We start from the raw sequence: 55,591 nt of genomic DNA on the forward strand, positions 1-55,591 counted from the left end.
TAGAACCTCCGTTCTGTGTCGCGCATAAAATAGCGGTCCAAGCACGGAGGTCTCTCAACTACGATGTAGAACACGTCCAGTCCTCCACCGTAGGTGGAGGTTTACTTACTTCATAAAAAAGGCGGGCCCGAAGACCCGCCTTGCTGACTGCATCGTCGCGCGTGCTTACTTGGAAGCTTCCTCGGTGATTTCCATCGTGAAGGCGCCTTCCGGCTTCTTGGTGATGATCTTCTGATCCAGCAGCGCCTTTTCGGTGCGCTCGTAGAGCGCCTTGTCAAGCTTGCCGTCCGGCTCGCCGATCAGCTTGGCGACTTCGCCCATCATGCGCTTCTGGTGGTTTTCGTCCTGGCCGCCATTTTCCATGACGATGCCAGCGGCTTCATCCGGATTGTCGATCGCGTACTTCCAGCCCTTCATCGAAGCCTTGACGAACTTGACCATGTTAGCCTTGAACGCTGGGTCCTTCAGCTTGTCTTCCATGGCATAGAGGCCGTCTTCCATCAGGTCGTTGCCCATCGCCGAATAGTTGAAGACGGTCAGATCTTCCGGCTTGTAGCCGGCGTCGATCAGCTGCCAGTATTCGTTGTAGGTCATGACTGAGATACAGTCGGCCTGCTTCTGGATCAGCGGCTGGACGTCGAAGCTCTGCTTGAGGACGGTTACGCCATCGGCGCCGCCATCGGTCTTCAGCCCGAGCTTGTTCATCCAGGCGAAGAAGGGATACTCGTTGCCGTAGAACCAGACGCCGAGTGTCTTGCCCTTGAAATCGGCCTCGCTCTTGACCGGACCGTCCTTCGGGCAGACCAGCTCCATGCCGGCCTTCTTGTAGGGCTGGGCTATGTTGACGAGGCCAACGCCCTTTTCGCGGGCTGCGAGCGCACCGCCCGCCCAGTCGACGATCACGTCGGCGCCGCCGCCGGCGATGACCTGTTCAGGCGCGATATCCGGGCCGCCCGGCTTGATTTCGACATCAAGGCCTTCTTCTTCATAGAAGCCCTTGTCCTTGGCGACGAAATAGCCAGCGAACTGAGACTGGGCGACCCATTTCAATTGCAGGGTCACCTTGTCGGCCGCAAGCGCGCTTCCGGCCATCAGCGACATAGCGAGAGCAACAGTCATTTTCATTGCATTTTTCATGCTTTAGTTCCCCTTTGTTGCGGCCCCGCCCGACTAGCGGTAGGACGGATGCCAGAATGTCGTAACGCGTTCGAGAAGTGCGAGCGCGCCATAGAACAACGACCCGACAACGGCTGCAAGGGCTATTTCGGCCCACACCATGTCGAGATTCATCCGACCCACTTCGGTCGAGATTCGAAAGCCCATACCGACGATCGGCGTTCCGAAGAACTCCGAAACGAGTGCACCAATCAGGGCAAGAGTTGAGTTGATCTTAAGGGCGTTGAAGACAAACGGCATGGCTGCCGGAAGCCTGAGTTTGAACAGTGTCTGCCAGTGGCTTGAGCCGTAGGTGCGCATCAGGTCGCGCTCCATATGGCCGGCGCTTTTCAGTCCTTCGATGGTGTTCACCAGCATTGGGAAGAAGGTCATGATGATGACGACGGCAGCCTTGGACTGCCAGTCGAAGCCGAACCAGATGACCATGACCGGCGCGACCCCGATGATCGGCAGTGCCGAGACGAGATTGCCGATGGGAAGCAGGCCGTTCGACAGGAACCGAAAGCGGTCGGCCAGGATCGCGACGACGAATCCCGCGCCGGAGCCGACAACAAAGCCAAAGATCATCGCCTTGAGCACCGTCTGGCGGAAATCTGCGGCCAAGATCGGCAGAGAGGTCATGATCTTGGCGCCGATCGCCGAGGGTGGTGGAAGCAGCACGAAGGGAATGCCCGCGCCGCGGGTAATCGCTTCCCAGAGGATGAGTATCCACAGTCCGAACAGCGTCGGGACCAGCACCCTGCCGACGAGAACGTTGCCCGAGCGTCTGGAACCGTCTCCCGAAAGCACGGTGACCAAACGCCAGGCCATCAGCCAGCAAGCGGCGAGCGCTGCAAAGAAGCCCTTGCTTGCCGTGCCCTCGGCGCCGGAGATCGTTCCGATCAGCAGGAACACTGCAACATGTGTGAGCGCCGCAAAGAGGAAGATCGACGATGGTTTGGATCCGCCCGTACAGGATGCAAGGGCGGCGGCTGCGATCAGCATGACGATGACGACTGTCACCGATGTCGTCGCGGCTGCCGTGAAGGGAAGGTTGAAGACGCTGAGCACCAGCGCGATGAAGGCCAGGACTGCCTGCCAGTTTGGTTTGAAACGCATCATTCCGGCCTCCCGCCCATTCTGGCAGCGACCATGCGGCCGGCGATGTCAACCACCGTCACGAGCATGATGGCGACGACAGAGCCTGCGACCAGTGCCGCCCAGACATCGATTGTCTGGCTGTAATACGAACCCGCGAGCAGCTTGGAGCCGATGCCGGCGACTGCGCCCGTCGGTAATTCGCCGACGATGGCGCCTACGAGGCTTGCGGCAACCGCCACCTTGATCGAGGTGAAGAAGAATGGCACCGATGCCGGCAGCCGGAGCTTCCAGAAAGTCTGCGCCTTGGTGGCGTGGTAGGTGTGCACGAGGTCCAGATGCATCGGATCGGGCGAGCGCAAGCCCTTGACCATGCCGACCGCGACCGGGAAGAACGAGAGATAGGTTGAGATCAGCGCTTTCGGCAGGATGCCGGTTACATTGACCGCTGCCAGAACGACCACGATCATCGGTGCGATCGCCAGGATAGGGATGGTCTGGGAGGCGATGATCCATGGCAGGAACGAACGCTCCAGCGCTGGAATATGGACGATGCCAACGGCGATCAACACGCCGAGCACGGTGCCCATTGCAAATCCCAGCAATGTCGACGAAAGCGTCACCCACGAATGATAGACGAGGCTACGGTTGGACCACGGCTTGACCGTGAATACGTATTTGTAGAGGTTTTCCGCCACCTGATGCGGGGCCGGCATCGTCGGTTTCGGCTGCGACCAGGTCTTGGCGACCAACTCGGTGAACGTCGATGTCACCCCGTCGCGCTTGTCTTGATCGCGCTGGAAGGGCGCATTCATGAAGATTGCGGCCAGATACCATGCAATGAGAATGAGCACCGAGATTGTCAGTACCGGTACGACCTTGTCTGATGTCTTGGAGGTGCCTGCCATCTCAGGCGCTCCCTGTCGAAGGCCACATCATCAGCACCATGGCCGCAACGCCGAGCACGAGCCCGCCGACCTGCAGGCTGGACAGCCGCTCGCCATAGAAGCTGAAGGCGATGAGGTTGACGAGAATGAGCTGGGTGATAGCCGAAATGGAAATAGCCAGCCCAAGTCCCCCTTCGCGCATCAGTTTCAGCATGATCAGGTTTCCTGTGACATAGAGGCACATGGAAAACACCACCCACAGCACGTTGTTGGTGCTGACATAGGCGCGTGAGGAGGTCGCGGCTGCCATGAAGATCGCCGACGAGGTGAGCAGCCAGACGATAAAACCCAGTTTCATAATGCACTCCAAGCCGCTTTGTGCGGCGCTTTTTCAATGTTCTTCATAGCTGTGTCCCGCCCGCAGGCCTTCGCGAACGCGGTGGGCGATCTTGAGGAACTCGGCACTTTCACGGATTTCCAGCGGCCGCTCGCGGGGAAGCGTGGATTCGATGACATCGGTCACGCGGCCCGGACGCGGGCTCATCACGACGATCTTGGTGGAGAGATAGACGGCTTCCGGAATGGAGTGCGTGACGAAACAGATCGTCTTGTTGGTCCGTTCCCAGAGTTTCAGCAGCTGTTCGTTGAGGTGGTCGCGGACGATTTCGTCGAGCGCGCCGAATGGTTCGTCCATCAGCAGCAGATCGGCATCGAAGGCAAGCGCGCGGGCAATCGAGGCGCGCTGCTGCATGCCGCCGGAAAGTTGCCACGGGTATTTCTTGCCGAAGCCCGACAAGTTGACGAGATCGAGGGTCCGCTCGATGCGCGCCTTTTGCTCGCTGGCGGGATAGCCCATGATTTCTAGCGGCAGAGCGATGTTCTTCTCGATGGTGCGCCAGGGATAGAGGGCGGCCGCCTGGAACACGTAGCCGTAGGCGCCCTTGCGGCGCGCCTGGTCCGGCGTCATGCCGTTGACGAGGATCGTGCCCGATGTCGGCTTTTCCAGATCGGCGATCGTGCGCAGGAATGTCGTCTTGCCGCAACCGGAGGGGCCGATGAAGGAGACGAAATCACCCCTGCGGATATCCAGATTGACGTCGGTGAGCGCGGTTACCGGCCCGTCGCTGGTGTGGAAAGTCAGGCCTAGATTGCACGCCGAAACGACGGATTCATTGGTGTTTGACATATTTACCCAGTTTCACTCTGATATGTTCCCCACGGGCGGTTGATCCGTCCTGTGATGATTGTCCCGGTTCGAGGATTGTCGCTATGTCATCATCCCCTTTTCCCGATTGCAAGCTGATCCGGCCCGCTGTCCCCTACGATGGCAAGCAGGGGTTCACCTATCTCGAAGGTATTTCTCGGCAATCTGTCGGCGCCAATGCGCTCTGCATGATGCTGTTGACCATACCGCCCGGCGGGCGGGCGAAACCGCATCTGCATGAGGCGCATGAAACGGCGATCTTCATCCTGTCGGGCGAAGCCGAAGCCTATTACGGTGCGCGGCTCGAGCACAGCGTCGTCACCCGGGCGGGCGACATGTTCTACATCCCGGCCGGCATCCCGCATTTCGCGGTCAACCGGTCGGCGACAGAGCCCTGCAGCGCCGTGATAGCGCGCACGGACCCCAACGAGCAGGAGAGCGTGGTGCTGCTGCCGGAACTGGAGGGGCTGGTGGAGTGAGACTCCGCGATCAAAATTACCCCCCTCAGCCCTGCCGGGCATCTCCCCCCCAGGGGGGGAGATTGTTGGTGCCATACGCGACGTCTTGCTACGGGCTTTCTCAATCCTTCGGACAGGATTTCGAGCTGATGCAATGTCGGGGCCAAAAATAGCCGATCTCCCCCCTTGAGGGGGAGATGTCGCGAAGCGACAGAGGGGGGTGTTTCGGACCACGCCAAACTTCAAGCGATCACACCCCGCTGGCCGGTATGCCAGAGCGCTGGACCTTGCGCGGTGCGGTGACTTCCTTCCATTTGGTCAGCGCCGAGGATACCGCCGGGAAGGGCTCGCGGGCGATGAACTGGCCGTGGCCCTCGCGGGTCTTGATGGTGGTTTCCTCTATGGCGACATGGCCACGTGTCAGCGTGTAGCGCGGCAGGCCGGTGACGGCCTTGCCCTCGAAGACGTTGTAGTCGATCGCCGACTGCTGGCTGGCAGCCGAGATCGTCTTGGAACGCTTCGGATCCCACACCACGATGTCGGCATCGGCGCCGACCAGGATCGCGCCCTTGCGGGGATAGATGTTGAGGATCTTGGCAATGTTGGTCGAGGTGACCGCGACGAACTCGTTCATGGTGATGCGGCCGGTCGCGACGCCATAGGTCCACAACATCGGCATGCGGTCTTCAAGCCCGCCGGTGCCGTTGGGGATCTTGGTGAAATCGCCGACGCCGGTGCGCTTCTGCGCCGTGGTAAATGCGCAATGGTCGGTTGCCACCACCTGCAGCGAGCCGGATTGCAGGCCGGCCCAGAGGCTGTCCTGATGCAGCTTGTTGCGGAACGGCGGGCTCATGACGCGGCGGGCGGCGTGATCCCAATCCGGGTTGGCATATTCGCTGTCGTCGAGCGTCAGGTGCTGGATGAGCGGTTCGCCATAGACACGCATGCCGTTTTGGCGGGCGCGGCGGATCGCTTCATGGGCCTGTTCGCAGGAGGTGTGCACGACATAGAGCGGTGCGCCGACGGCGTTGGCAATGATGATCGCCCGGTTGGTCGCTTCGCCTTCGAGTTCGGCGGGGCGGGAATAGGCATGCGCCTCGGGGCCGTTGTTGCCTTCGGCAAGCAGCTTTGCCTGCATCTGGGCGACGACGTCACCGTTTTCGGCGTGCACCAGCGGAAGTGCGCCAAGGGCTGCGCAGCGCTGGAAGGACGAGAACATCTCGTCGTCGTCGACCATCAGCGCGCCCTTGTAGGCCATGAAGTGCTTGAAGGTGTTGATACCCTTCTCCTTGACGACGATCTCCATCTCGTCGAACACCTGTTCGCCCCACCAGGTGATGGCCATATGGAACGAATAGTCGGCGTTGGCGCGGGTGGACTTGTTGTCCCACATCTGCAGCGCCTCGAGCAGCGACTGGCCGGGTGAGGGCAGGCAGAAATCCACCACCATGGTCGTGCCGCCGGCCAGACCGGCGCGCGTGCCGCTTTCGAAATCGTCGGAGGAATAGGTGCCCATGAACGGCATTTCGAGATGCACGTGCGGATCGATGCCGCCGGGCATGACATAACAGCCCGTCGCATCCAGCGTCTCGTCGCCGGAAAGGTTGGGACCGATCTCGACGATCCTGCCGCCGTCGATCTTCACATCGGCCTTGTAGGTCAGGTCGGCGGTAACGATGGTGCCGCCCTTGATGACTGTGGTCATTTCCAAACTCCCCGTTATTCTTTGCATATCCGCTGTGGGCGAGCCACCAGACGGACTAAGCGTCTAAAGTTTATTCCTCATCTGTGAGGAAATGGCGGGCAGCCTCCAGAGCCATGTCATGATCCTGCTGGAAGCTAGGGTGGCGCTTCTCCAATGCGCATTCAAGATTCCAAAGTGCGCGTCGTTCAGCGCTGCTTGCCTTCTTCTCGTCGTAAAGAAAATTCGGCAACCATTGGAGGAGAGCAGACAGGACAACGATTTCTGCTGCAGTTAGATCCGGTATCGCCTCGATTTTTCGGATCACTCCACGATCCCCGCCGTCTCCACCACTGCCCTAAGCAGCACGTCGGCGCCGGCGCTTGCCCATTCCTTGGAAATCTCCTCCGCCTCGTTGTGGCTGAGGCCGCCGACGCAGGGGCACATGATCATGGTGGTGGGAGCCACTTTGGCGGCCCAGCAGGCATCGTGGCCGGCGCCGGAAATCAGGTTCATGTGGGAGTAACCGAGGTCTTCGGCGGCCTTGCGGACAGCCGAGACGAGTGTCGGATCGAAGGTCACAGGATCGAAATGGCCGACGGCCTCGACAGAGTAGCCGACACCGAGTGCCTCACAGATCGCGGTCGCTTCCTTCTCGATGCGGGCGCGCATGCCGTCGAGCTTGGTCTGGTCCGGCGAACGGATGTCGACCGTGAACACCACTTTGCCCGGCAGCACGTTGCGCGAATTCGGCGAGAAAAACACCTGGCCGACGCCGCCCACGGCGCCCGGCTGGTTTTCCATCGCCACGCCCTGCACCATTTCCACGATCCGCGCCATCGCGAGACCGGCATTGACGCGCAGGTTCATCGGCGTCGAACCGGTATGTGCCTCGCGGCCAGTCAGCGTGAATTCCAGCCACCAGAGGCCCTGACAATGGGTGACGACGCCGATCTGCTTGTCCTCGGCTTCGAGGATCGGCCCTTGTTCGATATGGTACTCGAAATAGGCGTGCATCTTGCGGGCACCAACCTCCTCGTCGCCCTGCCAGCCGATGCGCTTGAGTTCCTCGCCGAACTGCTTGCCCTCGGGATCCTTGCGGTCATAGGCAAAATCGAGCGAGTGAACGCCGGCAAACACGCCGGAGGCCAGCATGGCGGGCGCAAAACGCGCGCCTTCCTCGTTGGTCCAGTTGGTGACGACGATCGGGTGCCTGGTCTTGATACCGAGGTCGTTCATGGTGCGCACGACCTCCAGGCCGGCGAGAACGCCCAGTACGCCATCGTATTTGCCGCCGGTCGGCTGCGTGTCGAGATGCGAGCCGATATGGACGGGTAGGGCATCGGGATCGGTGCCGGGTCGTGTTGCGAACATGTTGCCGATCTTGTCGACGCCCATCGTCAACCCGGCATTATCGCACCATGACTTGAAGAGCTTGCGGCCTTCGCCGTCCTCGTCGGTCAGCGTCTGGCGATTGTTGCCTCCGGCAATGCCGGGGCCGATCTTTGCCATATCCATCAGCGAATCCCAAAGGCGGTCGCCGTTGATGCGCATATTTTCGCCGGGTGCAGTCATGATCATTCTCCCATGCAAGACACTTGCAATGCTGGCGCATGGCAATCCCATGCGCATATTGTTCCCCACGATCACCGGGTTGTTGTTTTTCTTGTTTCCCGAAATGGACAGTTGCGTTCTTAGGGCGTTTTGTCCAATAGTTTGACCGTTTGGTAAACATTGCAATTTCTGACGCCGCACTCAAGTCGAAAAAGAAAAGATACTTACATTTTTCGGACAGGGGTGAAGACGGGAGCATCCGATTTCATGGCGATACCCAGGGCAGCACGGACACAGCGGCGAACCCGCATCCAGGAAGAGAAGGAAGAGAAGATTCTCGAGGCTGCCCTCGATGTGTTTTCCATGCATGGTTTCCGGGGGGCGACCATAGACCAGATCGCCGAAGTTGCCGGCATGTCCAAGCCGAACCTGCTCTATTATTTCCGGACAAAGGAGGCAATGCACCGGGCGCTGATCGAGCGCGTGCTGGATACCTGGCTCGATCCGCTGAGGGAATTCGACGCTGAGGGCAACCCGGAAACGGAGATACGCTCCTACATCCGGCGCAAGCTGGAAATGGCACGCGACTTTCCCCGCGAAAGCCGGCTGTTTGCCAATGAAGTGCTGCGCGGCGCCCCGTTGATTGAAGGCGATCTCAAGGGGCCGCTAAAGCAACTCGTCGACGAGAAGGCCGAAGTCATCCGCGCCTGGGCCAAGGCCGGCAAGATTGCCAAATGCGATCCGTACCACCTGATCTTTTCGATCTGGTCGACCACCCAGCATTATGCCGACTTCGATGTGCAGGTCCGCGCGGTGCTGGGGCAGGAGAATGCAGGTGACGGGCGTTTCGAGGATGCCGCTCGCTATCTCGAACAGTTGTTTATCGGCGGACTTGCCATCTCCAAATGAATGGAGGCGGATCGACGATCCGCCTCAGCGAATTGGCATGTCGAAAACCCTCGTGCGTCATGGTCGGGCTTGACCCGACCATCCATAATCCCTTGATGGGTATGGATCCTCGGCTCAAGGCCGAGGATGACGCCGAATGTGTTGCAAGGTTTGTTAACAAGCTGAGACGGTTAGATGATCCGCCCCAGCAGTTGGAAACCCGGAGGCTGCGCTCAGAACTCTTCCCAGTTGTCGTGCGCAATTGCTGCCGATGAAGCGCCGGATGCAACAGCCAGGCGTGGTCTTGCCGTCGGACGCGCGGACGCGACTGGTGTGCTGCGCACGGCGGCGGTTGGTTGGCTGGCGGACCGCATCTGGCGCGACGTTTCCTTGAGCATGGCGATCTGGTTGCCCAGGCGGAAATTGCCGATCAGGCTGTGCAGCTGGGTGCTTTCCTCGGCCAGCGAGATGCCTGCGGCGTTCATTTCCTCGACCATCGCCGCGTTCTGCTGTGTGGCCTGGTCCATGTGGTTGACCGCGGTGTTGACCTCGGCAAGCCCGACGGATTGCTCCTGGGCTGCGGTGGCAATGGCATCCATGTGCTCATTGATGGTCTGAACCAGGGCCTCGATGGCGGTGAGGCCTTCGCCTGTACCGTTGACCAGCTTGACACCTTCTCCCACTGCCGCTGCCGAATTCGAGATCAGCGATTTGATTTCCTTGGCGGCATTGGCGGAGCGTTGCGCCAGTTCGCGCACTTCCTGAGCGACGACCGCAAAGCCCTTGCCCGCATCGCCGGCACGCGCTGCCTCGACGCCCGCGTTGAGGGCGAGAAGGTTGGTCTGGAACGCGATTTCGTCGATCACGCCGATGATCTGGCCAATCTGGCGGGACGATTGTTCGATTTTTTCCATTGCCGAGACTGCATCACGGACGATGGTGCCGGATTGATCGGCCGTCGAACGTGCCGTTTGCGCGACCTGACGGGCTTCGCCGGTGCGCTTGGTGGTGGCAACGACATTGGAGGTGATCTGCTCGAGTGCAGCAGCCGTTTCTTCAAGCGCCGCGGCCTGCTGCTCGGTGCGCTTGGCAAGGTCGGAGGAGGCGTTGGAGATTTCCGCGCTGCCGGAATTGACCGACGATGCCGAACGGCCAACGGCGGTCAGGGCGTCGCGCAACTGCTGGACGGAGGCGTTGAAATCCATCCTGAGCGGCTCGAACTGCTCGGCGAAGCGCTCGGTGATCTCGCAGACCATATCGCCAGCGGCAAGCTGACGGAGGCCCGAGGCGAGGGCGCCAGTCGCCTGTGTCAGGCGCTCCTCGGCTTCTGCTTCGGCGCGGCGTTGCATCTCCACGCGGTCACGTTCGGCCTGTTTGCGGCTTCGCTCAGCCTGATGTTCGAGGTTGCGGTTCTGGATTGCCGCGTCGCGGAACACGCCGACCGAGCGCGCCATGCCACCGATCTCGTCCTTGCGGCCGGTGTATGGAATGGGCTGGTCGGTTTCACCGCCAGCCAGAGAGGTCATCCGGTCACCGATCGAACGAATGAACTGCGACAGCGTATGGGCAACATAGGTGCTGAGCGCGATGGACGCGACGACAACAGCGGCAAGGATGGACAGCAGTGTCACGAGGTGCGCAAATGCTGCGGTCAGCGATGCATCCATGGTGGCTGCGATCCGGTCGCCGGTTTCGTTGAGCAGGCCTGCCACCAGCGTGCGCCGTGCAATATTGGCCGCAACCCACTTTTCAAGTTCGCCAGCCGGGGCCGCATACGTGTCGTTCTTGGCGAAATCGGCACGGAAGCGCTGGATCATCTTGCCTTCTGGTGTTTCCCAGAAGGCGTCGTACCGGGCAAGGATGTCTTGCGACGCGGATTCGCGGAACGGGTGCTCGAATGCATTCGCCATCAGGCTGCCGCTCAGGAACATCGTATAGCCGGATTGGTTCAACTGTCCGGACTGGATGTATTCCACGCCCACCCGGTTGAACACCTGAAAACCGTCGTTGACCTGCATGAATGCGTAGTAGCCGGCAGTGGAGCGCGAGAGCGTGCGGTCCTCGGTCATGACGCCGACGCGCCGCGTAACCTCGGAGCTCGCGCTGGAAATCGGCAGCAGGATCTCCAGGGCCAGGAGCGGCTTTGCCACGCCGGCATCGACAGCACTACGGTACTCCGGCAGTCGGGTGAACTTGGCTTGCAGATTTTCAATCGCCGCATCAAGACCAGTGTCGAGTATGCCGCTCGCCCTGGTCGCTTCATAGGCAGCAAGAATGTCGGCATGGCGTGCGTTCACTTCCTTGCGCCTGGCGATCAGTTCTTCGCCCTTGGCTGCACCTTCGACCGGCATGAGGAGGATAAGTTCGCCGGCGCTGTGGACGATTTCCTGAAGTGCTGCGGCACCCTGTAATGTCGAGTATTCCTTGTAGGCGCTCCAGCTCAGCATGCCGCCGAGAGCGACAATGGCGAGCATCGGAACGATCGCAAGTATGGCGACCATCTTCCGAAAGGACAGATTGGATAGTATTTTCATGAATGCAACTTACCTGTGCGGCGTATTCTGAGCTTAGGATCATTTTTGCTGATTGCGGCTCGAATTCAGTTTCATCGCCGCTCGAGTATCATACTCGAAGCATCGAAGACGGGCGCCTTCGCTGCGCCGGTGGTATCGGGAGATCCACCTGCGACTTCCTTGTCTTCAATTCCGCTAAATAAGTTATGATCGTATTAAATCCCGCCATGCCGCGTGTGGCGAGATATCGGGGGGCATGTGTTCTTATGTTGTTAATCAGGCAATGCTGCCATGATGGCGAGCCCGAGTGCGGTGACGCAGGCGCCGGCAAGCACCGTCAAACTGACCCACCCGTGGCCTAGCACGCCTTCCAGTAGGATGATGAAGCATGGCGTCAGATAGCCATAGGCCAGCACTTTGGACGCTGGCAGCCGCAACGAGGCAAACTGTAGCAGCAGCAGGGTTATGATCGTCGTGACAATGGCCAGATAGGCAATCGCTGCCCAGGCAGAGACCGGCAGGGTGGAAATGCCGGCATGCACGAGCGAGGGCAGCCCGGGCAGAAGAAGCCAGATGCAGGTCGCGGCCACCGTCCAGAAGCTGAATGCAAAAGGATTTTCGCCGCGATTGAGCTTTCGCAGCAGCGGCGCATAGGCGGCGTGACATACGACCCCGATGAAGAAGATCAGTTCGCCCCTGCCGACGTCGAAGGCGAGGATCGCGTCGACATTGCCCCGAAAGATAACCCACACAGCACCGACAGCTGCAATGACGAGGCTGAGAAGCACGGTGGCGCGCGTCGTCTGCCGCATGGCAAGATAGGCAAAGCCGGCACTGAGCAACGGCATCAGGGTAAACACAGCCCCGGTTGATACCGGATCAGTGAACTCGAGCGCCTTGAACATGGTGAACATGTAGATGGCCATCAGGCCTCCCAGAAGCACGAAGCGCCACGGCGCCTGGGGCAGCTGCAAGGGCACTTTGAGGACCAGCGAGCCGAACAGGCCCATTGCGATGACGCTTGCGATGTAGCGTAGCGCATTGATGGTTTCGGCGGATGCCGCCGCCGTTGCCAGCTTGCCGAAAGAAAACGAGCCGGCGATCAGGAAGGCAAACAGGAGCATCGCCAGATGTGCTCTCAACTTCTCGTGGCCGGTTGCATACTGATGGTGGCTTGGTTTGGAACTGCTTGCTTGCTGCTTCAAGGACGGCCTGCTTTTCAACTCATCGGGTGTGCTGTCGTGTGCCAGCCGATACATAAACGAATAGCGGCTTCTAGCACGGCATAAGGTGTTGTGCAGCCTGCAAGGCTCGGCAATCTACATTGTTCCTTTTCAGAATCATTACTTTAGAATATAATTACAATCAGTTTCCGGGTCGCCGGGAACATCTTTGACTTGGAGGACAGCATGGACATTTCTGCACTCATCGCTGAACTCATCGGCGGTATCGTAGGGGGAACCGCAGGTGGAAAAATCATCAAGGATTCGGATCTCGGCAGCATAGGTAACCTGATCACCGGCGCAATCGGCGGTTTGGGTGGGGGTACTATCCTTAGCTCAATCCTGGGGCAGGCTGCGGCAACCACCGCGACTGCAGGATCGATGGACATCGGCGCCCTTGTCAGCCAACTCGTCGGTGGCGGCGTTGGCGGACTGGTTCTTCAGGTGATCGTCGGCCTGATCAAGAACAAGATGATGGCTAGGTAAGGCTCTTGCCGAATGAATTCGCCGTGCCGCCGAATATAGCGGCACGGCTTAATGGGTGACGGACTTCGATAGAAGATTGATGATCAACACGCCGGCGACGATCATGGCAAGGCCGATGATCGCTGCGAGATCCAGCTTCTGGCCAAAAAGCAGCCAGCCCGCCATGGCGACCAGAACGATACCTGCGCCCGACCACACCGCATAGACGATGCCGACAGGCATCGTCCGCGTGACCAGCGACAACAGAAAAAAGGCGACGGTGTATCCGGCTACCGACAGTAGGCTCGGCCAGAGGTTGGTAAAGCCGTCTGTCTTGGCAAGCGCCGATGTTGCGATGACTTCTGCGACGATTGCCGCTGCGAGATACAGGTAAATCATGAAAGCCTCATACCGTCCCGCTCGGTAGGGCGCTAGTCTCCGATCGGCAAATTGTTTCGCGGGTTCGTTCTGCCAGCAAAAACATGCCTTTCGGACAGGGAATTGTGATCTTGCGCGACATGGCCATCGCCCGCTATGCGTTGTGGCCCCGGAGGACACCACGCAGATGAGACTGAAAGTACGGATAGCAGCGCTCTATGAAGGCAAATCCGCGCTGGCCCATCGCTTCCGTTACATGCTCTTGTGCATCGATGTCCTGTCGGTGCTGTTTCTCGTCGTGAGCACCTTCTTTCTCGATCAGGTCTGGGTGAAATGGGTCGATGTCGCGTTCGGCATCTATATGGCTCTCGATTATCTGGCGCGGTTCTGGATCGCCGGGCGAAAGACCTCGTTCGTCATTCATCCCCTCAACATCACCGATCTCGTCGCCACTATTTCGTTCCTGGCGCCTCTGATGGGGGGAGGTTTCTCGTTCCTGCGCAGCCTTCGCATCCTGCGCCTGCTCCGCTCGCCCAGGGTGCAGGCCAAGCTCGGTCAGGACTTTCCAGCCTTCCGGCAGCACCAGGACATCGTGCTGAGCGCTGCCAATCTCGTCATATTCCTATTCGTGATGACCGAACTGGTGTTCGTCACGCAGGTGGGCATCAATCCGCATGTCAATAACTTCCTTGATGCGATGTACTTCACTGTGACGACGCTGACCACGACCGGGTTCGGCGATATCACCTTGATAGGCGAACTCGGCAGATTGCTGTCCATCCTCATCATGGTGTTCGGGGTGTCGCTGTTTCTGAGGCTAATCCAGACGATGTTCAGGCCTTCGAAAGTTCGTTACACGTGCCAGCAATGCGGCCTGTTCCTGCACGAAGCAGATGCTGTTCACTGCAAGCACTGCGGTGCGGTTCTGAACATTCCCTCGGACGGGAGCGTGTAGATCGGGCGGAGCGAAGCTCGTGGCAATCGACTTCAAACGAAACTCCAGACATTCCGGACCGCATGCCTGACATCACGTCCCTGACAAGCGCCGTCGAAGCGGCTCTTCCCACGCAATCGATCGGCCTACTGTTCGCTCTGCTGCTGACGTTGTTCGTAGCGGGCCTGGCGCGCGGATTTTCCGGTTTTGGTGCGGCGTTGATCTTCATTCCGATCGGCAGTGCGCTGGCGGGGCCGGGCGTCGCAAGTCCGCTGCTGTTGATAATCGACACGGTAGCAGCGGCGACGCTCTTACCGAACGCGGCCGCCAAGGCCGACAAGAAGGATGTTACGGCAATGTCCTTCGGCGCACTTCTCACAGTTCCGTTGGGCGCGGCGGCGCTGGTCTATGTCGATCCGGTCTCGGTGCGATGGGCCATCTCCATCACAGCCATTTTCTTCCTGTGTTTTCTGATTTCCGGCTGGCGCTTCAGAGGCCCTCCGTCCGCATTCGCCGCTGTTTTGGTAGGAGCCACGGCCGGCCTGTTCAGCGGCGCAGCGCAGCTTGGAGGGCCGCCGGTCGTGGCATACTGGCTTGGCGGTCGCGCCAACATCGCCACGGTGCGGGCCAACATCGTTCTCTACTTTGCTGTCTCGTCGCTTTTTACCATAGTGAGTTACGTCATCGCCCAGTTGATAACCGCGCAGGTCTTGCTGCTGGCACTCGTCAGCGCGCCGTTTTACGCCGCTGGACTTTATCTCGGGGCCAAATCCTTTGGGCTTGCCAGCGAAAGGACCTTTCGCATGGCATCCTATACTCTGATCGGCATTGCCGCAGTTGCGAGCCTTCCGCTTGCAGACCACTTGCTGCGGTGACTATTCAGCCGGATCCGGCTGCCAGAGATCGATCCGGTTCCCCTCCGGATCGTAGAGCGTGGCGAACCTGCCATTCGGATAGACTTCGGGATCGATGGTAACCTCTATACCTGCATTTCGAAGCTGTTCGACCATCCGCTCCAGATCCCGGACGCGGAAATTGATCGCCCAGTTCTTGTCCGGCGAGCCGAAATAATCCGATTGCTGTTGGAACGGAGCGAAAACCGTGATTCCGGCGGTTTGGCGCCAGACTGGGCCGTCATAGTCCTGGGCTGCCGGATTGATACCCAGATGGGTAAAATACCAGTCGCCCAAACCTTGCGGATCGCGAGCTCTGAAGAACAAGCCTCCAATGCCGGTGATTCGTTCCAAAGCAAAGTCCTCGCGCCGTCTATCCCACCAAACTTTGTTGCAACTTGATACCAAGTGTGCACTGCCGCGTTCTTGCAAAAGACGCGAACACGACTACATTAATACCATGTTCAACGTAACGAAAGGAAGGTGATCCAATGTCTAATGAGTTTTCGGTACTCGTGTACGGCATGGGAGTTCAGGTGAAGATTGCGAGGCAGCCCTCGCTCTGACCAGCCTTCCTCGGGTCGTTGGAGGCCCACGCCTGCAAGAGGCCAAAATTCATGAAGGGTCGCCCACAGGCGGCCCTTTTTGCTATGCTGAGACAGGCTCAGCAGCGCGCTTCACATGAATGCCATTTTGATGTATATCAAAAATACATATCAAAATGGAGTGCGACATGGATACGGCGAAAGTTTTCTGGACCGGTCGTTCGCAGGCGGTTCGGTTGCCCAAGGAGTATCGGCTGGCTGTTGATGAAGTCCGGGTGCGAAAACACGGCAATGCCGTGATCTTGGAGCCTATCCCTGACGGTTGGAGTTGGCTCGACAACATTGTCGGTCTGGTCGATGAGGATTTCATTGCTGGCGTTGAAGAGCAGGAAATTGCATCCGACAAACCCGAACTCGATTTCTTCAAATGAAGTTTCTGCTCGACAGCAATGCGGTTATCGCGATCCTGAAGGGAAATTCCACTTTTCATGCCAGGTTGACACAACACCGTCCGATCAATTTCGCGATTCCATCTATTGTCATGCACGAACTCTATTGCGGTGCCTACAAATCAGAACGGCGAAAGGAGAATCTGGCGCGTCTCGCTCAGATACAGTTTCCGGTGCTGGAATTTGATCACGAAGATGCCATCGCGGCGGGAGAAATTCGCGCTGCGCTCACGTCAAGAGGTCAGCCGATTGGCGCCTACGATGTCTTGATTGCCGGCCAGGCATGTTGCCGGAAATTGACGCTGATCAGTCGCAATGTCCGGGAATTCTCTCGAATAGAAGAGTTGTCGCTCGAGAATTGGGAGGATTGAGCCAGCCCGGCCGGGAGCGTTTCCAGTCCGGCAGCGTGGCCTGCCGCCGTTTGAAATCATCGCTCTGGGAGTTGTCAATTCTTCATGCGCCCTTCCGATCTGCTCCTGCCGATGCCGCAAGGGCTCTATTGCCCGCCCGGCAATTTCTACATCGATCCGGTATCGCCGGTCGGCGCGGCATTGATCACGCATGGACATTCCGATCATGCACGTTCGGGCCACGATAAGGTTTTGGCGACATCGCAAACGCTGGACATTATGGCTTTGCGTTATGGAGAGCGTTTTGCGGGTGTCACGCAGGTAGCGACCGTGGGCGAAGAGATGCAGATCAACGGTGTCAGTGTACGCTTCGTCCCGGCCGGACACGTGCTCGGTTCGGCGCAAATCGTCGTGGAGAAGGACGGCCTGCGGATCGTGGCGTCGGGCGACTACAAACGCCGGCCGGATGCCACATGCCTGCCGTTCGAGCCGGTTGCCTGCGATGTCTTCATCACCGAGGCCACATTCGGCCTGCCGGTATTCCGCCATCCTGACGACCACGACGAGATCCGCCGGCTGCTGCATTCTGTCGAGCAGTTTCCGGAACGGACGCATCTCGTCGGCGCTTATGCTTTGGGAAAGGCACAGCGCGTCATCAGCCTGCTCAGGCAGGCTGGCTACGACAGGACGATCTATCTGCACGGCGCGCTGGAGAAGCTTTCCAGTTACTATCAATCGCAGGGTATCGATCTTGGCGATCTGGCACCGGCAACGCTTGAAAAAGGTAACCAGAACGATTTTGCAGGCGAAATCATCATCTGCCCGCCGTCAGCATTTTCCGATCGTTGGGCGCGGAGGTTTGCCGATCCGATCACCAGCTTTGCCTCCGGCTGGATGCAGATCCGCCAGCGTATCAAGCAGCAGGGTGTGGAATTGCCGCTCATCTTGTCGGACCATTCCGACTGGGATGAACTGACCGAGACGATCCGGGAGACAGGCGCTTCGGAGATCTGGGTCACGCATGGGCGCGAGGAGGCATTGGTGCGCTGGTGCGAGCTCAACCAGATTGCGGCGCGGCCGCTGCATCTGGTGGGTTATGAGGACGAGGCGGAATGAGGGGCTTTTCCGAACTCATCGACCGTCTGGTGCTGACGCCCTCGCGCAATGGAAAGCTGCGCCTGCTCAAGGATTATTTCGCGGAAACGCCCGATCCGGATCGCGGTTATGCGCTGGCGGCGCTGACGGATGGCCTCGATATTCCCGCGATCAAACCGGCGCTGCTGCGCACGCTTGCGGTGGAGCGGATCGACGAGGTGCTGTTTACCTATAGCTACGACTATATCGGCGATCTCGCGGAAACCGTTTCGCTCATCTGGCCCGAAAACGAGGCGCTTGCTTCATCCGATCCGCTCCGCCTATCCCAGATTGTCGTGACCCTGATGAATGCTTCGCGCATCGATGCACCCAGGCAGTTTGCTGCCATCCTCGACCAGTTGGACGCGCCCGGGCGCTACGCGGTTATCAAATTGGTGACCGGGGGCTTGCGGATTGGCGTCTCGTCGGGCCTTGCCAAACAGGCATTGACGGATTTTGGCGGCAAGGACGTTATCGAGATCGAAGAACTCTGGCATGGGTTGAAGATTCCTTATATGGAACTGTTCGCGTGGCTGGAGGGCAGGGCGGAGAAGCCGCAAAACGCCGCCCAAGCGCTGTTCCGTCCCGTCATGCTCGCCAACCCGGTGCAGGAGGGCGATCTCGACCTGCTCTTGCCATCAGACTTCCGCGCCGAATGGAAATGGGACGGCATCCGCGTGCAGGTAAGCTCGGAAGGCGGTGTACGGCGCATGTATTCCCGCAGCGGTGACGAGATATCGGGCACGTTCCCCGACATTCTGGATGCGATCAACTTCAAGGCGGTGATCGACGGCGAATTGCTGGTCGGCACGCCGCCGGATCACGTCGGCACCTTCAGCGACCTGCAGCAGCGGCTGAACCGCAAGAGCGTATCACCGAAGCTGATGGCGCAATATCCAGCCTTCGTGCGTTGCTATGACCTGTTGATGGAAGATGGCAAGGATCTGCGCACGCTCGGCTTCGATGAACGGCGAACCAGATTGGAACGGCTGGTCGCCACGCTCGATGCCACGCGTTTCGATCTCTCGCCGCAGCTCTCCTACGAAGACTGGGACCAACTTGACCGCATGCGCCAGCAACCGACCCATCCGATCATAGAAGGCGTGATGCTCAAGCAAAAGGATTCGCCCTACCTTCCGGGAAGACGCAAGGGGCCATGGTTCAAGTGGAAGCGCGATCCCTACACCATCGATGCGGTTTTGATGTATGCCCAGCGCGGCCACGGCAAGCGCTCGAGCTTTTATTCCGATTACACATTCGGCGTCTGGCAGGAGCAGGAAGGCATTCGGCAACTGGTGCCCGTCGGCAAGGCCTATTTCGGCTTCAGCGACGAGGAGCTGGCGCAGATCGACAAGTATGTCCGCGACAACACGATCGAGCGCTTCGGGCCGGTGCGTTCGATCAAGGCGACCGAGGCGGAAGGACTTGTGTTCGAAGTCGCCTTCGAGGGATTGAGCCGCTCGACGCGGCACAAATCCGGCGTGGCGATGCGCTTTCCACGGATATCGCGGCTGCGTTGGGACAAGCCGGCGGGCGAGGCTGACACGCTTGAAAATCTCGAGGCGCTGCTGGGCTAATCGACTTTCCTGATTGTCGGCGTTCCGGCCACATCCAACCTTATTCGTCCTCGGCCGACGTGAACGATTTGAATGGGAAATCCCTTGGCTTCAAGCCGGCGGCGCAGAAGCAGAAGACGAGTTTCGAGGTTGTCCTTGAGATCGGGTAATCTGAGCGCTTCCGTGAGCCGGATCTCTCGGTTGGTGAATTCGCTTCGCCCTTCCGAAATCGACCGATCGATCAAGTAGGCCAGCAGGCGGCCAGCCACCCCTTTGATCACATAATCGTTGCCGATAAAAATGCTGTCATCAAAGGCGTGATGCGTGATGGCGATCGGCTCCCCGTACGATGTGGAGGGCGCCTGGCGGGACGGTGCGGCGATGGTTTCGAATGCTTCTGTTTCACTGAGCGCGAGGGCCGCTGCGGTCTGGCGTCCCAGGATTTCGATAGCAGCCACGTCCTCGTCGCGAAAAGCCAGTCGCTCGTTGCTTTCGACAAAGATAACTCCACGAACAGCCTGACGAACGATGATGGGAACCGCCAGCTGGCTCATGGCGTCGGCCAGACGGGGCAGGGCTATGGTGCGCGCCTCGTTCTCGTCCGTACCAGAGGTATGAATGATTGCTTCGCCCATCCTCCGTACGCGGCTCATGTCGCTCACCTTGATCGGGCGTCCATGCGCGGCAGCGGAGGCGATCAGGTCGTTTTCGCCGCGCACTTCCGAACCAAGGCCCGAACGTTCGTAACCGATGCTGCCGACCGTGGTCAGCACGCCGGCGGCAGGATCGTTCAGAAGAACCAATGCGTGCTTGCAAGAAAGCTCGCTGCTGAGGCCCGCGAGCAATGCATCCATGATGCCGCCAACATCGGTTGCACGGTCAATGGCCTCTGCGATGCGCGCAACAGCGGTTAGTTCAGCAGGGCGGCGGTTGGCAACCTCGTCGCGGATCTCCGCATTGGATTTGGCGATCCTGATCTCGTGGACCCGAAAAATATCAGCGCTTCTCAGCCGCATGATCCCCGCCATGCCCACTTGGGCGCTGCTGGCCTTCAGATGCAGGGCGATGTGGTCGAAGAGCACGCCGTTGTCCACTGAGCGTTGGAATTCGATATCGAGCGTATATTGCGTACCATTGTTGCCATCGACCAACATCAGCGTGGCGTGGGGATTGGCCCGCACATTGGCTGCGGTCTTAGCAAAGAACTGGTTCGAGAGCGCTATATGATCGTCGTCTATCATCACCACATGTGAAAGATAGGAAATATTCGGCGTACCGTCCGCCGACACTGTGGCGATGATCGACGGAATGACGCCCTCGAAACAGGCATGCAGGTCGGCAAGCGCCACTCTCATGACGGTCGTCCCGCAGTTCTGCCGGCATTCGGGCCTGGTGTCTGCACATAGATTTCGGACACTGCCAGCGTCGCCACCATCGCATCGCGATTGGTGAGCCATGGTGCGGCAATCATTCCCGGTACGCCCAAGTCGATGAGTTCGGCGCGAATGGCATCGATGAAGTGGTCTGAGCGACGATAGTCGTCGGCATCGGGAGAGCGGAGCCAGGCCTTGCCTTTCATTTGATAGGTCACATAGTCCGACGGACAGACGAAGGTTGCCGCCAAACGGCCGGTGTCGTGGATATTGGCAATCGTTTCAGGCCATTGCCAGCTCGAGATCGTTATGTCGATATGCCCGCCCTCTGAGGGCAGGAACACGCCAACCGCCCTGGCAATTGCCGGACGGCACTCTGCGCCTGCGGTGCCGACGATGATCATCAGCGGCTTTTTCAGAAACTGCTTCAGGCCTTCATCAAGTTGCAAGCCAATGCTCCCTCGGAAACTCTCTCTCGTTTAGCAAAGATTTAGGAAGAAGGCATGCGTCTTTTAGGCACCATTTAGGAACGCGGATTTCGAATAAAAGATACCAGCTCTCCATTCGCAACAATGGAGTGAACCCATGCAGAGTATCATCCCCCATATCATGCCGGCTAGCGCAGTGGCCGTGATCGGTGCCGGGCCGAGCGGTCTTGCTGCTGCACGCTGGCTTGCCCAGCACGGCTTCGAACCGGTGGTTTTCGAAGCTTCCGGCCGCGTCGGCGGCCAGTGGAATACCGGCGCTGAACATAGCGCCACCTGGCCCGGCATGCGGACCAATACCAGCCGGGTGATGACCGTCTTTTCGGACCTCGATTATCCCGAGGGGACGGCGACCTATCCGCGGCACGACCAAGTGCAGGCTTACCTTGAAGCCTACGCGGAGAAGTTCGGTCTCGCGCGTTGCATAAGGTTCAACTCCGCCGTCGAACTGCTTGATCGTGCGCCGGGCCATGGGTGGCTTGTCCGCTCGCGCCAGAATGGTCTGGAAAAGGCGGAGATTTTCGTTCACGTCGTCGTGGCCACAGGCCGTTTCGTCGAAACCAGCATGCCGGAAATTCCCGGTCTCGAGAGCTTTGTTGGATCGCTCGGTATCTGCCACACCAAGGACTATCGTGGAGCGACGGTCTATCGTGGCAAGTCTGTCCTGATGGCCGGCTGCTCGATCAGTGCGCTGGAAATCGCCTCCGACATCGCGTTCGGCGGCGCAGCCGGAGTTCTGGCGAGCTATCGCAAGCAACGCTATGTGCTGCCCAAGCTGATTGCGGGCGTGCCGACCGAGCATGTGATGTTCACCCGCGCGGCTGCAATGGCTGCCCGTATGTTGCCGCCCGATATTCTCGCGGCCGGCATGCGCGACAAGGTCGTGTCCGTTTCGGGAAGCCCGGCACAGTTCGGTGCGTTCGAGCCGGATGCCAACATCTTTGCCGCTGGCATTACCCAGTCTCAGCATTTTCTGCCGGCAGTGGCGGAAGGCCGGATCGGCGTGAAGCCCTGGATCGAGCGCATTGATGGACGCACGGTGCATTTTGCCGACGGAAGCCGCGCCGCGCCGGACGGTATCGTCTTCGGCACCGGCTATAAGCTCTCCCTGCCGTGGCTCGCGCCAGAGATCGGTAGGCTGCTCGCCATCGATGGCGGGCATATCGATCTGCATGAGCATACCTTCCATCCGGATCTCCCGGGGCTGGCCTTCCTCGGTCTTTATGACGCAGTCGGTCCGACCTTCCCGGTGCTTGAATTGCAGGCTCGGTGGGTTGCTTATGCGCTGTCCGGCATACGGTCGATGCCGTCGCGCGAAGCGATGCAACAGGGCATCGAACAGGCGCGCGCCGGGCGCGGCGGCCCGACCGGCATTCCAATGAACATGCTGGCCATGCTGTTTGCCGGCAATGCAGGTGTCGAACCCAGACTCGGGAACTGGCGGCAGATAGAGAGAGCCCTGCTTGCCGGGCCGCTCTCTCCGGCTTCGTTCCGGCTGGACGGGCCTGATGCCGTGGCCGATGCTGCGGAACGGGTGAAGGCGGCAGCGCGTGCGTTCGGCTGCATCACCAGCGAGGACTACACCTCCGAGGAAGGCTTGATGCGCGCCATCGTCCTGCCGAACATGCAGGCGGCCTGATCAGCGTCGCGTCACTTAAAAATGGCGGCTGCGGCAGAATTTACTGACGCAGCCGCCCGGTGCTTTGAGGCCACTCAGTGCAAGTGCTTCAGCTTGTCCGGGTTACGCACGACATAGATGGCGACGACCTTGCCGTCTTCGATTTCAAGCGCGGTCGTTTGCAGTTCGCCATCCGCTTCTCGCGTCACGAAGCCGGGAAGCCCGTTGACGAAGCCGGTGTGTACGAGATGTGAGCCGTGCTTGATGAACAGCGCTGCCAGATGCTCGTGCACATTCATGACGGCTTCGAGGCCCAGGATCGGCTTGATTGCCGCAGAACGCTTGCCGCCGCCATCGGCATGGATACTGACATCGGCTGCAAGCATTGCACCGAGCGCCTTCATGTCGCCGCTGCGTGAGGCCGTAAAGAAGGCCGTCGCCAGTTCAAGGCCGTGCTGTTGATCCACCTTGAAGCGCGGCCGTGCTTCTCGGACGTGGCTGCGGGCACGTGCTGCAAGTTGACGGCAGGCGGCCGGATCGCGCTGGATGGTTTCTGCGACCTCTTCGAAACCCAGCCCAAAGACATCGTGCAGTAGAAAGGCCGCCCGCTCGAGCGGAGAAAGGCGTTCGAGCGCCAGCATCAGTGGCAAGGTGACGTCCTCCTCCTGTTCCTCTTCAACGACAGGATCGGGAAGCCACGGCCCGACATAGGTCTCGCGCTGTCGCCGCGCGGATTTGAGCTGGTCCAGGCAGAGTCGGGTGACGGTACGGCGCAGGAACGCTTCGGGTTCCCTTACCGAAGGGCGGTCAGCCCGGATCCAGCGGATGAACGCCTCCTGCACCATGTCTTCGGCATCGGCAACGGATCCCAGCATCCGATAGGCGACCCGTATGAGCTTGGGACGCAGCGGGTCGAATGTCGTCGCTGCGTCTTCCTGGCCGAACCCCGTCATCAGGCCGCCGTCGCCTGGGCCGCCTTCGCCGCCGCTGGATCGATCCACAGGCCGAAACCGACAGCGAGACGGTTCCACCCATTGATGACGTTGATCATAAGCGTGAGCTTCACCTGTTCCTCCTCGGTGAACTGGTCCTTGAGCGCCTCATAGGCATTCTGATGCGCGTGGCCTTCCGAAAGCCGCGTCAGGGCTTCGGTCCAGCCTAGTGCGGCCCGTTCGCGAAGGGAATAGCAAGGAGCCTCGCGCCAGGCCGACAGAAGGTAGATGCGCTGTTCCGTCTCGCCCTTCGCACGGGCTTCCGCCGTGTGCATGTTGATGCAGTTGGCGCAACCGTTGATCTGGGACGCGCGGATTTTGACCAGTTCGATGAGTGAAGGTTCCAGGCTGGCAGCAGCGGCCATGGATGTGCCCATCCAGCTCTTCATCAGGGCAGGGGCGGCGGCGAAGGGATCGAGCTTGGCAGTCATGGGTCAGTCTCCTTGGTTGGTTACGACACCATGACGAGACAGGAATTGCCGGTGTGACATGCACGGCGAATTTTTTGTGACCGAATTCGCGGGTGCATATTGTAGGTGCATCGCTGTCGCGGTGCTTGCGTGCTGCCCTATTTGAGGTCTGCTTCCTCCACGGTCCGCATTGAGATTATGGGATCACCGGTGCAAACGACATCAACGACGTGGTCGAGGCAGGCCACAGAAAAGTGGTTGAGTGGACCGGGGTGGTTATCTGTGGCCCAAGTGGCTTCAGCGACGTGATCAAGGAAGCCCGACTTTCGGTACGAGCGAAGAAGCTTCCCGCCGAATTCCTCGCTGTAATCCAGAGCATAGGACTCGTTACGGGTGGAAAATGCCACGTAGTTCTCGAATATGATAGTGAATGCGTAAAAACCAGCCAGTGTGGTGATCGCTCTGCCCGGCCCTAGGATTTCATCGATCGCCGATGAACCTGTTGAGATCGGGCCATACTCTCCCACTGATCTTGCTTCAAAAACCACGAGCTTGAGGTCCAGGGCATGGTCACCACGTCCGAAACTTTCGAGAGACACATAGACGCAAGAATCCAGTTTCTGACGCATATCAGACTGATCAGTCATTGGATGCCATCCAAAAAATTCTCGGCCGGTATCATCGCGTTACCAACTCATAGAATCAAAATGAAACCCCCGTCACCGGGGGTTCTGAAGTTTAAGAGGTTGCGAAACCTACTCCGCGGCCTGCTTGGCCATCGGGTTGTTCGGATGCGTGGTCCAGTTGGCGTACTGGTCGGAGACGACCTTGCCGGTGCGCTTGTCCATGCTGCCCGCTGCAAGCGGCACCATGGTGATGCAGTTCTCGACCGGACAGACGTCGATGCAGAGGTTGCAGGCGACGCATTCCTCTTCTATCACTTCGAAATGCCTGACGCCGTCGAGCATCGAGGTGATCGCCTGGTGGGACGTGTCCTCGCAGGCGATGTGGCAGCGGCCGCACTTGATGCAGGCATCCTGATCGATCTGGGCCTTGGCGATGTAGTTGAGGTTGAGATATTGCCAGTCGGTGACGTTGGGCACGGCCTTGCCCTTGAAATCGTCGAGCGTGGCATAGCCCTTCTCGTCCATCCAGTTTCCGAGGCCCGAGATCATTTCCTCGACGATCTTGAAGCCATAGGTCATGACGGCGGTGCAGACCTGGACGTTGCCGGCGCCGAGCATCATGAACTCGGCGGCATCGCGCCAGGTTGTCACGCCGCCGATGGCCGAGATCGGCAGGCCGCGGGTTTCGGCATCGCGGGCAATTTCCGCTACCATGTTCATGGCAATCGGCTTGACGGCCGGGCCGCAATAGCCGCCATGCGTACCCTTGCCGTCGATCGACGGCGTGGGGGAACAGGTGTCGAGATCGACGCCGGTGATCGAGTTGATGGTGTTGATCAGTGACACGGCATCGGTGCCGGCTTCGTGGGCGGCCCGCGCCGGGCGGCGGACGTCGGTGACATTCGGCGTCAGTTTGGTGATCACCGGCATGCGGCTGTACTGCTTGCACCAGCGCACGACCATGGCGACATATTCCGGCACCTGGCCGACCGCAGCGCCCATGCCGCGTTCGGACATGCCGTGCGGACAGCCGAAATTGAGTTCGATGCCATCGACTTCGGTCTCTTCGACCAGCGGCAGGATCGCCTTCCAGGCTTCCTCCTCGCAGGGCACCATGATCGAGGCGACGATGGCACGATCCGGCCAGTTCTTCTTGACCATCTTCATTTCCTGCAGGTTGATCTGCAGGGGACGATCAGTGATCAGTTCGATGTTGTTGAGACCGAGCAGGCGGCGGTCGGCGCCCCAGATGGCGCCATAGCGCGGACCATTGACGTTGACCACCGGCGGGCCTTCCTCGCCCAGCGTCTTCCAGACCACGCCGCCCCAGCCGGCCTTGAAGGCGCGCTCGACATTGTAGGCCTTGTCGGTCGGCGGCGCGGATGCCAGCCAGAACGGATTGGGGGACTTGATGCCGACGAAGTTGTTTCTGATATCAGCCATTGTTCATCCTCCCTTACGCAACCGCCGCGGACGATGCACGTCCGGCTGCGAATTGTCGATCAATCGATTCCGCCGCATCGCGACCGTTGGCGACCGCCGTAACGGTCAGGTCTTCGCCGCCGACAATGCAGTCGCCGCCAGCCCAGACGCCCTCGACAGAGGTTCGTCCTTCGGCATCAACGACGATGCGTCCTCCCTCCAGTTTCAGTGCGTCGAGACCGGTTGCGTCAAACTTCTGGCCGATCGCCTTGAAGATCTGATCGGCGGCTATCATGCCGACTTCGCCCGTAGACACCAGCTTGCCGTCCTTGATGGCGGTGTAGGCGACTTCGATGCCGGCCACCTTGCCGTCCTTGCCGATGATCGATTTCGGTGCCAGCCAATGGCGGATGGTCACACCCTTGGAGGCGGCCAGATCCTGCTCGAATTCCGAGGCGTTCATCTGGTCCTTGCCGCGACGATAGCATATCGTCACCTCTTCCGCACCCAACAGCTTCGACTGGATGGCCGCGTCGATTGCGGTCATGCCGCCACCGAGCACGACAACGCGCCGGCCGATGCTGACTTCGCCCTTGTTCGTGGCCTGGCGGAGGTCGGAAATAAAGTCGACGGCATCCTCGACGCCGTCGAGATCCTCGCCATCGACACCAAGCGAGTTGACGCTGCCCAGGCCGACGCCGAGGAACACGGCATCGAAATTGGCGGTCAGTTCGCCGAGTGTAAAGTCCCGGCCGAGCGCCTGGCCGATGCGGATCTCGATGCCGCCGATTTCCAGGATGTAATCGACTTCGCGCTGGGCGATGCTGTCGGTCGCCTTGTAGGCGGCGATGCCGTATTCATTGAGGCCGCCAGCCTTTTCGCGGGCATCGAAGACGATGACCTGGTGGCCTTTCATGGCGAGGCGGTGGGCGGCGGCGAGGCCGGCGGGACCAGCGCCAATCACGGCGACACGACGATGGGTCGGTTCGGCGCGGGTGTAGAATTGCTTGTTGGCAGCCATCGCCGCATCGGTGGCGTAGCGTTGCAGGCGGCCGATTTCCACCGGCTTTTCCTCGGCTGTGTTGCGCACGCAGGCCTGCTCGCACAACGTTTCGGTGGGACAGACCCGCGCGCACATGCCGCCGAGAATGTTCTGGTCGAAAATCGTCTTGGCGGCGCCGATCGGGTTTCCAGTCGATATCTGCCGGATGAACAGCGGGATATCAATGGAGGTGGGACAGGCCGTCATGCAGGGCGCGTCATAACAGAAATAGCAGCGGTCCGAGGCGACAAGCGCTTCATGCCGGCCGTAGGCCGGATGCAGGTCGGAAAAGTTAGCCTCGATTGACTGTGGGTCCAGTCTGCCTGGACGGATTCCGGGCGCAGGATTGGTCATTTTCTACATTCCCCTTTTGTTTATTTGAAGGGAGCGTAGCAAAGCTTTAAAAATTTATCAAACGGTAAAATTTTGAAGCGGCACTCGTCAAAATGGTTGCAGGATGACCAAAAGGACGATGGCCGCAACGAAGATCATCGTCACCAATGCCGAGTTGCGAAGAAATGCCGAAACAGGTTGCGCCGGAATCTGCTGCATCTTCCTGAAGGCAGCCGCTTGTGCGCCGTGGATTCCGCTCAGAAGAAACACAAGCGCCATCTTGGCCATCAGCCACGGGGCGGCGAAGTAGCTCGCGAGATAGGCGAGCGTCAGCCCCAGAACCCAGACCAGCAACAAGGCAAATCCGATGATCGGTCCGTTCCAGAAGCGGGCGGCTGAAATGACCGCATCCAACTGCTGCACGCCGGGCCTGAGATAGCGCAGCAGGAAGCCGTTGAGGATCATGCCGCCGATGAAGATGAAAACCGCCACCAGATGAGCGGCCTTGAGCCAAAAGAAGTAATCCATGTGCGTTCTCCGGTTGTGATGGCAGCCCCGCCATCGGAAGAAAGGTAGCGTAAAATGGGGTTTGCGTGAACGGCATCGCCGTCAGCAACTGGTGCCGCTGGAGGTGTAGCGTGGTGTGGATGCGCCCGAACGCGTATCGCAGTCGCGACATATTAGAAGCGTGAAATAATTTGCCAAAACGCCCTTTTTGCCAGCCTGGCTCCAGCCCCGGCCCGCATATTCCCGCCCATTAACGTAAATTAACCAGTCTTAATAAATCGTTTACTGCGCGATTTCCCACTGGAACACAAGGAGTCCAGCATGGCCAAATCCGGTCTGATCAAAACCGTCTCCAACATCTCCGCAATCTCCGGGACAAACTACGGGGACATCATTACCGTCACATCGAGGGTCAATGGCGGCCAACTGGATCTGAAGAACGGCTATGACATTCTGCGGCTTGGCAACTTCAACAACAAGGTGACGATTTCCAACATTGAGTCTCTGGTCTCCCAAGGTGGCAACGACCAGGTCACGCTGGTGACCGCGATTACTTCTGGCAACATCCATCTGGGTGGCGGCAACGATATCCTGACGTTTTCCGAACGTGGCGGTACGACGACGATTTCAAACATCGAGACCGTGATTGGCGGCGAGTCCTCCGAAACGATTACCCTGTCGGGGCGAGCCAACAATGTCTTCATCGATCTCCGTGAAGGCAGTGACAGGCTTACGCTCGGCGCGTTCCAGAACAACCTGACCGTCGCCGGTATCGAGATCATCAATGGTGGCAAATCGTCGGATATCGTGACCGTCGCTGGCGAATATCGCGGCATCATCGACCTCAAGGAGGGAAAGGACAGTCTGATATTCGGCGACGAGGGCGCGAAGGCGACAGTTTCGAATGTCGAGACCATCACCTCGGGAAGCGGCGAGGACACTGTCATATTGCACACCGCCGCCAGTAAGGCGGTGATCGATCTCGGAGCCGGAGACGACCGGCTGGATCTTGGAGCCGGCATCAACAGCGTCGCAGTTTCCAACGTAGAGACAATTTACGGAGCGTCCCAAAGCGACACGGTCACGCTGAAGACAGGGATCGACGGCGGGTTCGTCAACCTCAGAGCCGGACTGGACTCGTTGACGCTTGCAAATTTCGACAACAGCCTCTCCGTCGATAGCATCGAGACGATCGTTGGCAACTCGAAGAATGACATTGTGGTTTTCAATGCGCTGGCTACCGGCGTGTCGATCGATCTCAAGGATGGCATCGACACGATCTACTTCTCCGATTTCGGTGGCACGATCACCGTCAGCAATGTCGAGTCGATCTTCGGGGGGGCGAAATCGGACGTCGTTACATTCCTGACAGCTTACTCGGGCGGGATCATCAATCTTGGCGAGGGCGGCGACAAGCTCGCGCTCGGCAAGTTCGACAACACGTTGACTGTCGCGAATATCGAGACGGTCGTTGGCAATATCTCCAGCGATATCATCACACTTGACACGACGATCAGCGGCGGCACGATCAGCCTCGGCGCCGGCAACGATATGCTGACGCTCGCTGACGGCGATAACTCGCTGACTGTCGAGGCCACAGAAACCGTCAATGGCGGCAGCGGCGACGACTATGTCGCGCTGAAGATCCTGGCGGCAAAGTCCACGGTCGATCTTGGGGACGGCAACGACACATTGGCCCTGCAAGGCTCTGGCGCGAGCACTGTGACAGTTGTGAATGTCGAGTCGATTTTGGGCAGTTCGGGCGCCGACACGATCTATCTCAGCGCTCCCAGTAACGGGACTTACATCGACCTCAAGGCAGGCAACGACACGCTCTACCTTGCAAACGGCGGTAACTCCATCTCGGTCGCCGGTGTCGAGACCATTATTGGTGCGGGTGGCGACGATTTCGTCTCGTTCGAAAGGGCGGCGGTCTCTGCGGTGATCGACCTGAAGGGTGGCAATGATACACTCCAGCTCTCCAGTAATGGCGGGACGATCACCGTCAGGAATGTCGAAACCGTTCTTGGTGACACAGGTGTCGATGTCGTGTCGATCGGCAATACGGCTGAAGGGGTCTATATCGATCTGGGCGACGGCAATGACACACTCAAGCTCGACAACTATGCCAATTTCGTCTCGGTGCAGAATGTCGAATCCATCATCGGCGGCACCGGCGCGGACCATATCACGCTGATCGGTGCCTATGAGAGCGGCTTTGTCGATCTAGGCCGCGGCACGGACACACTGATCCTCAGCGATGAGGGTGCAACGTTGACGGTCTTGGGCGTGGATATCGTCAACGGCGGCGAAGCAGACGATGAACTCACGCTCTCGGGCGCATATGCCACGGGTTATTTCGATCTTGGCGGTGGAAATGACACGATCAAACTTGGAGATACCGGGTTCACATTCACCGTCGCCAACGTCGAGACGGTTGTCGGCGGGCTCAGCAATGACGTCGTGACGATTGCGAACGGCGAGGGCGGTACCTTCAATCTTGGCGAAGGTATGGACAAGCTCACGCTTGCCAGTAGCGGCAGCACGGTAACCGTATCCGGCATCGAAACTGTCATCGGCAGGGACGGCAATGATACCGTCACCGTGACCGACGCGATGACGGGCGGGTCGATCAATTTGGGCGGGGGCTTCGATACACTTTACATCGAGGCCGAGGGGTCAACATTGACAATCGAGGCGATCGAATCTGTGATCGGTAGCAATGGCAGCGATCTCATCACGGTTACAAAAGGCTATACCGGCGGCCTTATTGACCTCGGATATGGCTACGACAGCATCACCTTCAGCAACAACGGCAGCACGGTAACGCTTGCGAACGTCGAAAGCGTAGTGGGTGGTTCGCTCAGTGACCTCGTGACGATCGAAGGACCCTTCGAGGGAGGCTATTTCAATCTCAGCGGCGGCAATGACATGCTCGATTTTTCGGCGGTCGCCACCACGGTGACCATCGTCAAGGTCGAGACGGTGATCGGTTCGGCAGGCGACGATTACGTCACCATCGAACAGTCGTTGGCCGGCGCGACGATCAACCTCGGCGATGGGCATGACACGGTAGATTGGTCAGCATCCACAGCAGGCGTGACGGCGGCTTTATCGGACGTCGAGATGATCCTCGGTGGTTCGAACAACGATTCAATCGTTATCGGGACAGCATTCGTCGACGGCTATATTGATCTCGGAGAGGGCTATGACAAGCTCACGCTGGCGAACTTCGTCAACACCGTAACCGTTGCCGGCGCCGAAACGATTATCGGCGGCACCCAGCATGATCATATACTGCTCGCAGGTGCGGAAAAATATGTCGGCCTGATTTCGCTGGGGGGAGGCAACGATATGCTTCAGCTCAGCGACTATGGCAGCTCGATCACCATCAAGGACGTCGAGACCGTCATTGGCGGTGCGGGATCAGACTGGCTCAAGGTCGACAGCCAGGCCTCTGGACTGATCTTCGATCTGGGCGAAGGCGACGACCGCGTCGGGCTCGGAAACTTCACAAACCTGGTCACGGTGAGCAACACCGAAACGGTGGTCGGTGGCACCGGGTCGGATACCGTGGTGGTGCTGACTCCGATGAGCGAAGGCCTGATCAACCTCGGTACTGGACTGGACAAGGTGACTTTCATGGAAAGTGCAGTGGTCACGGTACAAGGTGTCGAGACGGTGATCGGCTCGTCGTCGGAAGACGACATCACCTATCTCGGCAGCATCTCCAACGCTTTCATCGATCTCCTCGGCGGCGAGGATCATTTGCGCCTTTCCTCTGCCTCGACGGTCTCTGTGGCAAATGTCGAGAACGTTCATGGAAGTGCATTTGCCGATACGATTTACCTGACAGGCAATCGCAGCGCCTATGTTGAACTCAATGCTGGGTCGAATCGTCTCTATATGGGTGAGGCCGCCGATCGTGTTATTGCCGGAACGGGTTCAGACGCATTCATATTCACCAAGACCAACCAGTCGACAGCCAGCGCCACCGATGTCATTACGGGATTTGCCATAGACAAGGATGTGCTGGAGTTTCATGGCCTTCTGAATGGGCAGTTCCAGTGGCTAGGAACAACGGCGGCCTTCAGCGGTCAAGGCAATTCCCAAGCCTATTATTCGAGGTCTGGCTCCACCCATACGCTCTACATCGACACGGACGGAAACGGCCAGGCCGATATGGTGCTCAAACTCGACGGCATGGGATTGACGACGCTGTCGGCCAACGATTTCGACTGGATGTGATCGTCGGTGCTATAGCTGCGGCGCCAACTGGCGGTGCCGCTCCTTCTCGCGGAACTGCCGTGGCGTTTCACCGGCCTCGCGTGAAAAATAGCGAGTGAAATAGGCGGGATCGGCAAATCCGAGGGTATAGGCGATCTCCTGCGCCGTCATGCTGGTGAAGACAAGATCGCGTTTGGCCTGCGAAACGATCTTGTCGCTCAGCAATTCGTTCATCGTGCGCCCTGTCTGGGCCTTGGTGATCCTGTTGAGGTGGGTGACCGATACGCTCAGTTCGCGAGCATAGAATTCGACCGGCAGATGCTCGCGAAAATGCTTGCCAATGAGGGTATTGAGTCGGCCAATGCGGGCGAGATCGCGGCTGGCTGAAGCGTCTTCGCCCATGTCGGCTATTTCGAAGCCTGCCGCCAACGTCAGTGCTATCTGTAGATAGACCTCGATCAGCCCATCGCGCGCACCAAAACCCGTCGCCAACTCGCCCTGAATACGATCGAGCGTGTCAATGAGGTATCGCGCGTCGGCATCCTGTTGGTCCAGGTCCAGCAGCCTTGATCTGGCGATGAAGGCGCGCAGGCGCACGGTACGTTGCGCATAGATCGGAAGCCGGCTGGTCAAGGTCGTGATAATCTGACCATCGATGTCGCGCGAAAACCTGAAGCCGTGGGTAACCTTCTCCGGTATGAAAGCGATCGATCCCGCATTTAGCCTATGGATATTGCTGTCGATGCAGGCGTCGCCAGTTCCACTGCGAATCTGCAGGATCTGAAAAAAATTCTCATGCCGATGCTGCTTGATCTCCCAGTTGAATCGGCTGCTGCGTTCGGAAATAGATTCAGTGTGAATCCAGAAATCCGGCACGGCTTCGCTCGCCTCACCGTAAAGGCCGTAGGTCGGGACGTTGGTCTTCATGCCTCCTCCTGGCAACCGAAACGCTAGACGCTCCTCAACGCCTGTGTTCGGAAAATGCAATTCTCTGGCCGAAAACTGCATTCTGCGAGTGTGACCGGCGAATTATCATTTGGCAAGGGTTGAGGAGCTCGGGAATTGCGATTTCCAGTACAAGTGGAGGAAAAGTCATGCGAACTCAGGTAGCGATCATCGGGTCCGGACCTTCAGGCCTTCTGCTCGGGGCGCTTTTGACAGACGCAGGCATAGACAACGTCATTCTCGAACGAGTCGATCGGGCCTACATTCTCAAACGTATCCGTGCCGGCGTGCTGGAGACCGGCACTGCGGAATTGCTCGACCAAGCTGGGGCCGGCGCGCGCATGCATGCGGAAGGACTGGTCCACGATGGCATCAGCTTGGCTTTCGATGGCAGATTGCATCGCATAGACCTCAAGGTACTGAGCGGCAAGCATGTCATCGTCTATGGTCAGACCGAGCTCACCCGCGATCTCATGGACCATCGCGAGGAACGGGGCGGCAAGACGATCTACGATGCACAAAACGTCACCCCGCATGATTTTGGCACTGTCGGTGCCTTCGTGACCTATGAGAAGGACGGCATCACCCATCGCATCGATTGCGATTTCATTGCCGGATGCGACGGCTTCCACGGCGCTTCGCGCAAGGCGGTCGAAGACATGGGGCTCTCACACTTCGAGAAAGTCTACCCGTTCGGTTGGCTCGGCGTGCTTGCCGACGTGGCGCCTGTCCATCACGAATTGATCTACGCCAACCACGCCAGAGGCTTTGCGCTCTGCTCGCAGAGATCAGCGACGCGAAGCCGTTATTACGTGCAGGTTCCACTGGAGGACACCGTCGAGCAATGGTCCGACGATACATTTTGGGACGAGTTGCGGCGGCGTTTGCCGCGAGAAACTGCCGAAGCGCTGAAAACCGCGCCCTCGATCGAGAAATCGATCGCACCATTGCGTTCCTATGTCGCCGAACCCCTGCGCTTCGGCAAGCTTTTTCTGGTCGGCGATGCCGGTCATATCGTGCCTCCAACAGGTGCCAAAGGTCTAAATCTTGCTGCCTCCGATGTGCATTACCTGTTCGAGGGGCTGTGGGACCATTACCTCGAAAAGTCGATGGCGGGCATTGACGCCTACTCGGCGCGCGCCTTGTCCCGCATCTGGAAAGCCGAGCGTTTTTCCTGGTCGATGACGTCCCTGCTGCATCGGTTCCCGGCCCATGGAGAGTTTGATCGGAAAGTGCAGGAAGCCGAACTCGACTATCTCTCGCATTCGCTCGCGGCGCAAACCTCGGTTGCGGAAAATTATGTGGGGCTTGCCTATTGAGGCTACTCCCTATGGCTGCAGTCTGGGTGCGCCTCTCGTCATTTTAAAATTGACTACAATTATCAAGTTTAATCTTTACTATGATAGTCAACTTATATATCTGTCATTCCAAGGGGCCGCGCCAGTGGCCCGGTTCGCAACCGGAATTGGGATGATGGCCAAAAAATCGCACAAGAACAGGCAGAGTAACGTTCGGTCGGAAAATGTCGATCCGGCAGAGAAGGGCAGCGAGGGCCTGCGAGGTCGCGCGATCCTCTATGTGGGCGGCCGCGACTGCCAGGTTGCCCATCTTCGCCAGATTGCCGAGAACTTCGGTGCGGAGCTAATTCACCACGACGGCGGGTTGCGTGAAGCGGTATCGCGCATCGATACGGTACTTCCGTCCGTTGAGTGCGTCTTCTGCCCGATCGACTGTATCAGCCATGATGCATGCCTGCGGGTGAAGACCGGCTGCAAGAAAACCGGCACCTCTTTCGTGCCGTTGCGTAACGGGTCGAAATCCAGTTTCGAGCGGGCGATGAACGAACTCCATGAAAAGGCCCTCCGGCAATGAGCAATGCGCCCGACAATTTCATGATGATCGGACTGCACAAGCTTGCAGCCGAACGCGGCGGCGGCTTGATCCCTGAACTGCTCGCGCTTTACCAGGACCGGCAGCAAGAGCCGATGTCCCAGCGCAATGCACCGGCTTCAGATCCGTCGACAAAGTGCGCAGGCAATGACAATGTAATCGCTTTCCGCCCCTATTTATTGGCAAAACGGAGACGCTGAGGGAGATTAAGGATGTTCATCGCGATGAACCGGTTCAAGGTCGCAACAGGCTATGAACTCGAATTCGAGGATGTCTGGAAAAACAGGGATTCGGCCCTTGATGGGGTTCCCGGGTTTGTCGAGTTCAAATTGCTGCGTGGCAAGACCATGCCGGAGGAGGGATACACGTTGTTTTCCTCGCATGCGATCTGGTCGTCAGAGGCAGATTTTATTGCCTGGACCAAATCTGAAAACTCCGACAGGCCCACAAGAGCGCGTCCGACAAACGGCATCTCTACAAGGGGCCGCCGGTTTTCGAGGGATTCAATGTGGTGGAGGGCGCCTGATGCGCACGCACCCCCTCAGCGATGACGACCGCGTCGAGGTTCTGCCGATGCTCCCCTCGCTCTCGATCGCGGAGAGCCGGGATTTCTACCGCGATTTCCTTGGCTTTGACGAAATCGTCTACGAGGACAGGGACTATCTCATCCTGCGGCGCGACTTTCTCGATAGCCCGTTGGAAGTGCACTTCTGGCTGACGGACGAACGTCATTTGTGCGAGAATTCCGGTATCTATATCAGGGGCGGAGGCATCGACGCGCTGCACGCCGAATTCACCAAACGCGAGACTCCCAAGCTGACGCCGATGACAGTCCGCCCGTGGAACATGGAAGAGTTCTATGTCTGGGATCCGCACGGCAACATTTTGAAATTTGGGCGAATTCCGGGGAAATAGATCCTTGCTATCTAGCCTCTTTATCGGGCGTTTTTCTACGCCTGCTTCCGGAAAAGCGCGCCGGCCGCGACCGCTACCCAGCCCAATATCATCATCGTGCCGCCAGTGGGTGCCGACATCGGGAAGAGCCCATAACCGTATTTGTTGCGGAACAGCAGGTCTCCCGCAAACAGGATGCAGCCGAAGCTGATCAGCACGCTTGCGATGACGGCGGTCCGGATTTTCTCGTAGCCGAACGAGAGAGCGAGCAGGGCAGGTGCCTGCGCTATGCAGGCCGCTGCCGCAGCGCCGATCAGCCGCGGATCCTCGCCATGTGCGGCCATGGCGGAGAAGGCTACGCCGAGCGCGCCAATGATACCGGCGAAAAAGAGCGTCAGTCGCGGGAAAAATCCAGGGTTCATCCGGTAATGCCCTCGTCCTTGTTCTGCATGTGGTGGGCGAGCTTTTCGATCGGCGCCCAGATGATCTCGCGAAGCTTTGGGTGTTCGATCGTCTCGCCCATCGCCTGCCTGAAGCAGAGGATCCAGCCGTCGCGTTCCTCGGCCCCGATGGGCGCGACGAAATGCCGGGAGCGAAGGCGTGGATGGCCATATTTCTCGACATAAACAGGTGGGCCGCCGAGATATCCGGTCAGGTACTCATAGAGCTTCTGTTCGGCATTGGCGAGGCTCGGCGGATGTACTGCGCGGCAGGCACTTGCTTCTGGCAACGTGTCCATCAGCTCGTAGAACCGGCGGACGAGCTTGCGGATCGTAGCATCGCCGCCGATCGCCTCGTAAAGTGTGATTGTTTCTTCGCTCATGCCCCCCATATGGCGCGTGACGTTCAGCCGGTCAATGTGGCAAAGCGTGCCTGTCTATCCGTGCAGGCCGACAAATGCCGCGCGCAACGGCGCTGAACGGAAAATCCCGATGCTCCGCGTCCGAACAAAGTTCGCTACGATGGAAACCAGCGCTCGGCGGGCGTGTTTTCAAAGCGCTTTCGTATCCTGAACGATGGTCTTTGATGCAAGCAAGTTGAGATGGAAGGAAAATGTGGGCTTGCCAGAAGCAGGCAGAGCTACTATTTTACCCGGCATTGAAAGCGCTTTCAAATTGTGAGATCCGTAGTCAGGAGCAAGCGATGGCCATCCGTACAGTCGTCTGGGGTGAGAATATTCATGAACGTATCAACAAGGCCGTTGCAGAGCTCTATCCCGACGGCATGCATCAGACGATTGCGAATGCACTGAACGCCGATGGTGCGATTGCCGCCACCACAGCGACGATGCAGGAACCCGAACACGGGCTGAGCCAAGAGCGGCTGGACAATACCGACGTCCTCGTCTGGTGGGGGCACCGCGACCATGGCGGTGTCGATGACGTGATTGTCGAACGCGTCGCCAAGCGGGTGTACGAGGGCATGGGGCTGATCGTGCTGCATTCCGGCCATTTCTCCAAGATCTTCAAGCGGCTGATGGGTACCCCCTGCGCGCTGAAATGGCGTGAAGCGGGCGAGCGTGAACGCGTCTGGGTCGTCAATCCGGGACATCCGATTGCTGCTGGACTCGGGGAACATTTCGTCATCGAGAACGAGGAAATGTATGGCGAGCACTTTTCAGTGCCGGAGCCGCTGGAAACCGTGTTCATTTCCTGGTTCCAGGGCGGAGAGGTGTTCCGGTCCGGCATGACGTGGCGTCGTGGCGCCGGCAATGTGTTCTACTTCCGTCCTGGTCACGAGACCTATCCGACTTTCCATCAGCCGGAAGTGCAGACGGTCCTGCAAAACGCGGTCAAATGGGCACACAACCCGATACCCCCGATCAAGGCGGTGCTCGAGGCGCCGAACGTGCCGGTCGAGGTGGCGCTGGAGCCGATCGTCGAACGTGGCGCCAAGCTGCACGAAGCAGGCGAAGACGGATATAAGTGAGAGGAAATTGCCGATGCGTCTCCTGATTCTCGGAACCGGCGGCATGGCCAACACCCATGCCGAGAATTTCGCCAAGATCGATGGCGTCGAAATGGTCGGCGCGGTCGATGTCGATCCAGCTCGCGTTTCGGCCTTTGCGGAAAAACACAAGATCGCCAACACCTTCGGTTCGCTTGATGAGGCGATCGCCTGGGGCAAGTTCGAAGCGGTGGCCAATGTGACGCCGGATCGCGCCCATCACCCTACCACGATGCAACTCGTCAAGGCCGGCAAGCATCAGTTCTGCGAAAAGCCGCTGGCGGAAAACCATGCGCTCGCCAGTGAAATGGCCGATGCGGCGGAAGCTGCCGGATTGATCAACATGGTCAACCTGACCTATCGTAATGTCGCACCGCTACAGAAGGCGCGGGACATGGTGCTGGCGGGCGAAATCGGCTCGGTCAAGCATGTAGAGGCATCCTACCTGCAGAGCTGGCTAATTTCGAAGCAATGGGGAGACTGGCGGACAGAAAGCCAGTGGCTGTGGCGTCTATCAACAGCCCATGGTTCCAATGGCGTGCTCGGCGATATCGGCATCCATATTCTCGATTTCGCCTCTTATGGAGCGGGCCTCGAGATCGACCACATATTCGGCCGCCTCAAGACCTTCGACAAAGCCGAAGGCGGCAAGATCGGCGACTATTCGCTCGATGCCAATGACAGCTTCACCATGTCTGTCGATTTTTCCAACGGCGCGCTCGGCGTCATCCACGCCACGCGCTGGGCGGCGGGCCATTTCAACGACCTGAAGCTGAGGATCTATGGAGACAAAGGCGGCATCGAGGTGCTGCATACGCTCAAGGGCTCATGGCTCAAGGCCTGCACTGGCGCGCATGCCGAACTGGCGGAATGGCAGGAAATCGATGCAGGCAAGGTGCCGACCAACTACGAGCGTTTCGCCGCGGCGGTGAAAACGGGCCGGAATGGTGAACCCGATTTCCGTCATGCGGCCAATCTGCAGAAGGCGCTGGACCTCGCTTTCGTCACCGAGAAGCAACGGCGCGAGGCCGCGCTCTGACACAAGTGCCGGCACTCTCCTGCCACGAGACGCGAGAGTGCCGACATTTACCCATCAACATAAAATGTGTCGCCCGCGGCCCGGGCGACTTGAATGTGTGCTGGTCCTGGGCTATGAGACCTCACCGGCAGGCGGAACTGATCCGCCCGAAGCACCCGTAGCTCAGCTGGATAGAGTGTTGGATTCCGATTCCAAAGGTCACAGGTTCGAATCCTGTCGGGTGCGCCATTTATTTCTCTGCCAAACATTTGATATTGCACTATTTTTCTGCGTTTTCTACGCAGATTAAGTTGATTTTGCTACGGTTCTTGCTACGGTATTTGCAATTGGCGGCACTTGATTGCATCGCGGTTGGTCCGCTATCTTCCTTGCATGGCAATCGTTTTACGCAACAAGAAATTTCACCTGCGCCGCGAAGTTCCGGTTCGCTTTTCTTCAATCGAAGATCGCAAAATCATCTGGCTCAGTCTCCATACTGGCGATGAGGAAGATGCGAAGCTGAAAGCGACGGTCGCGTGGCGGCAACTGCTTGACGGATGGCAGGCGCGCCTGGACGGCGACATGGAAGATGCGGAACTCCGCTTTGCCGCCGCCAGACAGATCGCCGTGCGCCGCGGGTTTTCCTACCTGCCAGCAGTGGACGTCGCCCAACTCCCACTTGCCGAGCGTTTGCAACGGGTCTCGAAAATCCCCCTTCGCCGCGACAGCCCCGATCGCATTGAAGCGGTGGCCCTGCTCGGAGCCGTAAAAGAGCCCGGCGTGACGATTGAGAAGGCCCTCGAGGTTTTCTGGGAACATGAAGCCGACAAGGAAATCGGCAAGAGCGCCGACCAGATTCGGCGCTGGCGGAACCCAAAGATCAAAGCCATAAAGAACTTGGTTGCCCAGATTGGCAACAAGGAGCTCGCGTCGATCGCAAGGGCCGATATGCTGAAGTTCCGCGACTGGTGGCGGGACGAGATGCGATCAGAGGGTCTGGTGGCAAACTCGGCAAACAAAGATCTGATTCACATGGCCCATGTCATTCGGACGGCAAACGAGCGCTTGTCGCTCGGACTTGATGATCAATTGCGGAAGGCTCAGTGCCATGCCGACCTTAATCCAACCCTCACGGTCGATATTTACGAAGTAGTTTGAGAAGAGGGTTGGCTGATAGTTAAGCTGCAGAAGGCGGGGCACCGCCCTCCGCCCATCCTCCCAGATGTGCCAGTATTTCGGCGACTTGCCAGTGTGTTAGCCATATGCCATGTCCGTCTGGCATTTGGAGTATAAAATGACGAAGGTTACCGTTACCGGAAATTCCGGTTTTGACATGCGCGACATCGACTTTAGCACCATGTTTTACGGGTATCGTTTCGTCCAGACTGGAAGTGTGTTTCGGATCACCTACTCCAATGGATGGGCCGACGAGTTTCGCGGGTCCGGGTTTCGGTATGCCAATGACGGCACGCCAACTGACGGAACCGTCAAGAGCTATGCGATTTTCAGCCATAGTAGCAGGCTTGCCGTGGTCGATGGGCTCAACGTTTCGGTCACAAAGATCGTCGATGCAGCAGAAACATTCTCGACTGCCGACGATTTTCGCCTGATCAAAAACGCGATGTCAGGCAAGGATCTCCTCGTTGGCGGACAGGGCGACGATGTTGCCTTTAGTTATGGCGGCAACGATCGGCTGTTGGGAAAGGGCGGAAATGACATTCTCAAGGGCGGTGACGGTAATGACACGCTGACTGGCGGTGCAGGCCGCGATATCGTGAGCGGCGAAAAAGGCGCGGATACATTTGTGTTCACGCGCACCAGTGAAAGCAATACCTTCAACCGCGACAAGATTACCGACTTTTCTCAGCAGCAGAATGATACGATCGATCTCTCGGCGATCGACGCAAACGAGTCTGCTCGCGGAAATCAAGCGTTCAAGTTCATCGGTGCCAGCGAGTTTCATGGCAAGGCCGGCGAACTGCGGTTCGAAAAGCAGGGCGGCCTTACGATCGTCCAGGGCGACACGGATGAGGCCGCGCGCGAGGCTTTTATCGCGGCGAGCCTAGCAGCTTCAATTAACATAAGGGGCGCGGATACCTTGAGATCTCCTTAGTGCACTGCCTGTGGCAAGCGTTCTCCCAGGAGCCTGAAATTGGTCTCGGTGCTCAGCGTTTCGGTGAGCGATTAGTCTTTTGATCCTTCACCAACATTGCAACTGCGGTAATTATTTCGCCTTCACCCCATCCGGCGGCCTTTCCCGCTTCAAACAAGTGCGATTTGATTTCGTCTGTCGTAAGTTGGGGAACCGCTCCATGCGCCGTCAGTTTTTGAAACTCGGGCGCTACTGCATCGCGACAATCCACGATGCGTCGCCTGTATTGGCCGGATTTCTTGGGTGGGCAGATTTCCATACGGTGGAAATGCGGCAGCGTTAAATTAGTTGCGGCTACTTCTGCTGGCTACGAATTTACGCACTAAGATTAGGCGTCTTGCGCTAGGTGCCGTTTCGGATCCTTGTCAATTTTAAGTGAGCGGACAACGGAGCAGACAGGGCTTAACATCGTCGGGGTTTTGGCGCCACGGCTAACGTCAGTAGGCGCAACCGAGCAACCATCCTGTGAATGGAGGCTATTGTGAAACACCAGACATTTGAACAATTGCAGTCCATTGGCGCGACTGGAGATTTTCTTCGTTCCTCCTTGCCGCGTACCGATCGGCTGGCGCGTTGGGCGGAACTTCTGGAACAAGTCTCGCATCATCAGCTCTCGACACTGCGTGAAACAGAGTACGAACCAAAAGCGTGGCGCGCTGCAATGCGCGCTGACGGCACCCCAATTTCGGTAGCGTTCAAAGATCCGGTCCTTCGAGCCGCCGGCTTGCATGGCGATACTTATGATGATGCGACACGATTCTTCGAAATCAACGATGAGCAACTGCATCGGATTGTGTGCTTTTGCCATTTCGGCAACACCGTAAGTGGCGCCGATGCAGCGCGCCGCGTTCGCGAGATCTTAAGCGGGCGAACCAGCCTCTTTGCGCGGTTGCGCGCGCTTTTCACGGGTTGATAGCTAATCTTGCGCCTGCGCATTGACGTCAGGAGGAGCCGGCCCGCTGGTCGGCTCGCCGTTTTGAAAATGAAGAGCCCGGCAGGCCTTCAGTCCGCAGTGGTCCGCTTTTCCTTTTGACTGATGCCGTCAGTCCGTTCCCGGCTGCCAGGGTGTAAGTTATTGCCTTGAATGGTCGAGTGGGACGACGTGCTTGGAATGCTCGCCGGCCTAGGTAATCGATCCAGACCCATTTCTGCCGTGTTCCGGATATCCGGGGTGTTGGGAGAAAGGAACAGAACGTTTGCATCGCAGTTTAACCGGCATGGTTCAGTTAGTTTCCGAAATGGATAAGATGTACTCAAGGAGTAGCGCATTGTTGGGCGGCTCCGAGCTTGTTTATTGGTCTTCACTTGAGGGTGGCGTGAGCCGCAGGCTCGGTAAACGGGGTTTTCTCTATTACGCCGCCGACGGCCGCCGCATCACGGATCCAGCCGAACTTAAGCGTTTTGCGGCCTTGGCCGTTCCGCCAGCCTACTCGGATGTCGTGATTTCGTCGAACCCGAACTCGCATTTACAGGCGGTCGGGGTCGATGCTCGTGGCAGGAAGCAGTATCGGTACCATCCCGATTGGTCATCAGAGCGCGGACGAGCGAAATTCGAGAAGCTCGTGCAGTTCGCGGAGAGACTTCCTGAGATACGGGAGCGGGTAGACAACGATCTGAGGTCCAGAATGCCGACTTATGAAAAGGCGATAGCGACCGTCGTGCATCTTCTCGACAACCTATATATCCGCGTGGGCAATTCCACGTATGCAGCCGCCAATGGGTCGTTCGGTCTGACGACGCTGCGAAACAGGCATTTGAAGATCGAAGGTTCAGTGATGCATTTCCGCTTCAAGGGGAAATCCGGCAAAGAGTGGCGGGTGTCACATACTGACCGGAGGCTGGCAGGCGCGATCAAGCGAATCCAAGAGCTGCCTGGTCAGAACCTCTTCCAGTATCTGGATGAGGATGGCGCTCATCATCAGATCAAGTCGCAGGATGTCAACGAGTATATCCGGACTGCGTCCGGTAGAGACTTCACTTCTCGACAGTTCCGCACTTGGGGCGCGACATGCATGGCGGCCTTCTCGCTTGCGGAGATCGAAGCCGCGACGAGCAAACGGGATCGTGCGCGGCAAATCAATGCCGTAGTAGACGCCGTGGCGGCGAAGCTCGTCAATACCCGGTCTGTGTGTCGGTCTTCCTACATTCATCCCAAAGTCTTTGAGGAATTCGAAGCGGGACGGCTCCCGGCGTTGATTCGGATGGGAAAAACAAGAAGCACCCGCCTGCTCGATTGGATGAACGAGGATGAAATTTGCGTGCTGCGTTGGCTGGAGGTGGTTGCGAATTGAGGTCAGATGAACTGCCGTTGGGGTCGGTTATACCCATCGATGATCACTGCCATTGTCGCTGATTGTGCTCGTCGCTGGTGCTAAGACAGTCTCGGCATTCTGAGGCTGGCCCTTTCTCGCATAGCAAATATTGAGCGATCGGCTTTGTCAGCCTTCACGTCATCGACTCCCTCCTGCAATCCGGCTCCTAGGCGTGAATGATCGCCTCGGCTTCGGCTTCGCTCAGTTCATATTTGTTCCCAGCTTTCCGCCAAATCCTCAGCATGCGTCGATAGCTTGATAGTGTACTTATGCTGTGCGAATTCCTGTTGGGAGCCGATTCCGGGTAGAGCCTGCATCGATCAATGAGGTATTGGGCGAACGCAAAATGCGGATCGTTGTTGGCATCGAAGCCCTCGAACTTGGATGCCTTCTCATTGGATGGCGTCCATCCATTTTGCTTTGCGCTTCCCAGCGCGCGAAACATCTCCAGGACGTCGTAGACCTCCTTTTGCATTTCAGCGGAGGCCTCCTCATCACTGAACATATGAAACAATTCGGAATACCGGGAGGTGTCCCCCGAGGCCAAAATCTCTTGTTGTGCTTGCAATTCGGCTACGTTGCCCGGATTATGTGTCTTGAGAAGTTCCAGCTGGTTCCACAAAATCAGGCGTGTCGGGCGGTCCATTGTCTCGCTCCTTGCAATCGTGTCGAATTCAGTCTCAGCACGAAAAGAATCTGCCGGGAAAAGCAAGAGCGGCTGGGAAGCCGCCCTCACTCGACGTTTGGGTCGCTTTGCTACTGGATAGGCTTATAATCCGGCTGGGCTTTCAGCGCATCTTTGTTGGCATCGATGTAGACCCGGAAATCATCGCCTTCCTTGTTTCGCACAATAGTGAGCTCATCGGGGGTCACCGCAATTTCATGCTCGCCAATGCCGAGGAAGCCGCCGATATCGAGCACCACCAACTGCACCTGCCCATTGTCGGCCATGACCAGACGATTGATTTCGCCAACGTCCTCGTCCTTAGCGCCATATACGCGTGCGCCGGTTAGCTTGTCGGCAGTCACTTCCGTCATTTGGGCTGTCTGATAACCCTCACGCATCACGTCTGGCCGAATAAGCTTCGTGCGGTTTTCATCGATTGTGGCCTGCACCCCGCTATCGGGGATAGTGGCGGCCGTGGTGTTGGGATCAGTTGGCAAGACATAGGCGGGGGCATTATCGAGTGCATCCTTGGTCGCGTTCACGACGAGGAAGTAGCTTTCCGGTGAGTCGCCATCTTTGATGAACTTCACATCGCGTATAGACACCGCTACGTCTTTTTCGCCCATGCCAAGGAAGCCGCCGACTCCGATGACCGCTGCCCGAATGGACTGGTCACTTCCCAACACGACATCGTTAATCTCGCCGATATTTGCCCAGTTTTTGTCGGGGTCGTTGAGGGGCATGTTCAGATCAACCGGAGTTTCGGCCGCGTATACGGTTTGCCCAATCAACTGAGATGCGCGTATATCGGTCGCGCTATACTGGTAAGTGGTGAGGGGGGCGACTGAGGCGCCGTAAGCTGCACCACCTGCCAGCAGGATGGAAATGGCTGTCGTCGCGATCAGTTTTTTCATTGTCTCAATCCTTCCATACAATCTTATGCTCCGGCCTCTGGGCCGGTGAAGGATAAGCGCATCAATCCGCGATTTGTTCCCGACGTCCGTTGTCAAAGTCGCTTGGTTGCGGTCGGCTTCCTTGTCGCGGGTGGGCTCAAGGTGCCGTAAAAGGTGGCTGGCGGGTGGCGGAAATGACGGCGGGGGAACGAGGAGCCGCCGCGGAACCGATGGGGATCGGAGCCCTCGAGTTCGCTGGATGAACCTTCTTACAGTTAAGCGATTTCGAGTTGCGGCTACGGTCAGCAGAAGCCTGACGTTGCAGGCATGCATCAAACCTAGTAAAGCCCGGTCCGGGTTTCTCACAAATGTCGTTTGGGATCTATGTCGTCGGCGACAAGAACACGATCAATATTGGCGCAAAGTCGAGCATTACCGCCGGGGCAGGCGTCTATGCGGCTGAGGCGAATGGCGTCAAGGTGAGCAATCGCGGTGACATTGCGAGCACGAATGTCGGAATAGCCGTCGGGGAAAGAGGCACGGTCGTCAACTCTGGCGAGATCATGAGCTTCGCCGGTGTGGGTGCTGGTGCCGACAGCACTGTCACGAACATGGCTGGCGGTCGCATCATCGGTGGCGCGGGTGGAGCTGTCTCATTTGCTGGAGTTGGCAGCAACCGGCTTGTCAATGATGGTTTCATCGCCGCGGCTGGCGGTTTAATCGCGATTAGGGATGACGTCGGCCGTTCAACAATCATCAATACCGGCACGATCGAAGGCGCGGTGTTGCTGGGGGCAGGCAACGATTTCTTCGACACGAGCAAGGGTGTTTTCAGAGGGATCGCGGCTGGCGGCACGGGTGACGACACCTATGTGACGTCCGGCAAGTTGACCGTCATCGAAGCGGATGCCGAAGGCACTGACACTGTCCGGTCCTCCGCTTCTTTCACGCTCGCCGCCAATGTCGAGGCACTCATTCTGAACGGCGAGGCCAACATCAACGGCACCGGCAGCGCGGACAACAACGTCATCACCGGCAATGCTGGTAACAATGTCCTCAAGGGGATGAAGGGAGATGACCATCTCCGTGGCGGCAATGGCACCGACACCTTGGTCGGAGGCGCCGGCGCGGATATCTTGAGCGGTCAGGGTGGCACCGACACCTTCGTGTTCACCAAAGTCAGCGACAGCTCAGCGGTGGTCAGTGACATGATCTCCGACTTCTCGCACCAGCAGCATGACACGATCGACCTTGCTGCGATCGATGCCAATGAGCTCGTCAGCGGCAACCAGGCTTTCAAATTCATCGGCGGCGCCGAGTTTCATGGTAAACTTGGTGAGTTGCGCTTTGAAAAGCAGGTCGGAGTTACGATCGTCCAGGGCGACACGGATGGCGACGGCGATGCCGATTTGGTGATTGCGCTGCAGGGCAATCACCAGCTGACCAAGTTCGATTTCGAACTCTGATCCCAGTAATCAGCCCGGCGGCCTTACGGATGCCGGGCGCTTTTTGCGTGTCCTATGTCTTCCTGCATGTTCTAAGACAGGTTAGATCTAGAATCGATCTGCAGCTGAAATTTCAAGGGAATTGCATGGCCGGCAAAAATCTATTTAAAATCATTGCACTCGGCGTTTTCGTCTCGGCAGGTGGTGCCGCACACTCTTTGACGATCAAGGGAGTATGCACGGTTACTGCATCCGCGCATGGTAGTAAGAAGTTCGCTACACTCAAGTGTGCTAGAGCAACTACTCCGGGAAACTACGAAATCAGGTCGACCGTTTGGGAAAAGGATGACCGGAAGGCCTACAAGAGTATTGCCCGCTTTGCAGGGCGGAAGTTTTCCTGCGATTTGGTTCGAGGGGGGACGACAAGAGATGGGGATACCGAATCCACCCACTTCAGCCTAGAGAAGTGTCAGTGAACCACGACGGAGCGCTTCCGGGCGCTCTGTACGCGTTTCAGTCCTTCACTACTTGCTTTCTAGCCCGCCACGCCGGCGGCGAAACGGTGATCGTGCTGTCGCGCAAGCCGCAGCTGCTGCAGCGAAACTTCCCCTTCCGCGCCGGATCGATGGAACTGTGGTCGCGGCTACGAGACGGACGCCCGATGGGCGCCCGCCGTGACGTCGTAGTTCGCCTGGGCGTCAGTCGTGCCCTGTCTTCATCTGTCGAACTCGCTGCATGACCTGTTCAAGATTGTAACTTGCTGGGTCTTGCATCGGCGGGAACTTGATGTAGGTCTCAAGATGTCTCAGCCATAACTGCTGGCCGATTGGGAGCATGTTCCAGTCATAGACATAGGCGGTCGACGGAGAGGCGATCGCGCCTCCCATACCGAAAAGTGTCTTGATTTGCTGACCGACTGAAGTCTCGAACGGATCACGCTTGATGTTGACGACCTGTGTCCAAGAGTAGGGTTGCACGCCAGCTATGAACCCGGCCGGATCATCGGACACCATGGCGAAGTACATTTTCCAGTTCTTATAGCGGACCGCAGACGGCTCCTTGCCGGAATAGTAAAGGAATGAGTCCCGTGCCGACTTGTCGGACTTTCCTTCCAGGTATGCGCGCTGGTTTACGCCGTCGAGCGTAGTTTTTGCGAGGCCGGGATACTCGCCCTTCTCGAGCGTTTCCTTCAGTTCATTGCCCTTGGGACCACCGGCGATGTCGACTAATGTGGGCAACCAATCGAGCGCAGCGAACATGTCGTTCTTCACTGTTCCCGGTTCAATGTGGCCAGGCCAGCGTGCCACGAGTGGGGCTCGCATTCCGCCTTCCCAGGTACTCAGTTTTCCGCCCTTGAATGGCGTGGTGCCGCCGTCAGGAAAGGTGATCGTCTCTGCGCCGTTGTCGGTAGTGAAGACAACGATGGTATTGTCGAGTTCACCCATCTCCTCGAGCTTCTTCAACACGTAGCCAATGTTGTCGTCCATCTGTTTCATGCCGGCTTCGTTGACGCCCCAATCCTTGCCGCCTGGTTCCCCCACCATGTTCAGGTACTTGTCCGACAACACTGTGGTGATGTGCATGCGTGCCGGGTTGTACCAAACGAAGAAGGGTTTCTTGGTTTTCTCGGGGTCGTTCCTGTCGAGGAAATCTATGACCTTGGCCGAGATTTCTTCATCAACCGTTTTGGAGCGTTCTAGCGTCAAAGCTCCTTCGTCCTTGCATGTCTGATTTTCCGGCGTGCCGTCGGAGGATATACAAGCGAGCATCGGTCGCGGAGGCGTCAGGCAAGTAGTGGTAGCCGGGTCTACTGCTGCTGGATCTTCTTTAAGCCCTGGTATCGGCGTGTTCCTGCAAGGCGGCGCCAAGGTCTGTTCGGTCGGCGTCTTGTTGAGGTCAGGGAAACTCACGCCCTGCATGGCATCGAGGTGATAGAGATAGCCCCAGAACTCCTGAAAGCCATGTGCGGTTGGCAAAGACTCCGTGTGGTCGCCGAGATGGTTCTTGCCGAACTCTCCAGTGTTATAACCGAGATCGTGCAGGAAGCGAGCAAGGGTGGGTGTGCCTTTCCGAAGGTATGATGGGCTGCCGGGAATTTCCGGGAGGACCATCCCCACTCGCACGGGCTGCATGCCAGTTAGGAAGGCGGTGCGACCAGCCGTGCAGCTTTGCTCGGCGTAATAGGTCATAAATTTCGCACCTTCTTTGCCTATGCGATCGATGTTGGGCGTTTCGCCCACCATCAGGCCCTGATGATAGATGCTGGGCTGCATCCAGCCAATATCATCGCCCATGATGAACAGGATGTTGGGTTTTTGTGTTTCCTGAGCGGCGGCCGGGCTAGCTCCGGCCAAGAGCGCTGCCGCAAACGTTGCCAATACGGCGCTGCAATTGCCAAATTTGTGCTTCATCTGCCTTCTCCCTCAATGTAGCCGAGAAAAACTGGACGCGGGACATGGGCGATCCGCCCAACCAGGAGTTCGCTTTGGTTTGGATGTGGTTGAAGCTATTATGCGAGGCGCGTGGTGAGACTAGTGCGTCGCCTTGTATGTTTTGATGGGTTGATGTCTACGCCTTGCGCTTAATATTAGAACTATCTCACGAATATGTTTTCGCTTCAAGATTGAAAGCCGACCCGACCTCGCGGAAAGAAACTTGGCCTTCCAAAGACAGCGCGCCGTGGGACGAGGCCAAGGCGCTGCAGCGGCCGTTATTGATATGTTGGTCCGATTTGCCCAGTGACCTGCCTGCATAATATTTGTTTCTGCTAATTTGCGGCTGCCTTCGTTCTGCCACGCGCTCCTGCTTTCTGGCTTCGTCGGTGACCGACGAGGTTACCGCTTGAGCGTAGACTGGAATTGATGCCTGGAGTTTCTGGTATGGACGGCAGTTCGACTTCGGCGGTGCCTGCTATTGTCAGCGTAATCGAAACCGCATTGACGCCCGTCTTTCTTCTGGCGGGCACAGCAGCAGTTCTCAACGTGGTTTCAATGAGACTGGCCAGGGTATCGGATAGAGCCAACGACATCGCAGACCTTGTGATTCACGGAAGAGATGCGAATGAGGCGCGGAGGGAACAGCTTTCATATCTTCGACGCCGTACGCTGGCGCTTGAAGCATCCGTGATTTTGGCGATCCTGTCTGCCGTATTCACCTGCCTATCGACGATGGGCCTGCTGTTTGGCGCGATCCGAGAAGAATATCGAGATGCAGTGCTGTTCTGGTTTTTCGGTGCCGCATTGGTCGCGCTGACTTTGTCATTCTTCGCCTTCATGTACGAAATGGTCGGTGCGGCCTGCAGCATGATGCGTCAGATCAAAAGCGACAAGCTACAGCGCAGGAATGTTTATCAAAGCGACATTGGATGAAGTCTTGCCAACCTTATTGGAGCAGATAGCGGGCGCGATTTCCGCTTCTTGCGCATGCTGCCGAGTCGGCTTGTCCGCAATGGGCCCGAAGCAGACAACACGCTCGCCCCCTCAACAGTCATGAAGAGGAGGCGAAAAATTGCGGGATCAGGCCTCCTTGTGCTTGACCTTGATCACATTGATCGTGCCCTTGAAGGCGTTGTCCCAAGGATCATAGTCATCACAGACAGGCGAATAGGCATCCATGCCGACATCGGCGGTTTCCCCCGCCAGCGAGTAGACCGCACCTTGGGTTTTATCGATCCGTCCTTCGCCGACTTGCTTGCCGTTGATGAACAGTCGCCCAGTTCCTCCCTTATGAAGTCCATCGCCGTCATAGGAGAAGTCATGCACAAGTGTGACCTTGCCCTCTGGTAGCTCCTCGGTGCCCTCGATGTAGTAGTATTCGCGAGCCAGCCAATTATAAGCAAACTTCGGTTTGCCCTCTTTGATGTAGAGGCTCCATCCACCAAACAAACCGCCTTGCGACAGTATCACACCATCTGCCCCACCCTTTGGCACTTCGATGTCTGCAGTAATGACAAAGGATCGGCTGAGCGTGTCAATGAACACATTTTCCGCCATGCCCGTCATTCCAGCATAAAGCGTCATTTCGGTGCGTCCTGCCATAATGTCTGGCCTACCTGCGTTGGTCGCATTCAGTCGCTCGAAGGAGCGGTCATCCATTGGATAAACGCCGAACTTGATTGCTTCTTCGTGAAAGAGGTCCTGAAGCTCCTTCAGCTTCTCCGGATTCTTGTCGGCCAGATTGACCGCCTGTCCGAAGTCTTCGGCGACGTGGTAGAGTTCCCACGTGTCCTTGGCGTAGTCGTCCACGCGCGGATGATCTTCCCATGGTGCTCGATGCATGACGCAGGCGAGCCAGCCATCCTTGTACATCGAGCGGTTGCCACTGCATTCATTGTACTGGACGGTATGCCGATCCGCGGCAGTTGGCGCATCGAAGCTGTAAGAGATCGAGGTCCCAGCAATGGGTATCTGCTCGACACCGTTCACCCATTTGGGTTCCGGAATACCAGCGGCCTCAAGGATGGTTGGGCCGATGTCGATCAAGTGGGTGTACTGCTTGCGTATCTCGCCTTTCGACTGGAAGCCCTTTGGCCAACGGATAACCATGCCTTGGTTCTGCCCACCACCTTGGCAGGCGTTGATGCACCAAGTCGCGGGTGTTGAACCTGCCATTGCCCATGCCACTGAATAATTCGGGTAGGAATTGGGGCCGCCATATTCAGCCAGCCGCGTCAGAAGATAGGGGATGTCTTCGGGTGCTGAGTTAAGGTTGGACCATTCGTTGAATGTGCCATTAAGACCACCAATCGCTGTGCCGCCGTTGTCACCAGCAATATAGATCACGACGGTATTGTCGAGTTCGCCAAGGTCCTCAACAGCTTGGATCAGGCGCCCAATTTCCCTGTCGGTATGTTCGCAGTAACCGGCATAGACTTCCATCTGTCGAGCAAGGACCTTTTTAGCATCCGCAGAAAGCGTGTCCCACTTAGCAATCTCGGGCGGGTTTTCCGCGAGCTTTGTGCCGGGCGGCATCAAACCCATCTCGATCTGGCGCTCCAGGATTTCCTCGCGCAGCTTGTCCCATCCCTTATCGAACTGACCGTTGTATTTGTTGAGCCATTCCTTTGGGGGCGTATGCGGCGGGTGCGCACCAGCAGCGGCGTAGTACATGAAGAAGGGGCGGTCGGGTGTGAGCGCTCGCGTCGCGCGAACCCAGGCAATCGCCTTGTCGGTCATGTCTACGCTGAAATGGTAGTTCTCGGCGCGAGGCACACCCAATTCGGTGGTGCCATCGACCAGATACGGCCTAAACAGCGACTTCTCGCCGCCGATAAAGCCATAGAACTTTTCAAAACCCTGTCGTGCAGGCCACCGATCAAACGGCCCTGAGACGCTGGTTTCCCAAGGCGGCGTCTCATGACTCTTGCCGAACATAGAAGTGCAATATCCCCATTGGCGGAGGATTTCAGCAATCGGTGCGACGCTCTTCGGGCGCATACCAGTATCGCCGGGATAGGACGTTGCACCGTCCACGACAGCGGCCTGACTGTTCTGGTGCTGATTTCGGCCCGTCAACAAGGCTGTGCGGCTCGGGGAGCAAAGGCTGTTGACGTGGAAATTGGTGTATGTGAGCCCCTCTGCCGCCAGCTTATCGGGCGTTGGAAATTTAGTCGAGCCGCCGAACGTCGAAGGGTCGGAATATGAGACCTGATCGAGCAATACGAGCAACACGTTCGGCGCACCCTTGGGAGGACGGACCTTGAAATTCGCAGGCTGCGGAACCTTGCGCCAGTCAGGCTCGGTAATCGGTGCCTGCTTGGGAGGAAGGATCGGCAGTACCTCGCCGTATTGATAACCGCCTCCCGGAACCAGAGCTGGTTCCTGAACGATAATGGTGGTAGCGGCCTCGGCCGTCGAGAGCGGAAGTCCAGTGGTTGTGACGGCCGCCGCTGTGAGTGCCGTCCCAGCCAGCAATTCGCGGCGGCTAAGGCCAACTGTCGGGACACCGGTTTCATCTTCCGGAATGGTTGGGGTCTTGTCCTTGCTCATTGACTGCTCCTGTTCGATTGACGCATCTAAAGCCAACGTGACTGGCTGAAGTATCGATAGGTTGTGCATGTCTGGCAGCAGGCCGTTAGCGCCTGCAGTAGTTGGGAACGCACAGATGTGCCCCCCATTGTTAACGCGACGCGGCACACTGCCGCCGGGAATTGCGATCATTTCGGACAGATCGGCATGCGACTTCAATTCGACTGCAACATCGATCTCGCACTCCTCCGAGTGTTGCGATTGATATCGCGCATGTGTGAGAGCGCCTTCGGATTGTTGTCTTGGTATCCGCAGGGATCGTGCTTATCGGCAGAAAGAGTAGGATACGACATGGCTAAATGTAAGTTACGTAACTGTAACATCGCCGGGCCTGGCGTAACGTCCACTCAATTTAGCGGGCTCTAAATCGGGAGCCCAAATGGCCATATGGCGGCTTTGGGCGCAAAGCGGGCCTTGGCAGTTCGACGACGCCGGCCTGCGACGCGCGTTGGGGTGGCGGAGAGCTTGCGTGAAGCGGGGAATTGTAGTTGACGACGAGAAAGCGCAACTTAGCACCTGCGGGCACCGGCGCCGCATGCGAGATTTCACGGAGACTAGCCGGACGACGCTGCAACTTTGCGAAGACCGAAGCTTGAGTTTCTGGTAAGGTTCATCGATAGGTGTGCAACGGAGGATCGCATGAACGACCTTCAGGATATGCAGAGAATCGCGCTCCGCGACAAGTTGGTTGGTATGTGGGCGGCCGAAGAGCTGGGGCTCGTCGGGGAAAGCGCCGAAGCCTACATTAACGACCTCGCCAAGGGCGCGCTCGACTTTGAACGCAATGACGTACTTGCCGTCATTCGCAAGGACTTCGATGCTGCAGGTGTCGTTCAGTCCGACGAGCAGATTTCAAGAGTCATAAGCCAAGCCTGGCTGGCGGCCGGAAGACAGACCAACAGCGCAGACGCCGGTGACGTCGCACTAGTGCAAATTGTTCGTAATCTAAAGTTGAGTTAACGGCGAGAAGAACACAGCGCTGAGCCGAAGACGCACTGCTGGCATTTGTCACGCCTGACCTAGCCCTGTGGGTCCGACAAGTTAGCAGCATGGGCGACCGTCAACTAGGAGTGGAAGCGAACTAACGGCACCGTTTGTGTCGGCGCGATGTCGTAGCGGGGAGGGGTGTTGCGGCCGATATAGGGTTCGGTCAGGCGATAGAGTTTGACTAGCTCAGACCAGGGCATGAATTGGGTGAAACGGCCGCACATGGGGACCTCCTCATGGGTCGCTCAAGTCAGTGCCAGCAGCCAAAGCCCGGCACAAGGCCGGGCTAGGTAGGCGGCGTCAACTCAGTCGAGATGCTCGGGCATTTCTTCGAGCTGATCCTTGGTCCACGTCGTGACCGCGTGGACATCTCCGTCCTCATCGCGCATGAAGTCTAGGACCGCGAGCGGGACAGCAACTGACTTCGTCCCGACCCCTAGGAAACCGCCCACGTCGATGATCGCGGCCCCGCTTTCGCTGTGGATATGATCAACGGTACCAATCGTATCGTTATCGGGTCCGTAAACGGTCGCGCCTTCTAGAACTCCCGACGTGACTTCGGTGGGAGAGAGACGTACATGATTTAAGTGGTCCATTTCGGTTCTCCTTCATATCGACCAACCGACTAATGAACCCATTTAAACGCAAACTGTTCCCGCCAGCCGCGTCTGTAGCCCCTCAGTTTTCCACGGACATCTACTCGGCGGCATTCGCAACGAGGGGATCAGTGAAGTCACCAACGGGATCATCGCTGTTATCGTGCTTGCGGTGAAATTCTCCGGCATCGAATGCTTCGAAGATTTCGAAGAACGGCTCAGAAACTTGGTTAGTACCCGTCCCGCAGCCCGCTCGCACTGCGCTCCACAGATCATTCATCGCGCCATCACAGAAGTTGTAGCTCAGCTCACCGCGATGGTACCCTAACGCGATTTCCAGAGCAGCGGCGTTGTAGCAATCCCAGTCATCTAAAGCACCTGCCCATCGGACCACATCGTCATTTGAAACGCGTTCTTCTCGCCCTTTATTGATCGCGAACTGCAGGAAGTCAGACATTGCTCTCGCTCTTATCGTCTCTCTCCGAAAAACTATGCATGACCACGACTTCGAGCGTCAATGGCCGCTCTAGGCCCCAAGCGGACTTGTCATCTCGACATCGCAGGCGCAGGTGAAGGGTTGCCTGAAAAGAGGAGTCGAACACCGAGGCCCAAGAGCACTATCCCGGTAAAGCGTTCCTGCCACACAAGGAGCTTTGTCCAGCGGTGAAGGAGCTGGCCAACTGTGCCAGATGCCAAAGCGACGCCGCCTAGCGAAAAAACACCGACCAGCTTCTGGATCGATCCCAGGATGAAGAGCTGCAGCCATACTCGTCCGGAGGACGGGTCAACCAACAGAGGCAGGAAGGTGAACATGAAAAGAAGTGACTTCGGATTCGTCAGGCTGTTGAGTGTACCCTCACGAACAGCCTTCCAACCTGATACAGGCTTCGCCCTTATTTGTGTGGCCGATTGAGAGCCGAAGCTTGTCCAAAGCATCTTGCCTCCAAGGTAGATCAGGTATCCAGCGCCAGCCCACTGCAACAAAATAAGAGCGGCGGGATAGGCCGCAACAAGTGATGCTAATCCAAGCACCAGCAAACTAACCTGAACAGCACCTGCGACGAAGATCATGCCTATGACGGTGAGTAGAGCAGCCTTCGTCCTTAGCCAACACCTCGGGCAATGATGTCCGGTCCCGGTGTAATTTCGAGAACGGCTAGAGCGACAAGGAATGTTATGAACGTTGACGCGTCGGGCATGGCTTCCGGCATGAATATTGGGGACTCGACGCTCATATCACTTGGGCATCGATATCGCCATTGGTACGTCTGCAAAAGGCCAATACCTGCCGAATACGTGTCGGCTGCTTTGCGCCTCCATAGTGGTCATGGAGCCACAGGTCGCTGTTGCTGCAAAGCGGACACGACGCAGCGAATAGAGCCCGAGCCTGCATTCGGGCAACTTCGGGCCTGATGCTCT

General features: G+C 58.0%; 56 protein-coding genes, 1 tRNA gene and 1 pseudogene. 27 read left to right on the top strand and 31 right to left on the bottom strand.

Going from position 1 to position 55,591, the window contains the following annotated elements; all coding sequences use genetic code 11:
• Positions 1-165: 165 nt before the first annotated feature.
• The 5 genes from JJB09_RS21065 to JJB09_RS21085 are packed head-to-tail and all read right to left on the bottom strand — an operon-like array spanning position 166 to position 4,326.
• Complete coding sequence (locus tag JJB09_RS21065) at positions 166-1,125, bottom strand: ABC transporter substrate-binding protein (protein WP_425523754.1); 960 nt, start codon at positions 1,123-1,125, stop codon at positions 166-168.
• Between the two features lie 45 nt (positions 1,126-1,170).
• Positions 1,171-2,277, bottom strand: a complete 1,107-nt coding sequence (locus JJB09_RS21070) for an ABC transporter permease (protein ID WP_201663061.1) — start codon at positions 2,275-2,277, stop codon at positions 1,171-1,173.
• The gene (locus tag JJB09_RS21075) at positions 2,274-3,161 is read right to left on the bottom strand and encodes an ABC transporter permease (protein ID WP_201663062.1); all 888 of its coding nucleotides are present in this window, start codon (positions 3,159-3,161) and stop codon (positions 2,274-2,276) included. The genes JJB09_RS21070 and JJB09_RS21075 overlap by 4 nt, the downstream gene beginning before the upstream one ends.
• 1 nt (position 3,162) lies before the next feature.
• Positions 3,163-3,498, bottom strand: coding sequence for a hypothetical protein (locus JJB09_RS21080; protein ID WP_201663063.1), 336 nt, complete (start codon positions 3,496-3,498; stop codon positions 3,163-3,165).
• Positions 3,499-3,531: 33 nt separating this feature from the next.
• A complete protein-coding gene (locus JJB09_RS21085; protein WP_201663064.1) occupies positions 3,532-4,326 on the bottom strand; it encodes an ABC transporter ATP-binding protein in 795 nt (264 codons plus the stop codon).
• An 83-nt stretch (positions 4,327-4,409) separates the two neighbouring features.
• Here JJB09_RS21085 and JJB09_RS21090 point away from each other — a divergent pair, with 83 nt between their 5' ends.
• A complete protein-coding gene (locus tag JJB09_RS21090; protein WP_201663065.1) occupies positions 4,410-4,823 on the top strand; it encodes a cupin domain-containing protein in 414 nt (137 codons plus the stop codon).
• A gap of 229 nt (positions 4,824-5,052) precedes the next feature.
• Here JJB09_RS21090 and hydA read toward each other — a convergent pair whose 3' ends face one another.
• The 3 genes from hydA to JJB09_RS21105 form a co-directional block, all read right to left on the bottom strand.
• Positions 5,053-6,507: a dihydropyrimidinase gene (gene hydA / locus JJB09_RS21095; RefSeq protein WP_201663066.1), complete on the bottom strand. Its 1,455-nt coding sequence runs from the start codon at positions 6,505-6,507 to the stop codon at positions 5,053-5,055.
• 70 nt (positions 6,508-6,577) lie between these two features.
• Complete coding sequence (locus tag JJB09_RS21100) at positions 6,578-6,811, bottom strand: hypothetical protein (protein WP_201663067.1); 234 nt, start codon at positions 6,809-6,811, stop codon at positions 6,578-6,580.
• The gene (locus JJB09_RS21105) at positions 6,808-8,058 is read right to left on the bottom strand and encodes a Zn-dependent hydrolase (RefSeq protein WP_201663068.1); all 1,251 of its coding nucleotides are present in this window, start codon (positions 8,056-8,058) and stop codon (positions 6,808-6,810) included. Before JJB09_RS21105 ends, JJB09_RS21100 begins: the two co-directional genes overlap by 4 nt.
• A gap of 246 nt (positions 8,059-8,304) precedes the next feature.
• On the opposite strand from JJB09_RS21105, the gene JJB09_RS21110 reads away from it, so the two are divergent.
• Positions 8,305-8,946: a TetR family transcriptional regulator C-terminal domain-containing protein gene (locus tag JJB09_RS21110; RefSeq protein WP_201663069.1), complete on the top strand. Its 642-nt coding sequence runs from the start codon at positions 8,305-8,307 to the stop codon at positions 8,944-8,946.
• A gap of 212 nt (positions 8,947-9,158) precedes the next feature.
• Here the strand turns inward: JJB09_RS21110 and JJB09_RS21115 are convergent, their stop codons facing one another.
• Positions 9,159-11,459, bottom strand: coding sequence for a methyl-accepting chemotaxis protein (locus JJB09_RS21115; RefSeq protein ID WP_201663070.1), 2,301 nt, complete (start codon positions 11,457-11,459; stop codon positions 9,159-9,161).
• 251 nt (positions 11,460-11,710) lie between these two features.
• Positions 11,711-12,643 (bottom strand): DMT family transporter, encoded by a 933-nt coding sequence (locus JJB09_RS21120; RefSeq protein WP_246748866.1) that lies wholly within the window; start codon positions 12,641-12,643, stop codon positions 11,711-11,713.
• 204 nt (positions 12,644-12,847) lie between these two features.
• Between JJB09_RS21120 and JJB09_RS21125 the strand changes: the two genes are divergently transcribed.
• Positions 12,848-13,147 carry a hypothetical protein gene (locus tag JJB09_RS21125; protein WP_201663071.1) on the top strand — a complete coding sequence of 100 codons (300 nt, stop codon included), beginning with the start codon at positions 12,848-12,850 and terminating at the stop codon, positions 13,145-13,147.
• 48 nt (positions 13,148-13,195) lie between these two features.
• Here JJB09_RS21125 and JJB09_RS21130 read toward each other — a convergent pair whose 3' ends face one another.
• On the bottom strand, positions 13,196-13,525 hold the full coding sequence (locus JJB09_RS21130) for a DMT family transporter (protein WP_201663072.1): 330 nt from the start codon (positions 13,523-13,525) through the stop codon (positions 13,196-13,198).
• Positions 13,526-13,691: 166 nt separating this feature from the next.
• Here JJB09_RS21130 and JJB09_RS21135 point away from each other — a divergent pair, with 166 nt between their 5' ends.
• Together JJB09_RS21135 and JJB09_RS21140 are read left to right on the top strand one after the other, a co-directional pair.
• Positions 13,692-14,459: a potassium channel family protein gene (locus tag JJB09_RS21135; RefSeq protein ID WP_201663073.1), complete on the top strand. Its 768-nt coding sequence runs from the start codon at positions 13,692-13,694 to the stop codon at positions 14,457-14,459.
• A gap of 62 nt (positions 14,460-14,521) precedes the next feature.
• Positions 14,522-15,313, top strand: coding sequence for a sulfite exporter TauE/SafE family protein (locus tag JJB09_RS21140; RefSeq protein WP_201663074.1), 792 nt, complete (start codon positions 14,522-14,524; stop codon positions 15,311-15,313).
• Here the strand turns inward: JJB09_RS21140 and JJB09_RS21145 are convergent, their stop codons facing one another.
• Entirely contained in the window at positions 15,314-15,685 is a 372-nt protein-coding gene (locus tag JJB09_RS21145; RefSeq protein ID WP_201663075.1) for a VOC family protein, read from the bottom strand.
• Between the two features lie 379 nt (positions 15,686-16,064).
• Between JJB09_RS21145 and JJB09_RS21150 the strand changes: the two genes are divergently transcribed.
• The 4 genes from JJB09_RS21150 (at position 16,065) to JJB09_RS21165 (ending at position 19,386) form a co-directional block, all read left to right on the top strand.
• Positions 16,065-16,307 carry an antitoxin gene (locus JJB09_RS21150; RefSeq protein WP_201663076.1) on the top strand — a complete coding sequence of 81 codons (243 nt, stop codon included), beginning with the start codon at positions 16,065-16,067 and terminating at the stop codon, positions 16,305-16,307.
• Positions 16,304-16,696, top strand: coding sequence for a type II toxin-antitoxin system VapC family toxin (locus JJB09_RS21155; protein WP_201663077.1), 393 nt, complete (start codon positions 16,304-16,306; stop codon positions 16,694-16,696). Before JJB09_RS21150 ends, JJB09_RS21155 begins: the two co-directional genes overlap by 4 nt.
• Positions 16,697-16,780: 84 nt before the next feature.
• Positions 16,781-17,791 carry a ligase-associated DNA damage response exonuclease gene (locus tag JJB09_RS21160; RefSeq protein ID WP_201663078.1) on the top strand — a complete coding sequence of 337 codons (1,011 nt, stop codon included), beginning with the start codon at positions 16,781-16,783 and terminating at the stop codon, positions 17,789-17,791.
• On the top strand, positions 17,788-19,386 hold the full coding sequence (locus tag JJB09_RS21165) for a cisplatin damage response ATP-dependent DNA ligase (protein ID WP_201663079.1): 1,599 nt from the start codon (positions 17,788-17,790) through the stop codon (positions 19,384-19,386). The genes JJB09_RS21160 and JJB09_RS21165 overlap by 4 nt, the downstream gene beginning before the upstream one ends.
• Here JJB09_RS21165 and JJB09_RS21170 read toward each other — a convergent pair.
• Positions 19,383-20,720: a GAF domain-containing protein gene (locus tag JJB09_RS21170; RefSeq protein WP_201663080.1), complete on the bottom strand. Its 1,338-nt coding sequence runs from the start codon at positions 20,718-20,720 to the stop codon at positions 19,383-19,385. The genes JJB09_RS21165 and JJB09_RS21170 overlap by 4 nt on opposite strands.
• Positions 20,717-21,187, bottom strand: a complete 471-nt coding sequence (locus JJB09_RS21175) for a pyridoxamine 5'-phosphate oxidase family protein (protein ID WP_201663081.1) — start codon at positions 21,185-21,187, stop codon at positions 20,717-20,719. Before JJB09_RS21175 ends, JJB09_RS21170 begins: the two co-directional genes overlap by 4 nt.
• 136 nt (positions 21,188-21,323) lie before the next feature.
• Between JJB09_RS21175 and JJB09_RS21180 the strand changes: the two genes are divergently transcribed.
• Positions 21,324-22,862, top strand: a complete 1,539-nt coding sequence (locus tag JJB09_RS21180; RefSeq protein ID WP_201663082.1) for a flavin-containing monooxygenase — start codon at positions 21,324-21,326, stop codon at positions 22,860-22,862.
• A gap of 74 nt (positions 22,863-22,936) precedes the next feature.
• Here JJB09_RS21180 and JJB09_RS21185 read toward each other — a convergent pair whose 3' ends face one another.
• The 6 genes from JJB09_RS21185 to JJB09_RS21210 all read right to left on the bottom strand — a co-directional run bounded on the left by JJB09_RS21185 (position 22,937) and on the right by JJB09_RS21210 (position 28,194).
• The gene (locus JJB09_RS21185) at positions 22,937-23,794 is read right to left on the bottom strand and encodes a sigma-70 family RNA polymerase sigma factor (RefSeq protein ID WP_201663193.1); all 858 of its coding nucleotides are present in this window, start codon (positions 23,792-23,794) and stop codon (positions 22,937-22,939) included.
• The gene (locus JJB09_RS21190; protein ID WP_201663083.1) at positions 23,794-24,264 is read right to left on the bottom strand and encodes a carboxymuconolactone decarboxylase family protein; all 471 of its coding nucleotides are present in this window, start codon (positions 24,262-24,264) and stop codon (positions 23,794-23,796) included. The genes JJB09_RS21185 and JJB09_RS21190 overlap by 1 nt, the downstream gene beginning before the upstream one ends.
• A gap of 137 nt (positions 24,265-24,401) precedes the next feature.
• Entirely contained in the window at positions 24,402-24,890 is a 489-nt protein-coding gene (locus JJB09_RS21195; RefSeq protein WP_201663084.1) for a hypothetical protein, read from the bottom strand.
• Between the two features lie 108 nt (positions 24,891-24,998).
• Positions 24,999-26,312: an NAD-dependent dihydropyrimidine dehydrogenase subunit PreA gene (preA, locus tag JJB09_RS21200; RefSeq protein ID WP_201663085.1), complete on the bottom strand. Its 1,314-nt coding sequence runs from the start codon at positions 26,310-26,312 to the stop codon at positions 24,999-25,001.
• A 13-nt stretch (positions 26,313-26,325) separates the two neighbouring features.
• On the bottom strand, positions 26,326-27,687 hold the full coding sequence (locus JJB09_RS21205; protein ID WP_201663086.1) for an NAD(P)-dependent oxidoreductase: 1,362 nt from the start codon (positions 27,685-27,687) through the stop codon (positions 26,326-26,328).
• A gap of 87 nt (positions 27,688-27,774) precedes the next feature.
• A complete protein-coding gene (locus JJB09_RS21210) occupies positions 27,775-28,194 on the bottom strand; it encodes a CopD family protein (RefSeq protein WP_201663087.1) in 420 nt (139 codons plus the stop codon).
• Positions 28,195-28,494: 300 nt separating this feature from the next.
• On the opposite strand from JJB09_RS21210, the gene JJB09_RS21215 reads away from it, so the two are divergent.
• Positions 28,495-32,421, top strand: coding sequence for a beta strand repeat-containing protein (locus tag JJB09_RS21215; RefSeq protein WP_201663088.1), 3,927 nt, complete (start codon positions 28,495-28,497; stop codon positions 32,419-32,421).
• Positions 32,422-32,430: 9 nt separating this feature from the next.
• On the opposite strand, the gene JJB09_RS21220 is transcribed toward JJB09_RS21215, so the two are convergent.
• Complete coding sequence (locus JJB09_RS21220) at positions 32,431-33,327, bottom strand: helix-turn-helix domain-containing protein (protein WP_201663089.1); 897 nt, start codon at positions 33,325-33,327, stop codon at positions 32,431-32,433.
• Positions 33,328-33,494: 167 nt separating this feature from the next.
• Here JJB09_RS21220 and pobA point away from each other — a divergent pair, with 167 nt between their 5' ends.
• The 5 genes and pseudogenes from pobA (at position 33,495) to JJB09_RS21245 (ending at position 36,150) form a co-directional block, all read left to right on the top strand.
• Positions 33,495-34,664, top strand: a complete 1,170-nt coding sequence (gene pobA, locus JJB09_RS21225; protein WP_201663090.1) for a 4-hydroxybenzoate 3-monooxygenase — start codon at positions 33,495-33,497, stop codon at positions 34,662-34,664.
• Between the two features lie 154 nt (positions 34,665-34,818).
• A complete protein-coding gene (locus tag JJB09_RS21230) occupies positions 34,819-35,217 on the top strand; it encodes a DUF2325 domain-containing protein (protein ID WP_201663091.1) in 399 nt (132 codons plus the stop codon).
• On the top strand, positions 35,214-35,435 hold the full coding sequence (locus JJB09_RS21235) for a hypothetical protein (RefSeq protein ID WP_201663092.1): 222 nt from the start codon (positions 35,214-35,216) through the stop codon (positions 35,433-35,435). The genes JJB09_RS21230 and JJB09_RS21235 overlap by 4 nt, the downstream gene beginning before the upstream one ends.
• A 12-nt stretch (positions 35,436-35,447) precedes the next feature.
• Positions 35,448-35,761: pseudogene (gene hmuQ, locus JJB09_RS21240) on the top strand (heme-degrading protein HmuQ).
• Positions 35,761-36,150 carry a bleomycin resistance protein gene (locus tag JJB09_RS21245; protein ID WP_201663093.1) on the top strand — a complete coding sequence of 130 codons (390 nt, stop codon included), beginning with the start codon at positions 35,761-35,763 and terminating at the stop codon, positions 36,148-36,150. Before hmuQ ends, JJB09_RS21245 begins: the two are co-directional and overlap by 1 nt.
• A gap of 35 nt (positions 36,151-36,185) precedes the next feature.
• On the opposite strand, the gene JJB09_RS21250 is transcribed toward JJB09_RS21245, so the two are convergent.
• Both JJB09_RS21250 and JJB09_RS21255 read right to left on the bottom strand, forming a co-directional pair.
• Positions 36,186-36,551 (bottom strand): DUF423 domain-containing protein, encoded by a 366-nt coding sequence (locus JJB09_RS21250; protein WP_201663094.1) that lies wholly within the window; start codon positions 36,549-36,551, stop codon positions 36,186-36,188.
• Positions 36,548-36,952: a group II truncated hemoglobin gene (locus tag JJB09_RS21255; RefSeq protein ID WP_201663095.1), complete on the bottom strand. Its 405-nt coding sequence runs from the start codon at positions 36,950-36,952 to the stop codon at positions 36,548-36,550. The genes JJB09_RS21250 and JJB09_RS21255 overlap by 4 nt, the downstream gene beginning before the upstream one ends.
• 320 nt (positions 36,953-37,272) lie before the next feature.
• Between JJB09_RS21255 and JJB09_RS21260 the strand changes: the two genes are divergently transcribed.
• The 7 genes from JJB09_RS21260 (at position 37,273) to JJB09_RS21290 (ending at position 43,537) form a co-directional block, all read left to right on the top strand.
• Positions 37,273-38,058 (top strand): ThuA domain-containing protein, encoded by a 786-nt coding sequence (locus tag JJB09_RS21260; protein ID WP_201663096.1) that lies wholly within the window; start codon positions 37,273-37,275, stop codon positions 38,056-38,058.
• Positions 38,059-38,071: 13 nt separating this feature from the next.
• Positions 38,072-39,115 (top strand): Gfo/Idh/MocA family protein, encoded by a 1,044-nt coding sequence (locus JJB09_RS21265; protein ID WP_201663097.1) that lies wholly within the window; start codon positions 38,072-38,074, stop codon positions 39,113-39,115.
• Between the two features lie 151 nt (positions 39,116-39,266).
• Positions 39,267-39,343: transfer RNA gene (locus tag JJB09_RS21270), tRNA-Arg, on the top strand.
• A 144-nt stretch (positions 39,344-39,487) separates the two neighbouring features.
• Positions 39,488-40,252, top strand: a complete 765-nt coding sequence (locus JJB09_RS21275; RefSeq protein WP_201663098.1) for a DUF6538 domain-containing protein — start codon at positions 39,488-39,490, stop codon at positions 40,250-40,252.
• A gap of 175 nt (positions 40,253-40,427) precedes the next feature.
• Positions 40,428-41,207 (top strand): calcium-binding protein, encoded by a 780-nt coding sequence (locus tag JJB09_RS21280; protein ID WP_201663099.1) that lies wholly within the window; start codon positions 40,428-40,430, stop codon positions 41,205-41,207.
• Between the two features lie 520 nt (positions 41,208-41,727).
• Positions 41,728-42,159, top strand: coding sequence for a hypothetical protein (locus JJB09_RS21285; protein WP_201663100.1), 432 nt, complete (start codon positions 41,728-41,730; stop codon positions 42,157-42,159).
• A 325-nt stretch (positions 42,160-42,484) separates the two neighbouring features.
• A complete protein-coding gene (locus JJB09_RS21290; protein WP_246748876.1) occupies positions 42,485-43,537 on the top strand; it encodes a DNA topoisomerase IB in 1,053 nt (350 codons plus the stop codon).
• A gap of 187 nt (positions 43,538-43,724) precedes the next feature.
• Here JJB09_RS21290 and JJB09_RS21295 read toward each other — a convergent pair whose 3' ends face one another.
• Positions 43,725-44,204 carry a YfbU family protein gene (locus JJB09_RS21295; protein WP_201663102.1) on the bottom strand — a complete coding sequence of 160 codons (480 nt, stop codon included), beginning with the start codon at positions 44,202-44,204 and terminating at the stop codon, positions 43,725-43,727.
• Between the two features lie 110 nt (positions 44,205-44,314).
• Entirely contained in the window at positions 44,315-45,139 is an 825-nt protein-coding gene (locus JJB09_RS21300) for a PRC-barrel domain-containing protein (protein ID WP_201663103.1), read from the bottom strand.
• 347 nt (positions 45,140-45,486) lie between these two features.
• Here JJB09_RS21300 and JJB09_RS21305 point away from each other — a divergent pair, with 347 nt between their 5' ends.
• Complete coding sequence (locus JJB09_RS21305) at positions 45,487-46,584, top strand: calcium-binding protein (protein ID WP_201663104.1); 1,098 nt, start codon at positions 45,487-45,489, stop codon at positions 46,582-46,584.
• Positions 46,585-47,035: 451 nt separating this feature from the next.
• Positions 47,036-47,302, top strand: coding sequence for a hypothetical protein (locus tag JJB09_RS21310; RefSeq protein ID WP_201663105.1), 267 nt, complete (start codon positions 47,036-47,038; stop codon positions 47,300-47,302).
• Here the strand turns inward: JJB09_RS21310 and JJB09_RS21315 are convergent.
• Positions 47,262-48,941: an arylsulfatase gene (locus tag JJB09_RS21315; RefSeq protein ID WP_425523755.1), complete on the bottom strand. Its 1,680-nt coding sequence runs from the start codon at positions 48,939-48,941 to the stop codon at positions 47,262-47,264. The two genes, JJB09_RS21310 and JJB09_RS21315, sit on opposite strands and share 41 nt — an antisense overlap.
• A gap of 501 nt (positions 48,942-49,442) precedes the next feature.
• Between JJB09_RS21315 and JJB09_RS21320 the strand changes: the two genes are divergently transcribed.
• Complete coding sequence (locus JJB09_RS21320; RefSeq protein WP_201663106.1) at positions 49,443-49,931, top strand: DUF2721 domain-containing protein; 489 nt, start codon at positions 49,443-49,445, stop codon at positions 49,929-49,931.
• Positions 49,932-50,078: 147 nt separating this feature from the next.
• Here JJB09_RS21320 and JJB09_RS21325 read toward each other — a convergent pair whose 3' ends face one another.
• Positions 50,079-52,550, bottom strand: a complete 2,472-nt coding sequence (locus tag JJB09_RS21325) for an arylsulfatase (RefSeq protein WP_201663107.1) — start codon at positions 52,548-52,550, stop codon at positions 50,079-50,081.
• Between the two features lie 678 nt (positions 52,551-53,228).
• On the opposite strand from JJB09_RS21325, the gene JJB09_RS21330 reads away from it, so the two are divergent.
• Entirely contained in the window at positions 53,229-53,549 is a 321-nt protein-coding gene (locus tag JJB09_RS21330; protein ID WP_201663108.1) for an ATPase inhibitor subunit zeta, read from the top strand.
• 104 nt (positions 53,550-53,653) lie between these two features.
• Here the strand turns inward: JJB09_RS21330 and JJB09_RS27070 are convergent, their stop codons facing one another.
• The 4 genes from JJB09_RS27070 to JJB09_RS21345 form a co-directional block, all read right to left on the bottom strand.
• Positions 53,654-53,800, bottom strand: coding sequence for an SOS response-associated peptidase family protein (locus tag JJB09_RS27070; protein ID WP_343229069.1), 147 nt, complete (start codon positions 53,798-53,800; stop codon positions 53,654-53,656).
• Positions 53,801-53,881: 81 nt separating this feature from the next.
• Positions 53,882-54,172, bottom strand: coding sequence for a PRC-barrel domain-containing protein (locus JJB09_RS21335; RefSeq protein ID WP_201663109.1), 291 nt, complete (start codon positions 54,170-54,172; stop codon positions 53,882-53,884).
• A 100-nt stretch (positions 54,173-54,272) separates the two neighbouring features.
• Positions 54,273-54,629, bottom strand: coding sequence for a hypothetical protein (locus JJB09_RS21340; RefSeq protein WP_201663110.1), 357 nt, complete (start codon positions 54,627-54,629; stop codon positions 54,273-54,275).
• A gap of 89 nt (positions 54,630-54,718) precedes the next feature.
• Positions 54,719-55,243 carry a LysE family translocator gene (locus JJB09_RS21345; RefSeq protein WP_343229070.1) on the bottom strand — a complete coding sequence of 175 codons (525 nt, stop codon included), beginning with the start codon at positions 55,241-55,243 and terminating at the stop codon, positions 54,719-54,721.
• Positions 55,244-55,591: the final 348 nt, after the last annotated feature.

Origin of the sequence: Phytoamicus setariae, from assembly GCF_016722925.1 — a bacterium.
In the GTDB taxonomy this organism is placed as follows: domain Bacteria; phylum Pseudomonadota; class Alphaproteobacteria; order Rhizobiales; family Rhizobiaceae; genus Rhizobium_E; species Rhizobium_E setariae.

Bases quoted from the DNA above. Each gene is read 5' to 3' on its own strand.
- JJB09_RS21070 (WP_201663061.1), bottom strand. From the start codon at position 2,277: ATGATGCGTTTCAAACCAAACTGGCAGGCAGTCCTGGCCTTCATCGCG.
- JJB09_RS21320 (WP_201663106.1), top strand. From the start codon at position 49,443: ATGGACGGCAGTTCGACTTCGGCGGTGCCTGCTATTGTCAGCGTAATC.
- JJB09_RS21305 (WP_201663104.1), top strand. From the start codon at position 45,487: ATGTCGTTTGGGATCTATGTCGTCGGCGACAAGAACACGATCAATATT.
- JJB09_RS21135 (WP_201663073.1), top strand. From the start codon at position 13,692: ATGAGACTGAAAGTACGGATAGCAGCGCTCTATGAAGGCAAATCCGCG.
- JJB09_RS21195 (WP_201663084.1), bottom strand. From the start codon at position 24,890: ATGACTGATCAGTCTGATATGCGTCAGAAACTGGATTCTTGCGTCTAT.
- pobA (WP_201663090.1), top strand. From the start codon at position 33,495: ATGCGAACTCAGGTAGCGATCATCGGGTCCGGACCTTCAGGCCTTCTG.
- JJB09_RS21205 (WP_201663086.1), bottom strand. From the start codon at position 27,687: ATGACCAATCCTGCGCCCGGAATCCGTCCAGGCAGACTGGACCCACAG.
- JJB09_RS21130 (WP_201663072.1), bottom strand. From the start codon at position 13,525: ATGATTTACCTGTATCTCGCAGCGGCAATCGTCGCAGAAGTCATCGCA.
- JJB09_RS21275 (WP_201663098.1), top strand. From the start codon at position 39,488: ATGGCAATCGTTTTACGCAACAAGAAATTTCACCTGCGCCGCGAAGTT.
- JJB09_RS21140 (WP_201663074.1), top strand. From the start codon at position 14,522: ATGCCTGACATCACGTCCCTGACAAGCGCCGTCGAAGCGGCTCTTCCC.
- JJB09_RS21160 (WP_201663078.1), top strand. From the start codon at position 16,781: ATGCGCCCTTCCGATCTGCTCCTGCCGATGCCGCAAGGGCTCTATTGC.
- JJB09_RS21325 (WP_201663107.1), bottom strand. From the start codon at position 52,550: ATGAGCAAGGACAAGACCCCAACCATTCCGGAAGATGAAACCGGTGTC.
- JJB09_RS21105 (WP_201663068.1), bottom strand. From the start codon at position 8,058: ATGACTGCACCCGGCGAAAATATGCGCATCAACGGCGACCGCCTTTGG.
- JJB09_RS21335 (WP_201663109.1), bottom strand. From the start codon at position 54,172: ATGGACCACTTAAATCATGTACGTCTCTCTCCCACCGAAGTCACGTCG.
- JJB09_RS21115 (WP_201663070.1), bottom strand. From the start codon at position 11,459: ATGAAAATACTATCCAATCTGTCCTTTCGGAAGATGGTCGCCATACTT.
- JJB09_RS21180 (WP_201663082.1), top strand. From the start codon at position 21,324: ATGCAGAGTATCATCCCCCATATCATGCCGGCTAGCGCAGTGGCCGTG.
- JJB09_RS21165 (WP_201663079.1), top strand. From the start codon at position 17,788: ATGAGGGGCTTTTCCGAACTCATCGACCGTCTGGTGCTGACGCCCTCG.
- JJB09_RS21330 (WP_201663108.1), top strand. From the start codon at position 53,229: ATGAACGACCTTCAGGATATGCAGAGAATCGCGCTCCGCGACAAGTTG.
- JJB09_RS21340 (WP_201663110.1), bottom strand. From the start codon at position 54,629: ATGTCTGACTTCCTGCAGTTCGCGATCAATAAAGGGCGAGAAGAACGC.
- JJB09_RS21295 (WP_201663102.1), bottom strand. From the start codon at position 44,204: ATGGACCGCCCGACACGCCTGATTTTGTGGAACCAGCTGGAACTTCTC.
- JJB09_RS21265 (WP_201663097.1), top strand. From the start codon at position 38,072: ATGCGTCTCCTGATTCTCGGAACCGGCGGCATGGCCAACACCCATGCC.
- JJB09_RS21250 (WP_201663094.1), bottom strand. From the start codon at position 36,551: ATGAACCCTGGATTTTTCCCGCGACTGACGCTCTTTTTCGCCGGTATC.
- JJB09_RS21280 (WP_201663099.1), top strand. From the start codon at position 40,428: ATGCGCGACATCGACTTTAGCACCATGTTTTACGGGTATCGTTTCGTC.
- JJB09_RS21345 (WP_343229070.1), bottom strand. From the start codon at position 55,243: ATGATCTTCGTCGCAGGTGCTGTTCAGGTTAGTTTGCTGGTGCTTGGA.
- JJB09_RS21290 (WP_246748876.1), top strand. From the start codon at position 42,485: ATGGATAAGATGTACTCAAGGAGTAGCGCATTGTTGGGCGGCTCCGAG.
- JJB09_RS21080 (WP_201663063.1), bottom strand. From the start codon at position 3,498: ATGAAACTGGGTTTTATCGTCTGGCTGCTCACCTCGTCGGCGATCTTC.
- JJB09_RS21190 (WP_201663083.1), bottom strand. From the start codon at position 24,264: ATGACTGCCAAGCTCGATCCCTTCGCCGCCGCCCCTGCCCTGATGAAG.
- JJB09_RS21150 (WP_201663076.1), top strand. From the start codon at position 16,065: ATGGATACGGCGAAAGTTTTCTGGACCGGTCGTTCGCAGGCGGTTCGG.
- JJB09_RS21125 (WP_201663071.1), top strand. From the start codon at position 12,848: ATGGACATTTCTGCACTCATCGCTGAACTCATCGGCGGTATCGTAGGG.
- JJB09_RS21155 (WP_201663077.1), top strand. From the start codon at position 16,304: ATGAAGTTTCTGCTCGACAGCAATGCGGTTATCGCGATCCTGAAGGGA.
- JJB09_RS21170 (WP_201663080.1), bottom strand. From the start codon at position 20,720: ATGAGAGTGGCGCTTGCCGACCTGCATGCCTGTTTCGAGGGCGTCATT.
- JJB09_RS21255 (WP_201663095.1), bottom strand. From the start codon at position 36,952: ATGAGCGAAGAAACAATCACACTTTACGAGGCGATCGGCGGCGATGCT.
- JJB09_RS21075 (WP_201663062.1), bottom strand. From the start codon at position 3,161: ATGGCAGGCACCTCCAAGACATCAGACAAGGTCGTACCGGTACTGACA.
- JJB09_RS21185 (WP_201663193.1), bottom strand. From the start codon at position 23,794: ATGACGGGGTTCGGCCAGGAAGACGCAGCGACGACATTCGACCCGCTG.
- JJB09_RS21215 (WP_201663088.1), top strand. From the start codon at position 28,495: ATGGCCAAATCCGGTCTGATCAAAACCGTCTCCAACATCTCCGCAATC.
- JJB09_RS27070 (WP_343229069.1), bottom strand. From the start codon at position 53,800: ATGTGCGGCCGTTTCACCCAATTCATGCCCTGGTCTGAGCTAGTCAAA.
- JJB09_RS21085 (WP_201663064.1), bottom strand. From the start codon at position 4,326: ATGTCAAACACCAATGAATCCGTCGTTTCGGCGTGCAATCTAGGCCTG.
- JJB09_RS21110 (WP_201663069.1), top strand. From the start codon at position 8,305: ATGGCGATACCCAGGGCAGCACGGACACAGCGGCGAACCCGCATCCAG.
- JJB09_RS21210 (WP_201663087.1), bottom strand. From the start codon at position 28,194: ATGGATTACTTCTTTTGGCTCAAGGCCGCTCATCTGGTGGCGGTTTTC.
- JJB09_RS21235 (WP_201663092.1), top strand. From the start codon at position 35,214: ATGAGCAATGCGCCCGACAATTTCATGATGATCGGACTGCACAAGCTT.
- JJB09_RS21090 (WP_201663065.1), top strand. From the start codon at position 4,410: ATGTCATCATCCCCTTTTCCCGATTGCAAGCTGATCCGGCCCGCTGTC.
- JJB09_RS21230 (WP_201663091.1), top strand. From the start codon at position 34,819: ATGGCCAAAAAATCGCACAAGAACAGGCAGAGTAACGTTCGGTCGGAA.
- JJB09_RS21065 (WP_425523754.1), bottom strand. From the start codon at position 1,125: ATGAAAATGACTGTTGCTCTCGCTATGTCGCTGATGGCCGGAAGCGCG.
- JJB09_RS21300 (WP_201663103.1), bottom strand. From the start codon at position 45,139: ATGAAAAAACTGATCGCGACGACAGCCATTTCCATCCTGCTGGCAGGT.
- JJB09_RS21245 (WP_201663093.1), top strand. From the start codon at position 35,761: ATGCGCACGCACCCCCTCAGCGATGACGACCGCGTCGAGGTTCTGCCG.
- JJB09_RS21260 (WP_201663096.1), top strand. From the start codon at position 37,273: ATGGCCATCCGTACAGTCGTCTGGGGTGAGAATATTCATGAACGTATC.
- hydA (WP_201663066.1), bottom strand. From the start codon at position 6,507: ATGACCACAGTCATCAAGGGCGGCACCATCGTTACCGCCGACCTGACC.
- JJB09_RS21220 (WP_201663089.1), bottom strand. From the start codon at position 33,327: ATGAAGACCAACGTCCCGACCTACGGCCTTTACGGTGAGGCGAGCGAA.
- preA (WP_201663085.1), bottom strand. From the start codon at position 26,312: ATGGCTGATATCAGAAACAACTTCGTCGGCATCAAGTCCCCCAATCCG.